General features: G+C 56.9%; 53 protein-coding genes, 3 tRNA genes and 1 pseudogene (1 of these 57 cut by a window edge). 28 read left to right on the top strand and 29 right to left on the bottom strand.

Going from position 1 to position 57,411, the window contains the following annotated elements:
* On the bottom strand, nt 1–298 hold the start of the coding sequence (gene urtA, locus CUR33_RS05700) for an urea ABC transporter substrate-binding protein (protein WP_167354429.1). It extends 932 nt beyond the left edge of the window; the window shows 298 of its 1,230 coding nt (coding positions 1–298); its start codon is at nt 296–298; the stop codon falls past the left edge of the window.
* A gap of 279 nt (nt 299–577) precedes the next feature.
* On the opposite strand from urtA, the gene CUR33_RS05695 reads away from it, so the two are divergent.
* Both CUR33_RS05695 and CUR33_RS05690 read left to right on the top strand, forming a co-directional pair.
* Complete coding sequence (locus CUR33_RS05695; protein WP_289238958.1) at nt 578–3,976, top strand: ATP-binding protein; 3,399 nt, start codon at nt 578–580, stop codon at nt 3,974–3,976.
* Entirely contained in the window at nt 3,951–4,649 is a 699-nt protein-coding gene (locus tag CUR33_RS05690; protein WP_289238957.1) for a response regulator, read from the top strand. The genes CUR33_RS05695 and CUR33_RS05690 overlap by 26 nt, the downstream gene beginning before the upstream one ends.
* 65 nt (nt 4,650–4,714) lie before the next feature.
* On the opposite strand, the gene CUR33_RS20690 is transcribed toward CUR33_RS05690, so the two are convergent.
* Nucleotides 4,715–5,419, bottom strand: a complete 705-nt coding sequence (locus CUR33_RS20690) for a methyl-accepting chemotaxis protein (RefSeq protein ID WP_420875452.1) — start codon at nt 5,417–5,419, stop codon at nt 4,715–4,717.
* A gap of 153 nt (nt 5,420–5,572) precedes the next feature.
* Nucleotides 5,573–5,776: pseudogene (locus CUR33_RS20685) on the bottom strand (HAMP domain-containing protein); the annotation flags it as partial.
* 1,188 nt (nt 5,777–6,964) lie between these two features.
* Here CUR33_RS20685 and CUR33_RS05680 point away from each other — a divergent pair.
* Entirely contained in the window at nt 6,965–7,858 is an 894-nt protein-coding gene (locus tag CUR33_RS05680; protein ID WP_289238955.1) for an ROK family protein, read from the top strand.
* A 6-nt stretch (nt 7,859–7,864) separates the two neighbouring features.
* Here CUR33_RS05680 and ampE read toward each other — a convergent pair whose 3' ends face one another.
* The 3 genes from ampE to CUR33_RS05665 form a co-directional block, all read right to left on the bottom strand.
* Entirely contained in the window at nt 7,865–8,701 is an 837-nt protein-coding gene (gene ampE / locus CUR33_RS05675) for a regulatory signaling modulator protein AmpE (protein ID WP_289238954.1), read from the bottom strand.
* Complete coding sequence (ampD, locus tag CUR33_RS05670) at nt 8,698–9,261, bottom strand: 1,6-anhydro-N-acetylmuramyl-L-alanine amidase AmpD (RefSeq protein ID WP_289238953.1); 564 nt, start codon at nt 9,259–9,261, stop codon at nt 8,698–8,700. Before ampD ends, ampE begins: the two co-directional genes overlap by 4 nt.
* Before the next feature lie 141 nt (nt 9,262–9,402).
* A complete protein-coding gene (locus tag CUR33_RS05665) occupies nt 9,403–11,718 on the bottom strand; it encodes a DUF1631 domain-containing protein (protein WP_289238952.1) in 2,316 nt (771 codons plus the stop codon).
* A gap of 364 nt (nt 11,719–12,082) precedes the next feature.
* On the opposite strand from CUR33_RS05665, the gene nadC reads away from it, so the two are divergent.
* Nucleotides 12,083–12,931: a carboxylating nicotinate-nucleotide diphosphorylase gene (gene nadC, locus CUR33_RS05660; RefSeq protein ID WP_289238951.1), complete on the top strand. Its 849-nt coding sequence runs from the start codon at nt 12,083–12,085 to the stop codon at nt 12,929–12,931.
* Nucleotides 12,932–13,006: 75 nt separating this feature from the next.
* Here nadC and CUR33_RS05655 read toward each other — a convergent pair whose 3' ends face one another.
* Genes CUR33_RS05655 through CUR33_RS05630 form a run of 6 tightly spaced genes read right to left on the bottom strand, consistent with a single transcriptional unit; the run spans nt 13,007 to nt 17,278 of the window.
* On the bottom strand, nt 13,007–14,002 hold the full coding sequence (locus CUR33_RS05655) for an acyltransferase family protein (protein ID WP_289238950.1): 996 nt from the start codon (nt 14,000–14,002) through the stop codon (nt 13,007–13,009).
* A gap of 56 nt (nt 14,003–14,058) precedes the next feature.
* Complete coding sequence (locus CUR33_RS05650) at nt 14,059–14,940, bottom strand: ABC transporter ATP-binding protein (RefSeq protein WP_289238949.1); 882 nt, start codon at nt 14,938–14,940, stop codon at nt 14,059–14,061.
* Nucleotides 14,937–15,773, bottom strand: coding sequence for a hypothetical protein (locus CUR33_RS05645; RefSeq protein ID WP_289238948.1), 837 nt, complete (start codon nt 15,771–15,773; stop codon nt 14,937–14,939). The genes CUR33_RS05650 and CUR33_RS05645 overlap by 4 nt, the downstream gene beginning before the upstream one ends.
* Entirely contained in the window at nt 15,770–16,609 is an 840-nt protein-coding gene (locus CUR33_RS05640) for an ABC transporter permease (RefSeq protein ID WP_289238947.1), read from the bottom strand. Before CUR33_RS05640 ends, CUR33_RS05645 begins: the two co-directional genes overlap by 4 nt.
* 22 nt (nt 16,610–16,631) lie before the next feature.
* Nucleotides 16,632–17,075 (bottom strand): hypothetical protein, encoded by a 444-nt coding sequence (locus tag CUR33_RS05635; protein ID WP_289238946.1) that lies wholly within the window; start codon nt 17,073–17,075, stop codon nt 16,632–16,634.
* Between the two features lie 17 nt (nt 17,076–17,092).
* Nucleotides 17,093–17,278, bottom strand: a complete 186-nt coding sequence (locus tag CUR33_RS05630; RefSeq protein WP_289238945.1) for a type IV pilin protein — start codon at nt 17,276–17,278, stop codon at nt 17,093–17,095.
* 239 nt (nt 17,279–17,517) lie between these two features.
* Here CUR33_RS05630 and pilB point away from each other — a divergent pair, with 239 nt between their 5' ends.
* The 5 genes from pilB (at nt 17,518) to yacG (ending at nt 22,282) form a co-directional block, all read left to right on the top strand.
* Nucleotides 17,518–19,224, top strand: a complete 1,707-nt coding sequence (pilB, locus tag CUR33_RS05625) for a type IV-A pilus assembly ATPase PilB (RefSeq protein ID WP_289238944.1) — start codon at nt 17,518–17,520, stop codon at nt 19,222–19,224.
* A gap of 3 nt (nt 19,225–19,227) precedes the next feature.
* A complete protein-coding gene (locus CUR33_RS05620) occupies nt 19,228–20,451 on the top strand; it encodes a type II secretion system F family protein (protein WP_289238943.1) in 1,224 nt (407 codons plus the stop codon).
* A complete protein-coding gene (locus tag CUR33_RS05615; protein WP_289238942.1) occupies nt 20,451–21,320 on the top strand; it encodes a prepilin peptidase in 870 nt (289 codons plus the stop codon). Before CUR33_RS05620 ends, CUR33_RS05615 begins: the two co-directional genes overlap by 1 nt.
* A 153-nt stretch (nt 21,321–21,473) precedes the next feature.
* Nucleotides 21,474–22,085, top strand: coding sequence for a dephospho-CoA kinase (gene coaE / locus CUR33_RS05610; protein ID WP_289238941.1), 612 nt, complete (start codon nt 21,474–21,476; stop codon nt 22,083–22,085).
* The gene (gene yacG / locus CUR33_RS05605) at nt 22,082–22,282 is read left to right on the top strand and encodes a DNA gyrase inhibitor YacG (RefSeq protein WP_090249319.1); all 201 of its coding nucleotides are present in this window, start codon (nt 22,082–22,084) and stop codon (nt 22,280–22,282) included. Before coaE ends, yacG begins: the two co-directional genes overlap by 4 nt.
* A gap of 3 nt (nt 22,283–22,285) precedes the next feature.
* Here the strand turns inward: yacG and CUR33_RS05600 are convergent, their stop codons facing one another.
* Entirely contained in the window at nt 22,286–22,501 is a 216-nt protein-coding gene (locus tag CUR33_RS05600; RefSeq protein ID WP_289238940.1) for a hypothetical protein, read from the bottom strand.
* Between the two features lie 104 nt (nt 22,502–22,605).
* On the bottom strand, nt 22,606–23,295 hold the full coding sequence (locus CUR33_RS05595) for an energy-coupling factor ABC transporter permease (protein ID WP_289238939.1): 690 nt from the start codon (nt 23,293–23,295) through the stop codon (nt 22,606–22,608).
* A gap of 133 nt (nt 23,296–23,428) precedes the next feature.
* On the opposite strand from CUR33_RS05595, the gene CUR33_RS05590 reads away from it, so the two are divergent.
* From CUR33_RS05590 to CUR33_RS05575, 4 genes are all read left to right on the top strand, one after another.
* On the top strand, nt 23,429–24,058 hold the full coding sequence (locus CUR33_RS05590) for a DUF1780 domain-containing protein (protein ID WP_160085533.1): 630 nt from the start codon (nt 23,429–23,431) through the stop codon (nt 24,056–24,058).
* Nucleotides 24,055–24,549, top strand: coding sequence for an MOSC domain-containing protein (locus tag CUR33_RS05585; RefSeq protein WP_090249328.1), 495 nt, complete (start codon nt 24,055–24,057; stop codon nt 24,547–24,549). The genes CUR33_RS05590 and CUR33_RS05585 overlap by 4 nt, the downstream gene beginning before the upstream one ends.
* Nucleotides 24,550–24,630: 81 nt before the next feature.
* On the top strand, nt 24,631–24,804 hold the full coding sequence (locus CUR33_RS05580; RefSeq protein WP_160085534.1) for a DUF3094 family protein: 174 nt from the start codon (nt 24,631–24,633) through the stop codon (nt 24,802–24,804).
* 63 nt (nt 24,805–24,867) lie between these two features.
* Nucleotides 24,868–26,169, top strand: a complete 1,302-nt coding sequence (locus CUR33_RS05575; RefSeq protein WP_289238938.1) for an NAD(P)/FAD-dependent oxidoreductase — start codon at nt 24,868–24,870, stop codon at nt 26,167–26,169.
* A 164-nt stretch (nt 26,170–26,333) separates the two neighbouring features.
* Here the strand turns inward: CUR33_RS05575 and CUR33_RS05570 are convergent.
* The 3 genes from CUR33_RS05570 to CUR33_RS05560 all read right to left on the bottom strand — a co-directional run bounded on the left by CUR33_RS05570 (nt 26,334) and on the right by CUR33_RS05560 (nt 26,576).
* A tRNA-Lys gene (locus tag CUR33_RS05570) sits at nt 26,334–26,409 on the bottom strand.
* A 5-nt stretch (nt 26,410–26,414) separates the two neighbouring features.
* Nucleotides 26,415–26,491: transfer RNA gene (locus tag CUR33_RS05565), tRNA-Pro, on the bottom strand.
* 9 nt (nt 26,492–26,500) lie between these two features.
* A tRNA-Asn gene (locus CUR33_RS05560) sits at nt 26,501–26,576 on the bottom strand.
* Nucleotides 26,577–26,788: 212 nt separating this feature from the next.
* On the opposite strand from CUR33_RS05560, the gene CUR33_RS05555 reads away from it, so the two are divergent.
* The gene (locus tag CUR33_RS05555; RefSeq protein ID WP_289238937.1) at nt 26,789–29,146 is read left to right on the top strand and encodes a DUF1631 domain-containing protein; all 2,358 of its coding nucleotides are present in this window, start codon (nt 26,789–26,791) and stop codon (nt 29,144–29,146) included.
* A 9-nt stretch (nt 29,147–29,155) separates the two neighbouring features.
* Nucleotides 29,156–29,491 carry a PilZ domain-containing protein gene (locus CUR33_RS05550; RefSeq protein WP_090249340.1) on the top strand — a complete coding sequence of 112 codons (336 nt, stop codon included), beginning with the start codon at nt 29,156–29,158 and terminating at the stop codon, nt 29,489–29,491.
* Between the two features lie 84 nt (nt 29,492–29,575).
* On the opposite strand, the gene clpB is transcribed toward CUR33_RS05550, so the two are convergent.
* From clpB to rluD, 3 genes are all read right to left on the bottom strand, one after another.
* Nucleotides 29,576–32,140 carry an ATP-dependent chaperone ClpB gene (gene clpB / locus CUR33_RS05545; RefSeq protein ID WP_289238936.1) on the bottom strand — a complete coding sequence of 855 codons (2,565 nt, stop codon included), beginning with the start codon at nt 32,138–32,140 and terminating at the stop codon, nt 29,576–29,578.
* A gap of 165 nt (nt 32,141–32,305) precedes the next feature.
* Nucleotides 32,306–33,031: a peptidoglycan editing factor PgeF gene (gene pgeF / locus CUR33_RS05540; protein ID WP_289238935.1), complete on the bottom strand. Its 726-nt coding sequence runs from the start codon at nt 33,029–33,031 to the stop codon at nt 32,306–32,308.
* 47 nt (nt 33,032–33,078) lie between these two features.
* A complete protein-coding gene (rluD, locus tag CUR33_RS05535) occupies nt 33,079–34,053 on the bottom strand; it encodes a 23S rRNA pseudouridine(1911/1915/1917) synthase RluD (RefSeq protein ID WP_160085539.1) in 975 nt (324 codons plus the stop codon).
* A 147-nt stretch (nt 34,054–34,200) separates the two neighbouring features.
* Here rluD and CUR33_RS05530 point away from each other — a divergent pair, with 147 nt between their 5' ends.
* From CUR33_RS05530 to CUR33_RS05515, 4 genes are all read left to right on the top strand, one after another.
* Nucleotides 34,201–35,184 carry an outer membrane protein assembly factor BamD gene (locus CUR33_RS05530; protein ID WP_282874977.1) on the top strand — a complete coding sequence of 328 codons (984 nt, stop codon included), beginning with the start codon at nt 34,201–34,203 and terminating at the stop codon, nt 35,182–35,184.
* Between the two features lie 209 nt (nt 35,185–35,393).
* Nucleotides 35,394–35,633 carry a PP0621 family protein gene (locus CUR33_RS05525; protein WP_289238934.1) on the top strand — a complete coding sequence of 80 codons (240 nt, stop codon included), beginning with the start codon at nt 35,394–35,396 and terminating at the stop codon, nt 35,631–35,633.
* Entirely contained in the window at nt 35,623–37,212 is a 1,590-nt protein-coding gene (locus CUR33_RS05520) for a sensor histidine kinase (RefSeq protein ID WP_289238933.1), read from the top strand. The genes CUR33_RS05525 and CUR33_RS05520 overlap by 11 nt, the downstream gene beginning before the upstream one ends.
* A 2-nt stretch (nt 37,213–37,214) precedes the next feature.
* The gene (locus CUR33_RS05515) at nt 37,215–38,552 is read left to right on the top strand and encodes a sigma-54-dependent transcriptional regulator (RefSeq protein WP_282874975.1); all 1,338 of its coding nucleotides are present in this window, start codon (nt 37,215–37,217) and stop codon (nt 38,550–38,552) included.
* Between the two features lie 55 nt (nt 38,553–38,607).
* On the opposite strand, the gene thiO is transcribed toward CUR33_RS05515, so the two are convergent.
* Nucleotides 38,608–39,714 carry a glycine oxidase ThiO gene (gene thiO / locus CUR33_RS05510; protein WP_289238932.1) on the bottom strand — a complete coding sequence of 369 codons (1,107 nt, stop codon included), beginning with the start codon at nt 39,712–39,714 and terminating at the stop codon, nt 38,608–38,610.
* Between the two features lie 156 nt (nt 39,715–39,870).
* On the opposite strand from thiO, the gene CUR33_RS05505 reads away from it, so the two are divergent.
* The 8 genes from CUR33_RS05505 (at nt 39,871) to CUR33_RS05470 (ending at nt 47,326) form a co-directional block, all read left to right on the top strand.
* A complete protein-coding gene (locus tag CUR33_RS05505) occupies nt 39,871–40,386 on the top strand; it encodes a GspH/FimT family protein (RefSeq protein WP_289238931.1) in 516 nt (171 codons plus the stop codon).
* Between the two features lie 152 nt (nt 40,387–40,538).
* The gene (locus tag CUR33_RS05500; protein ID WP_289238930.1) at nt 40,539–41,030 is read left to right on the top strand and encodes a GspH/FimT family pseudopilin; all 492 of its coding nucleotides are present in this window, start codon (nt 40,539–40,541) and stop codon (nt 41,028–41,030) included.
* Nucleotides 41,031–41,044: 14 nt separating this feature from the next.
* Complete coding sequence (gene pilV / locus CUR33_RS05495) at nt 41,045–41,560, top strand: type IV pilus modification protein PilV (protein ID WP_289238929.1); 516 nt, start codon at nt 41,045–41,047, stop codon at nt 41,558–41,560.
* A gap of 8 nt (nt 41,561–41,568) precedes the next feature.
* Nucleotides 41,569–42,378, top strand: a complete 810-nt coding sequence (locus CUR33_RS05490) for a prepilin-type N-terminal cleavage/methylation domain-containing protein (RefSeq protein ID WP_289238928.1) — start codon at nt 41,569–41,571, stop codon at nt 42,376–42,378.
* A complete protein-coding gene (locus CUR33_RS05485; protein WP_428835304.1) occupies nt 42,378–42,983 on the top strand; it encodes a pilus assembly PilX family protein in 606 nt (201 codons plus the stop codon). Before CUR33_RS05490 ends, CUR33_RS05485 begins: the two co-directional genes overlap by 1 nt.
* Before the next feature lie 11 nt (nt 42,984–42,994).
* A complete protein-coding gene (locus CUR33_RS05480; RefSeq protein WP_282874968.1) occupies nt 42,995–46,582 on the top strand; it encodes a pilus assembly protein in 3,588 nt (1,195 codons plus the stop codon).
* A 2-nt stretch (nt 46,583–46,584) separates the two neighbouring features.
* Nucleotides 46,585–46,905, top strand: a complete 321-nt coding sequence (locus tag CUR33_RS05475) for a PilY2 family type 4a fimbrial biogenesis protein (protein WP_282874967.1) — start codon at nt 46,585–46,587, stop codon at nt 46,903–46,905.
* On the top strand, nt 46,895–47,326 hold the full coding sequence (locus tag CUR33_RS05470) for a type IV pilin protein (protein WP_282874966.1): 432 nt from the start codon (nt 46,895–46,897) through the stop codon (nt 47,324–47,326). Before CUR33_RS05475 ends, CUR33_RS05470 begins: the two co-directional genes overlap by 11 nt.
* A gap of 379 nt (nt 47,327–47,705) precedes the next feature.
* Here CUR33_RS05470 and ispH read toward each other — a convergent pair whose 3' ends face one another.
* The 6 genes from ispH to murJ form a co-directional block, all read right to left on the bottom strand.
* The gene (gene ispH, locus CUR33_RS05465; RefSeq protein WP_289238927.1) at nt 47,706–48,653 is read right to left on the bottom strand and encodes a 4-hydroxy-3-methylbut-2-enyl diphosphate reductase; all 948 of its coding nucleotides are present in this window, start codon (nt 48,651–48,653) and stop codon (nt 47,706–47,708) included.
* A 147-nt stretch (nt 48,654–48,800) separates the two neighbouring features.
* Entirely contained in the window at nt 48,801–49,238 is a 438-nt protein-coding gene (locus tag CUR33_RS05460) for an FKBP-type peptidyl-prolyl cis-trans isomerase (protein ID WP_170050517.1), read from the bottom strand.
* Nucleotides 49,235–49,744, bottom strand: coding sequence for a signal peptidase II (lspA, locus tag CUR33_RS05455; RefSeq protein ID WP_160085553.1), 510 nt, complete (start codon nt 49,742–49,744; stop codon nt 49,235–49,237). Before lspA ends, CUR33_RS05460 begins: the two co-directional genes overlap by 4 nt.
* The gene (gene ileS / locus CUR33_RS05450) at nt 49,737–52,568 is read right to left on the bottom strand and encodes an isoleucine--tRNA ligase (RefSeq protein WP_289238926.1); all 2,832 of its coding nucleotides are present in this window, start codon (nt 52,566–52,568) and stop codon (nt 49,737–49,739) included. Before ileS ends, lspA begins: the two co-directional genes overlap by 8 nt.
* A 48-nt stretch (nt 52,569–52,616) precedes the next feature.
* Entirely contained in the window at nt 52,617–53,543 is a 927-nt protein-coding gene (gene ribF, locus CUR33_RS05445) for a bifunctional riboflavin kinase/FAD synthetase (protein ID WP_167142779.1), read from the bottom strand.
* A 77-nt stretch (nt 53,544–53,620) separates the two neighbouring features.
* Nucleotides 53,621–55,165, bottom strand: a complete 1,545-nt coding sequence (murJ, locus tag CUR33_RS05440; RefSeq protein ID WP_289238925.1) for a murein biosynthesis integral membrane protein MurJ — start codon at nt 55,163–55,165, stop codon at nt 53,621–53,623.
* A gap of 179 nt (nt 55,166–55,344) precedes the next feature.
* Here murJ and rpsT point away from each other — a divergent pair, with 179 nt between their 5' ends.
* Nucleotides 55,345–55,623, top strand: a complete 279-nt coding sequence (gene rpsT, locus CUR33_RS05435) for a 30S ribosomal protein S20 (protein ID WP_160085557.1) — start codon at nt 55,345–55,347, stop codon at nt 55,621–55,623.
* Nucleotides 55,624–55,777: 154 nt separating this feature from the next.
* Here rpsT and CUR33_RS05430 read toward each other — a convergent pair whose 3' ends face one another.
* Both CUR33_RS05430 and proB read right to left on the bottom strand, forming a co-directional pair.
* A complete protein-coding gene (locus CUR33_RS05430) occupies nt 55,778–56,242 on the bottom strand; it encodes a CreA family protein (RefSeq protein ID WP_289238924.1) in 465 nt (154 codons plus the stop codon).
* A 10-nt stretch (nt 56,243–56,252) separates the two neighbouring features.
* Entirely contained in the window at nt 56,253–57,371 is a 1,119-nt protein-coding gene (gene proB / locus CUR33_RS05425) for a glutamate 5-kinase (protein WP_170050522.1), read from the bottom strand.
* Nucleotides 57,372–57,411: the final 40 nt, after the last annotated feature.

Genomic DNA, 57,411 nt, shown 5'->3' with positions numbered 1-57,411 from the left:
GCCAGTCGGAGGCGCCGTCTTCCTGGATGATCTTGATCTGCCGGCCGAGGATGCCACCGCTGGCGTTGATCTGCTCGATGGCCAGGCGCTCTGCCTGGATTGAACCGGTTTCGGAAATGGCCATGGTGCCGGTGGCCGAATGCAGCTGACCGACCGTCACTTCGGTGTCGGTCACGGCCAGGCCGGTGGTGTTGACGTCGGCCAGGGCCATCTGGCTGAACACACTGGCCGCCAGCAGCGAGAGTGCCGCAGCACCCAACGCTAGCCGACGAGGGAGAAAGCGAGTCGGTGAATCCATGGTCGTGCTCCTCTGGTGGTTTTCCTCCCTGGCTCGCCTTGCGGGTACCAGTTCGGTTCGCCACCAGCATGCGTTTGCCACAGGCGCGGGCGGTATACGCAGGTTGACGTAACGGCATACGTCATCTGACGTACAGCTCCGCGCCCCACGCTGGTGCAAGCTCACGCCCGAGCTGCTGGCAGATAGAAGCTCGCGCGCGCAAGGACGGCGGCTGCAGACGCAGGGCATGGATGTTGCAAATTCAAACAAGCGTATTAGCCACGACTCAGGAGCGTCCTTGTGCAGCCGACCGGCACCCAGCGCATCGTCAAGATCCGCCGCGACTACAACAGCTGGGTCGCCGACGAGACCATGGAAGACTACGCCCTGCGTTTCACACCCAAGTCGTTTCGCAAGTGGTCAGAGCTGCGCATCGCCAACACTGCCCTCAGCGCGGTGTCGTTTCTCGCCCTGGAGGCCATCGGCGGTGCTCTGGCGCTGAGCTACGGCTTTACCAACACGCTGTGGGCGATCCTTGCGGTAAGCCTGGTGATCTTTCTCACCGGCCTGCCGATCAGCTACTACGCCGCGCGCTATGGCGTGGACATGGACCTGCTGACCCGTGGCGCCGGCTTCGGCTATATCGGCTCGACCATCACCTCGCTGATCTACGCCAGCTTCACCTTCCTGTTCTTCGCCCTTGAGGCGGCGATCATGGCCCTGGCGCTGGAGTTGTACTTCAACATCCCGCTGGCGTTGGCCTATGTGATCTGCTCGGTGATCGTCATCCCGCTGGTGGCCTACGGCATCACCCTGATCAACCGATTGCAGATGTGGACCCAGCCGCTGTGGCTGTTTCTGCTGTTCCTGCCCTACATCTTCGTCATCGGCAAAAACCCCGAAGCACTCAGCGACTGGACCAGCTTCGCCGGCCGCGAGGGGGAAGGCGGCGCGTTCAACCTGCTGTACTTCGGCGCCGCCTGCACCGTGGCCCTGGCGTTGGTCACGCAGATTGGCGAACAGGTCGACTACCTGCGCTTTCTGCCGGAAAAGACCCGGCGCAACCGCAAGCGCTGGTGGGCCGCGCTGCTGATGGCCGGGCCGGGCTGGATCATCCCCGGTGCGCTGAAAATGCTCGCCGGCGCCTTTCTGGCCTTTCTCGCTTTGCAGCATGAAATCCCCATGGAACGCGCCGCCGAGCCGACGCAGATGTACCTGGTGGCGTTCAACTATGTATTCAGCTCACCGGAGTGGGCGCTGGCGGCCATGGTGCTGTTCGTCATCGTCAGCCAGGTGAAGATCAACATGACCAACGCCTACGCCGGCTCCCTGGCCTGGTCGAACTTCTTTGCCCGCGTCACCCACAGCCATCCGGGGCGCGTGGTGTGGCTGGTGTTCAACGTCGCCATCGCGCTTATGCTGATGGAGCTGGGGGTGTTCCAGGCCATCGAAGAAGTGCTCGGCCTGTACGCCAATATCGCCATCGCCTGGATCGGTGCGGTGGTCGCCGACCTGGTGATCAACAAGCCGCTGGGTCTGTCGCCCAAGCACATCGAGTTCAAGCGCGCGCATCTTTACGACATCAACCCGGTGGGGGTGGGCGCCATGCTGATCGCCTCCCTGCTCTCGGTGCTGGCCCACGGCGGCCTGTTCGGCGCCTTTGCCCAGGCCGCCTCGCCGCTCGTTGCACTGGGCTCGGCCATGCTCTTCGCCCCGCTGATTGCCTGGCTCACCGGCGGGCGCTACTACCTGGCGCGCAGCAGCGACCCGCTGTTGCTCTATCCACATGGTGTCACCACCACGGTGCAGTGCGGCCTGTGCAGTAACGCCTTTGAAAGCGAAGACATGGCCTTCTGCCCTGCCTACAGCACGCCGATCTGCTCACTGTGCTGCTCGCTCGATGCGCGCTGCGGCGATGCCTGCAAGCCGCGGGCGCGGCTGTCCGAGCAGCTCGATGACTTTATTCGCTGGCTGTTCCCACGGGTCTCGATCCCGCGCCTGCACAGCCGCCTGGCGCAGTACCTGGGCTTACTGACGGTATTGGTGGCGCTGCTGTTCGGCGCTCTGGCACTGATCTACAGCCAGGTATCACAGGGCTTGGTGGCACAATCGCCGGAGGCGCAGGAAACCCTCTATCTGGCGTTTCTCAAGGCCTTCCTGACCCTCTCGCTGTTCGCCGCGATTCTCGCCTGGTGGGTAGTGCTGACCCGCGAAAGTCGGCGGGTAGCCCAGGAGGAATCCGACCGCCAGACCCAGCTGCTGATGCAGGAGATCGAAGCTCACCGCAAGACCGACGAAGCCCTGCAGAAAGCCAAGGAAGCCAGCGAAGCCGCCAACGCCGCCAAGAGCCGCTACGTCACCGGGCTGTCTCACGAGCTGCGCACGCCGCTCAACAGCATCCTCGGCTATACGCAGATTCTGCAGCGCGATGCCGGTATGCCGGGGCAACATCAGGATGCCCTGGCCACCATCTTTCGCAGCGGCTCGCACCTGCTGTCGCTGATCGACGGGCTGCTCGACGTGGCCAAGATCGAGGCCGGCAAGCTCAACCTGGAGCTGACGGAAGTCCCTTTCCCCGAATTTATCCACCAACTCGAACGCATGTTCACCCCGCAGGCCGAGGAAAAAGGCCTGCGCTTTCGCCTGGAAACCAGTGGGCGTATGCCGGCAGTGGTACGTGGTGATGAGAAGCGCGTGCGGCAGATCCTGATCAACCTGCTCGGCAATGCGGTGCGTTTTACCGACAGCGGCGAGGTCTGCCTGCGCGTCAGCTACCTGCGCGAAACCGCCAGCTTCGAGATCGTCGACACTGGTATCGGCATCGACCCCGAGCAGATTGAGCGGATCTTCCAGCCATTCGAGCGCGGCGACCTGATGCGCCAGGACAACGGCGTCGGCCTCGGCCTGACCATCACGCGCATGCTCACCTCGCTGATGGGCGGCGAGCTGTCAGTCAAAAGCATGCAAGGCCAGGGCACCAGCTTCCAGGTGCGCCTGTTCCTCTCCGAGGTGCGCGTGCCGCAGGCGGTGGTGCATGTAGAGCACGACATCATTGGTTATCAGGGCCGGCGCCGGCTGATTCTGGTGGTGGATGACCATATCGAACACCGCCGCGTTCTGGCCGGCATGCTCGAACCGCTGGGTTTCAGCATCGCCCAGGCCGCCAGTGGCCAGGAAGCCATCCGCCAGGTTGCGCTGCTGCAGCCTGACCTGATCCTCATGGACCTGTCGATGCCGCAGATGGACGGCTGGGAAACCAGCCGACTGATTCGCCGCAACGCACAGAGCAAGGCCCCAATCATTGTGATCTCAGCCAACGCCTTTGCCGATGACCGTGAACGCAGCGTCAGCGCCGACTGCAGTGACTACCTGGCCAAACCAGTGCATACCCCCGAGTTACTCGAACGCATCCACAAACACCTCGACCTGCAGTGGTTGCGGCGCACGCTGCAACTCCCGGCCGCCACACAAAATGCGGCTGTTCGCCCTAGCGCCACTGATCTCGAAGCGCTGCGCGAGCTCGGCGCCATGGGCTATATCCGCGGCATTCTGGAGAAACTCGACGCCATTGATCGGCTGACACCCGCCAGCACCAGCTTTACCACGCCCCTGCGCGCCCTGGTGAAAAGCTACCGTCTGGACGAATTCAACCGCCAACTCAAGGAGGCCGAACATGAACGCGCTGACCCATCCATCTGAGCAGCACAGCAGCGCCGCCGAGCGCGGGGTGATCCTGATCGTCGATGACACCCCGGACAACCTGGCGCTGCTCTCCGACGCCCTCGATGAAGTGGGCTACATGGTGCTGGTGGCGCTGGATGGCCTGAGCGCGCTGAGCCGCATCCAGCGCCGGCGTCCCGACCTGATTCTGCTCGACGCGATGATGCCGGGGCTGGACGGCTTCGAGACCTGCCAGCGGATCAAGGCCGATCCGGCCACTGCCGACATTCCAGTGCTGTTTATGACCGCCCTGACCGACAGCGAGCATGTGGTCAAAGGCTTCGAGGCTGGCGGTATCGACTATGTGACCAAGCCGATCAACACTGAGGAAGTCCTCGCCCGCGTGGCCTCACACCTGCGCACCGCGCGTATCCTGCAAACGGCGCGCGCCGCCAGTCAGGCGCAACCGCTGACGCTCAACGACGAGCCAGCCTATGCCACCCTCTCGGCGCGTTTTCAGCTGACCGAACGTGAAGTGGAAGTGTTGCGCTGGGTGGCCTGCGGCAAGACCAACCGCGACATCGGCGACATCCTCGGCCTCAGCCCGCGCACGGTGAACAAACACCTGGAGCACGTATACGTGAAGCTCGGCGTGGAAACTCGCACAGCCGCCACCTCGGTGGCACTCTCGGCGATGGCCGAACGCGCCTGAGCCACGCTGACTGCCGGGCATAAAAAAACCCGCCAAAGTGGCGGGTTTTGCTTGGCAGTGGCGAATCAGACGCGGAATGCACCGATCAACTGTTTGAGGCGCGCCACAAGCCCGGACAGCTCGCGGCTGGCCTGTTCAGTTTGGCTGGCGCCCTCGGCAGTACGCTCACCGGCCTGGCTTATCTCGACAATGTTCTGGTCGATATCCTGCGCCACGGCGGTCTGCTCTTCGGCAGCGGTGGCGATCTGCTGGTTTTGGTCGACGATCATGCCCACCGCACCGAGGATATTTTCCAGCGCCTGCTGCACTTTGCCCGACTCATTGACGGTGGTATCAGCCATCTTGTGGCTCGCACTCATGGCCTTGACCGCAGCACCAACGCCACTTTGCAGTTTGGCGATCATCGACTCGATTTCTTCGGTGGACTGCTGCGTACGCTTAGCCAGGTTACGCACCTCATCCGCCACCACAGCAAAGCCGCGACCTTGTTCACCCGCTCGCGCTGCCTCGATGGCCGCGTTGAGCGCCAGCAAGTTGGTTTGCTCGGCAATGCCTTTGATCACATCCAACACTTGGCTGATCGACGCACTGTCGCTGGCCAACTTATTGATCACGCCCACGGATTGATCGATTTCACCCGCCAACCGCTGGATGCTGCCGACTTGCGACTCGACCAGCGCTCGACCGCTGACCGTTTCATCGTTGACGCTCTGGGCGCTGCCCACTGCAGCGGCAGCACTGTGCGCCACTTCCTGAGCAGTGGCCGACATCTCATTCATCGCAGTGGCGATCAGATCAATCTGGCCGCGCTGGCCAGCTACCGCCTGGTTACTTTCACCGGAGACCTGCTGCACGCGGTCCGCCTGACGTTCAACCTCAACCACGGTCTGGCCGACACGCTCGATCAGCTGATGGATCTTGCTGACCGTCTCATTAAACACCTGGCCCAGCTCGCCCAACTCATCCTGGCTCTGCGCCTTGAAGCTGACAGTCATATCGCCAGCGGCCACCTGGTTCATCACCTGACCGAGCTTTTTCAGCGTGGTGCGGATCGACACATAAAAACCGCTGTACAGGTAGACGATCAGTAGGAACACCACCACCAGGGCCGCGACCAGCAACACCATGTGCGTACGGTTTTCTTCCAGGCGAACTTGCAGCTGTTTATCGAGGAACGCCAGCACCGCATGATTGAGTTGGTAGGTTTGATCCATGGCACCGCTGATGTCGGCATAGAACTGCGCCCATGGCGTGTCCAGCGAATCGGCAATCACCACCTTGTCCTCAAACAATACCGCAGTGGTTTTCAGGGTCTCCAGGCTGCTGGCGGCTTGGCTGGCGAGCTCTGTGCGGGCCTGCGCGCTGCTGTTGAGTGAAGCCTGAAGGTTCAAGCCGTACTCGGCATGCAGCTTTTCCAGCTCCAGCAACAGCTCGTCAAACGTGGTGCTGGCAGAGGAATTGAGAAAGCCTTGAGCCAGGGAATAAGCACCGACCGCGCGCCCTTCGCTAAGAGCCGCGGTGACCTTGGGCGTGTCCACGGACACCAGCTCAATCATCTGCCGCACAGAACCCTGGCGATCCTGGCTCAAGCCGGCTTGGGCGGCGACCAACTTGATAAATACCTGGGAGCTGCCCAGCAGTTTTTCAGCAAGGGCAATTTTGCCCTGCAGCGACGTCTCGGCCTGCACAGCGCCTAATTCAGCAATCAACTGATCACGCTTGTTGTTGAATTCCTCAATCTGCTCAGGCTCGCGTACCACTGCCGCCATGCCCTGCAACGCCTCGCCGATGCTGCCTTGCAGCTTTACCAGCCGCGTTTCTAGATCACCCGCCTGGCCCGACTGACCGATCATTGCGTTGATCTCGGTGAGGTCGACGAAGTCCTCAAGATTACGCCGCAACGTCAGGCTCTGATCGAGCAGATCAATGCTCTCGAGCGCCGCCTGGGTACTGACGAACTGCAGATAGGAGTCGCGCACCAAATAGAAGTTGGTGACCAGCATGGGCAGAAAGAACAGAACACTGATCAGACTGAACTTCATGCCGAAGCTGAGGCGATTCATTAGCGCGATGGCCGGATACAACACGGTCTTCACAGGACGTCTCCAGTTCTAATTATTGTCGTGTAAGGTTACAAAACAGTCGTTCAGGGTCTCAAACGGCGGCTTGTATGTCCCTTGCTGCTCGACCTGTGGCATTTGCATCAACCGGGTAAATACAGGCAGATTAATGTGATCAATGTCACAAAATAACGACCGAGCAGGGCGTCATGTATACCTCTTATCGACTCCAACCTCTGTAACTTAAGGTTAATGATGCGCAAACAACTGAAGCTCGGTATTGATCTGGGTGGCAGCAAAGTCGAAATAATCGCCCTGCACAATGGCCAGCAAGTCTTGCGCCGCCGCGCCCCAACACCCCAGGGCGATTACCTTAAAACCCTCGGTCTGATTGCCAGCTTAGTTGAAGATTGCGAACGCGAACTGGGCATCCAAGGCAGCGTCGGTGTCGGTATCCCCGGCACACGCTCGCCCGACCATGGGCGGATCAAGAATGCCAACTCGCAGTGTCTGATCGGCCAGGATCTGCAAGCCGACCTTGAGCAGCGCCTCCAGCGCCCGGTGCGCCTGGCCAATGACGCCGACTGCTTTGCCCTTTCGGAAGCCTGCGATGGCGCAGGCGAAGGTGCCATAAGTGTTTTCGGGGTAATTCTTGGAACCGGCGTTGGCGGCGGACTGGTCGTGCGCCAGCAACTGCTCAGCGGCCCGAATGCCATCGCCGGCGAATGGGGACACAACCCCTTGCCTTGGCGACGTGAGGAGGATGGTCCAAGCCGCCGCTGTTATTGCGGCCAGGATGACTGCATTGAAACCTTTCTCAGCGGTCCAGGCTGGGCAGCACGCAGCGGCCTTGGCCTGGAAGCAGGTGAACTGGTTCGTGCGGCAGGCGCCGGCCAGGCTGATGCGCAAGAAGCCGTTAACCGCTACTACGACCAGTTGGCACGCGGCCTGGCAGCGGTGATCAACCTGATGGACCCGCACGTGATTGTGCTGGGCGGTGGGCTGTCCAACAACACGGCGCTCTACTCCCAGGTGACGCCTCTGTTGCCGCGCTATGTGTTTTCCGATCAGGTCAACACGCGCCTGCTTCAGGCTCGCCACGGCGACTCAAGCGGTGTGCGTGGCGCCGCCTGGTTGTGGAACGAATAGCCTGTTTTAAATAAGCAGGGTCCACACAGCGAACACCGCGTACCAGAACACCGCCGCACGCACCAGCAGCTGCCACAGCCCATCAAGACTGCTGACACCAACCTCGCCAATCACCGGTTCCGGCGTTTCGCCAGCAGCCCGCGCCGTGATGATGACCAATTGTGCGGCGCTGATATCCCAGCTGAGCAGCTCATGCAGCAAGGTGCGACTGACGCCGGCGAAGTTGCCGACCATGGCAAAGCTGGCGGCCAGCACACGCACCGGCAACCAGTCCAAGCCGTGGCGTACCTGCACTGCTGCCTCACGCAAGGCTGGCAGCGTGGAATGTTCACTGGCCAGGGCGACCAGCCGGTATGCCAGCGCCGCCAAAGGCCCCAGCAGCGCATACCAGAAGATCACCGCAAAGAAACTCTGGTAGGCCTGCCACACCAGATGCCCCTGTACTCGCTGCAGCAACTCGCCCTCTTCCTCCGCTTCCAAGGCCAGATCGCGCCGCGCTACCAGGTACGCGGCCTCGGCATCCTCACGGCGCCAGCTGTCGCGAAACGGCCCTAATGCCGCCAACAAATCACCACGCCCCAAGCTGTAAATCACCACCAACAGATGCACCGGCAACGCCAGCCAACCATAAGCCACCGGTTCTAGGATCAGCAGAATCAAGCCCAGCACGAACAACGGCAACAGCACCAGCACGGCCAACACCAGCCAAGGCCGCTCAGCCCACTGCGGCTTGCTCTCAGTCGCAGCCAGCAAACGCAACCATGGGCCATCGTGTTGAATGGGCTTACGCCAAGACGAAAACTTCTCGACCCAGAGAACCAGCAGTAGCACCAGAAAATTCATGTCAGCTCCTTGTCTTGCTGCAATGCCATGCGCACGCGCTGCCAATCGAATGCCGGACCCGGGTCAGTCTTGCGACCTGGCGCGATATCGCTGTGGCCACATATGCGCTCCACAGTGATGGCAGGATAAGCCGCCTGCAGCTGCTGAATCAGATCAATCAGCGCAGCATACTGCGCGACGGTAAACGGCAGATCATCGGTGCCCTCAAGCTCAATGCCTAAGGAAAAATCATTACAGTTTTCCCGTTCTGCAAACCGCGACACCCCGGCATGCCAGGCGCGCTCGTTACAGGAAACAAATTGCGTAACGGCGCCATCACGTTCGATAAAGAAATGCGCGGACACCTGCAGGCTGGCGATACTGGCGAAGTAGGGATGCTCATCGGCGTCCAGACGATTCTGAAAAAACGCCTGCACCTTGCCCGTACCAAACTGACCAGGCGGCAAGCTGATGTTATGAATCACCAAGAGGGAGACTTCGCCCAGCGGTCGCTGATTGAAGTTCGGCGATGGGCAGTGCTGGATGCCATCGCACCAGCCACTGGAAGGATCCAGCTGCATGAAAGACTCCTTGAACGAGCCACCACTCTAGTGCAGCTCCGGCTCAAGGCCAAGGGTGAATGCCCAAGCAGCGCGCAGATACAAAAACGCCGCCTGGGCTAAGCCCTGGCGGCGTTGTCGTAACGCATCAATATGACTCGATTAAGCGCCTTTGAGCTTACGCAGGTTGCCGATCACCGACTCCAACGCTCGATCAAACAGCAATGCATCATCTAGCAAGCGAATCGCGTTGCGGCGGAACTCCACAGCCAGCCCCATACGGGTTTTTTCCAGCACCTTCATACCGGTACGGTTGACGAAGATGTATTTACCGGTCGGCTTTATCACCGCTGCCAGCTTGCAACGCAGCTTGTGCTCTTCATCTTCCTGAAACTCGACCCAGCTGCCGACCCGCAGATTATCGACCTGCAGCAGCGACTCATCGTCGTCCGGCAGGCTGGCTTCCGGCTCAGCAGCACGCAGCTCGCCAGGCGCCAGCAGAATGATCTCTTCCACCACCTCGACCATCGCCGGCTCTTCAACCACTTCCGCGGCCGGAAGCTCCAACAATGGCAACTCGATACCGGCCTCGGCCAAAGCAGCACGCTGCTCTTCGTCGATTTCAGCCAACACGGGGGCATCATCCTGCGGATGCTCTTCCGGCAGGCTGCGCTTGAAGCGTTGGAAAGCCTGCACATGCAAGGCTTCCAGCTGACTGAAGAATTCACCGGTGGAGAATGGATCAAAGGCCGCGCTGGCCATGCCCTCACGCAGTGCCTTGAGCAGCCCCGGCACCATCTCCAGCAAACGCATCCGCGCTTCCGGCTCTTCGTGAAGCTCAACACTCCAGACCAAATCATCCATGGTCGCTAACGCGGCCTGCCATTCTGCCGACTCAACGCCATGCTTCAGGCAGGTCAACATCAACACCTTGCTCCAGGCTTCCTGCAGCAAGCGCACCACCACTTCCGGCAGGGTTTTACCGAGCAGCCGCTCATTCAGTGCTTGTTCGACCTCACGCCGCGCCATTGCAGCCTTCGCGCTACCTTCCTCGGCATCACGGGTGCGCTGCTCGAGCAGCTCACTACGGCGGCGCTCGTCTCCGGTAAACGCCAGGAACTCGGCCAATAGCTCGGAGAAGATCACCGGATCATCAACAAAATCATTGAGCAGGCGTTGCACCACCTGCTCGATCTTTTGATACAGGCTGTCGCGCTGCGCATCGTCCTGCTCACCCCAACCGAGTGCAGCAGAGGCAATTTCATTGAGTAGGCGGCGGGCCGGATGACTACCACGACTGAAGAAGGTCTTGTCGATCACCGCCACCTTCAGCATCGGAATCTGCAAGCGGCCAATCAATGCCTTGAGTGAGTCCGGCAAGGTACGGTCATCGAGGATAAACTCGAAGAGCATCGACACCAGGTTGATAACATCTTCATCGACCTCACCGACCACACGCGCCTTGCCCGCCTTGGCGCTAGCACGGGTCAGCAAGCCTTCCAGCTGCTCACGCAGATCAAAGTCGTCACTGACCTGTGCAGGCGCACGCTGCTGCATATGCGAGAGCAGGCGCATCAGGTCATTGCTGGAGATCGGCATCGCATCGGCCGGACGATTGCGCCGCGGAATCACCGAGCCACGCGCTTGGGAAAGCAGCTCCTGCAGCGCGCCAAACACTTCCTGCACGCCTTCATCAGCAAACTCAGCCGAGAGTTCCGACGATGCATCCTGACGAGCACCGCCTGCCAGTGCACTGGCGCGCGAAGGATTACGCCGCGCAGGGGCGGATTTAAGCTCGGGCAAAACGCCGGCGGCGATCAGTGCCTGATTGGCTTCGGCATACAACTGATCGAGGTCGCTGAGTACGTACTTCTCGAACAGCTTAAGGATGATCAGCTTGACCCGTATCTCGACGCCCAAGCTACTGCAAGCATCAAGGAAAAATTCACAGAGGCTGGTCGGACCGACAGGGTTGCTCTTGTCGTCCAGCTTCTTGCTGACCATGGCGTTAAAGCGCGTGGTCAGATGGCTGAGCGCAGCGCCGTCGCGACTGACAACTTTAGCCACCATCGAATCCAGAGCAACTGACTCTTCCAGCGCATCGTTCTGCACCAGCGACAGGGTGTCAAACGACACAGCATCCAAAGGCGCAGGCTTACCGATTTCATATTGATTCAGGGTTGCAAAGGCCTCAAAGACCTTTTGCAGAAAGCCGCGCTCGATATTTTTGCGCTTCAAGCGCAGATCGCGCATCGCCTCAAAGAACGCATTCTGCTCAGCATTGCTGGTGGCGCGATCCGCCATCTCGAACAGCGTATCGTCCGCATTGTCGAACAGCGCCTGCAACGCCGTTTTCAGCTGTTGCGCCGCTTTGTCACGCACATTTGTCAGCGCCACAGGCAGTCTTCCTACCGGCGAAGTGGGCGGTTGCTCAGGGCTCACCTTGCTCAGGTGCACCACATTCGCATCAGTCTTCATTGCGAGTCTCCTGCAGACTGCCCCTCTTGGGCGAACCGATCTGCACAGCGATCAACTGAGCGTCATCCGTAACGTCAAAGGCCTGGCGTCAACATTCATAAAAAGTAAAGTCATTATAGGGATGCGCGCTCGCATACCAAGCTGACTTTTCCTACAGACATGACAGGCGTCACAGATGCAGCATCACAGCCTACCAACGGTTACCTGCATACGACGAACGCAACACAACGCTGTGTAGCGGCTGCATGCAGCCAACGAAGAACCTCTTCAGCATAGCCCCGCCGGGCCCAGAGAACAGCTGCAAAGACTGCGCAAACAGCCATCAGTCCCTATAATCGGCGCATTCTGCTGACTGGAGCCCATCATGCCTAACCTCATCCTCGCCGACCTCGCCCACGAAATCGAGGCCAATGTGCGCCGCGCACTGGCAGAGGATATTGGCAGCGGCGACATCACCGCCCAACTGATCCCCGCCGAGCGCTTGGCGCACGCTAAGGTCATCACGCGCGAATCCGCAGTCATCTGCGGCACCGCGTGGGTCGATGCCGTATTCCGCCAACTCGATCCGCGGGTCGCCGTGCACTGGCATATCCAGGACGGCCAACGCGCCGAGGCTAATCAAGTCTTGTTTGAACTCGAGGGCCCTGCTCGCGCCCTGCTCAGCGGCGAACGTAGCGCCCTGAACTTCCTGCAAACCCTCTCCGCCGTCGCCACCCGCTGCCGGCACTACGTAGATCTGGTGCAAGGCACTGCCGTCAAACTACTCGACACCCGCAAAACCTTACCCGGCCTGCGCCTGGCGCAGAAATACGCAGTGACACAGGGCGGCTGCCACAACCACCGCATCGGCCTCTACGACGCTTTTCTTATTAAAGAAAACCATATCGCCGCCTGCGGCGGCATTTCCCAAGCAGTAGCAACCGCTCACAAAATCGCCCCTGGCAAGCCGGTGGAAGTTGAAGTGGAAAGCTTGGAAGAACTGCGCCAGGCGTTAGATGCAGGAGCTGACATCATCATGCTTGATGAGCTGAGCCTGGATGATATGCGCGAAGCTGTAGCCCTCACCCAAGACCAAGCAAAATTGGAAGCCTCGGGCGGGGTAAGCGAAAGTACCCTGCGGGCGATTGCCGAAACAGGGGTGGACTATGTGTCGATTGGCACGCTGACCAAGGATGTTGAGGCAGTGGACTTATCGATGCGGCTGGCTTTATAAGCCCCGGCTTTACCGCATAAACCATACCTTTGCCGAAGCACGCCTAAAACAGCCAAACAGCCCACACAAATCAACCTACCGTTTACGCCAGCGACTCAGCGGCATCTCCAACAGATGCCAACTGAGAACAGCCAAAACCCCAGCTAGAATTACTCCGCCCACCGCAACTGCAGGCCACGAATATAGACCCTTGAGATACTGCATTATCGGGTAATGGAACAGGTAGAGACCGTAAGAAATCTTGCCAACATAAACCAAGGCCGGCGCGCCCAATAACCTGGCCAACAAACAGCCTGGTTGCTGCACCACCCAGATAATAGCCAGCGCAGTCAGCAACTCCACAACCGGCAAGCCATACGCCAAACGCCACGGCTGCCCATGCTCCGGCAGCACCAACAATAATAGAACCCCTAACATGAGCGGCAGCATTGAGCGCCCAGCACGCCCCATGTCCGGCAACCAAGCGGGCGCCAACCAGGCCACCATAACCCCCAGCAATAAACCACTGAGTCGCATATCGAAGCGGAAGTACATAGCTACCTCGTAGCTATCCAACTGCACCCAATAAAACCGCCACAAGGTCACCAGTAAGGCCAGCAGCAAAAAAAACAGCCAAAGCCGGTTGTAACTGCTGATACGTAGTAGGAATAAAAGCAGCACTGGAAACAGTAGGTAGAACCGCTCTTCGATACCCAGCGACCAAGCATGCAATAAGTATTGCGGGCCATCACCAAATACCAGCGCAATATCCGCCAGATAGAGCAACAGCTCGATGCCATCGCGCAGATGGAAGTAATAATCCGGCCAGACCAGAGGAGCCAACACCGCATAGAGTGCCAGCAACAATAATAATGGTGGCATCAACCGCCAAAGGCGACGGCGGTAGAAGCGACGCAAGTCGATAGCAGCATGAACCCTGAACTCGGCCAACAAAAGCCGACCAATTAGATAACCGCTTAATACGAAAAAGATGTCTACACCCAGGTTTGCCCCAGGCAGAAACGGCACACCGGCATGAAACAGCATCACCAATGCAATGGCTAACGCACGCAAGCCATCAAGTGCAGGCACGTACTCAAGCCGGGACCCGACAACACGCTGGGACTCAGCATCGGAAGCCAGCACGCTTATTTGAGCACCAAACCTTCGAAGACATTTTCCAGGGTGCTTTGCGGCTGAGCATCAATCAGCACCGCACCGCTATCCTGTAAGCGCTGCAACAACGCAGGCAGATCCGTGCGCGGGCACAACCCTTTCCATATCTGCTGAGCGTCAGGCCGGAAGCCCTCAAGTGCTGCCTCTCCGTGATAACGCACCACCAGCATGCTCTGACTAGCCAACATTTCCGCCATTGACTGCTGAGCGACAATTTCACCCTTGTGGATCATCACAAAACGATCCGCCAGGCGCTCTACGTCATGCAGGATATGCGTGGAAAAAAACAAGGTGCCGCCCTGCTGGCGATACTCCTGCATCAAATCCGCGACCTGCCGGCGCCCCACGGGGTCAAGTCCGGACATCGGCTCATCCAGCACCAACAGCTCAGGCTGAATGGCAAATGCGTGAGCCAGCGCAGTGCGCTGTGTCATACCCTTGGACAGATTGCGAATACGCTTGTCGGCCGCATAAGCAATACCCAGCTTATCCAGCCAAAGGGCAGTACGACGCGTATTCTCCACCCCGCGAATGCCATGCAAACGCAAACCTGCCGACAGTACTTCACGCGGCGTTAGTTGCTCATATAAATAAGGGTTTTCCGGCACATAGCCCACACCAGCGCGCGAGCGCGGATCCTCTGCCGAGCGCCCCATCAACAAGGCCTCACCAGCATCGGCACGAATAGCCCCGAACAGAATCTTGATAGTGGTGCTTTTACCTGCACCGTTTTGGCCGATAAAACCCACCGACTCGCCCGCCGCGACCGTAAAGCTGACATCATCAAGCGCGTTGACTTCGCGGCCCTTGAGTTTGAATCGTTTGATCAAACCCGCTACTTCAACCAGATTCATTCTTGCTTCCGTATGTCGATATGGTCAGCCACTTGCAACTCACCGCTGGCATCCAGCGTGTAACCCGCCCCCAGCGGATCCTCAGGAAAAACCGTAAGCTCACCATAGCCAATCAGTTGAGCCCAAGTAGTGGGCAATTTACCTTGATGCTGCTGGCGGTATTCAGCCAATGCCGCGCGCAGCGCCAGTAATCCCTCCAGTCGCGCAATTCGTGCCTGGAGCAGTCGACGAAACTCCTTATCGGTACTTTGTGCATGCATATTGCGCAATACATCCAGGGCCACCGCCGAGTCATTCTGCCGCTCATACCAAGCTGCAGCCATACTGCGCAGTGCAGGCGCATTTTTTGGGCTTCGTTGCGCGGCAATCTCCGCCCAATGCCCAGCTTTGGTCATATCACGCTCAAAGTACATGGCATTGAAAGCATAATAAAACGCCGGCCACATATCCCAAGTACGTGATTGAGCGGCTTTTAATAGCACTTCCTGGCCCGCCTCGACCTGACCGTTCCAAGGCAAGATTGCGGCAGCAATATAATAATTATCTTCATGCAACGGATTAAACCTCGCAGCATCCGCCTGCAATTGCCCCTGAATACGGTAGGTTTCCTGCTCGGTAACTGCCACATCCACCACAATGCTGCGAAATACATTGAGATTCGCCGCAAGATAGGGGTCGCCACCTGAATACAGCAATTGCACCAGCAGCGGCAGGCGCACCCGCAGCACTTCAAGGCGCTGATCCAAGCGTTGATGGTCATGCAAACGCAGACCGCTATAAGCAAAAGCGCCCCAGCACAACGCAGCCACCAGTAACGGACGCCAAAAACTCATGTGAAGTTGCGCCGCTGAAAGACCACAGCTGCCAGCGTCAAAAGCAGCACGATATAAGCTGCCGCATTAAGCGCAGCCAGCGCCATAGCAGTGAAGTCCGGCGTCAAGCCGTACAGCGCCAGGGCTCGCCAGTCCAGCCGCGATAAATCAGGCAGCCAGGTATAGGCGTGCTCCAGAACGGGGCCAAACAGGGCATCATGCAAAGGATCAGAGCGATCGCTACGCAGGTGGCTAATGGTCGGGCCTAGCCCGCGAGCGGCCAAAGCAAAGGCAAAGCCCAACAGCAGGGGCAAATACGGCGTAGTGGAAATACTGGATAAAAGCATGGCAAAAGCCGCCACTACCAGCAGATCCAGCCAGATACCCAGCAGTGCCATCATATAAGGCATACCCAGCGCAGGCGGTTGTAGCTGCGGATGACTGGAGCCAAACAGATACAACACCAACCACAACGCCAGACCAACAAAAACCAGGGCACTTGCGCTTAAGAAAGCGACGGCAAAAAAACGGGAAAGCAGAAACTGGCTACGGGTAACCGGATAAGCCAGCAGAAAATAGATGGTTTTACGCTCAATATCCCTGGCCAGCAGATCCTGCACCCAGAGCAGCGCCATCAGCAGCAAAACAAAACGCAACCCGCTCAACCCGACATCCAGAGTCACAGTAAGCGGTTGTCTGCCGGAAAAGTTTCCAGCCAATAGCGCGGCACCCAGCAACGCCAACGTGATCAGTAACAGGATACGGAAGCCTTGCCCCCGCACACCCGCACGCACACCTAATGCTGTTAGCTCGAACATTTGTATAATCCAAAAAAGAGCCCCCTTTCGGGGGCTCATTTACACGATTTGCATATGCAAATTAGAGATTGCAGCCATTAGGCCGGCCAAACACCAGGTTACCAGTAATCACGGCGCTCGCAGCCAGGTTAGGAATAGATTTCCCGATCAGCGGACCGCACTGAGAAATACTGCCACCCACCGAAGTACCGGTAAACAAAACATAACCTTTGTTCGACCCAGAAATTACGCCAAAACGACTGTTAGCAGCGTCTTCATTGATGCCAGCAACTACGTTGGCAGAAACAGTGAATTCAAAATTGTTTTTCACAAAACCGGCACGGCTAGCCTGAGCCTGCATCAAGCCGGAGCGAGCCAGGTTGATGCCGGTACCAGTAGGGGTACCAATAGCCTTATAGCCACCGCCGGTCAAATCGACAGTGATGTCAGCACTTGGTGCTGGAGTTGCAAAAGCAACAGAACTGAACAGGCCAGCAAACAGAGAAGCAGCAATAATTTTTTTCATGATCACAGTTCCCTAAATTAGTTGGAGTTGGCGATGGCGCCGGTCATGATGTTACGCGCATCGGACTGAGCCGATTTGTCGTAGCCCTTGGCCTGGTAATCCTGGAACTGAGGGATGGCAACAGCAGCAAGGATACCGATGATCGCGATAACGATCATCAGCTCGATCAGGGTAAAACCCTTTTGGCTCTTGTTCGACTTCATGGTGATCTCCTAGAAATGCACAGTTAACGTAGCCTGTTGGCTCGTGCGTAGAACATATCAAATAGCATGCCAAGCTTACTTCCGCCCAAGCCCAAGCACTCCAGACAAAGCTCGCCGACAACCCGCAAAAATTTGCGCTAAAAAGCGACGTTTTTTGTCACGTCACTCGCACGCAGTGGCAGCGCCCCAGCTTCTCGTTTATAAGTTGTGGATACTTTACCGCTCTCGATGTGACCTTTATGACTGATGCCCCCGTTCTGACCGGACTGATTCGCCAGCTGGTACTTGCTGAAATTATCGACGAGCCCACCGCCGTCAAAGCCTCGCAGCAAGCCCAGCGCAATAACATCCCCCTGGTCACCTATCTGGTACAGAACAAGCTGGCTAATAGCCGGCAAATCGCCGCACAAGCAGCAGAGCAGTTTGGCGTACCGCATATGGACCTCGCCTCACTCGACCGCGAGGCCCAACCTAAAGAGCTAATCAGCGAAAAACTCGCCCGCAAGCACCGCGTTGTGCCCCTATGGAAACGCGGCAATAAGCTGTTTATTGGTATCTCGGACCCCACCCAACAACAGGCTATCACCGATATTCAGTTCAGCACGGGCATGAATACCGAAATGATCATGGTCGAAGACGACCGCCTTGACGCCGCAATCGATCAGTATTTCGACAGCGGCAGCAAAGCCATGAGCGGAATGGGCGACATCGACCTCGACGAAGGCCTTGAGTTCGAGACCGAAGCGGAAGGCAAGGATGACAATGCCGCAGGAGGTGATGGCGATGACGCTCCGGTAGTTCGCTTTGTGAATAAGATGCTGCTGGACGCTATTAAAAGCGGCTCATCTGACCTGCACTTTGAGCCGTATGAGAAAACCTACCGTGTACGCTTTCGCACCGACGGCATCCTGCAGGAAATTGCTCGCCCGCCTATTCAGCTCGCTCCGCGCATCTCAGCTCGCCTCAAGGTAATGGCAGGCCTGGATATTTCCGAGCGCCGCAAGCCGCAGGATGGGCGGATAAAGATGCGCATTTCAAAAACAAAATCCATCGACTTTCGTGTAAGCACGTGCCCAACACTGTGGGGCGAAAAGATCGTGATGCGGATTCTTGACTCCGCTAGTGCACAGATGGGCATCGACGCCCTTGGGTACGAAGAGTCACAGAAAGAGCTGTACATGGCCGCACTGAAACAACCGCAGGGCATGATTCTGGTAACCGGCCCCACTGGCTCCGGTAAAACAGTCTCCCTTTATACGGGCCTGAATATCCTCAACACCGTCGACGTCAATATCTCTACAGCTGAAGACCCGGTTGAGATCAACCTGGAGGGCATCAACCAGGTCAACGTCAACCCCAAACAGGGCATGGACTTTACCGCCGCGCTGAAGTCATTCCTGCGTCAGGACCCTGACATCATCATGGTCGGCGAGATTCGCGATCTGGACACCGCATCGATTGCCGTCAAGGCCGCCCAGACAGGCCACATGGTGATGTCAACACTTCACACCAATAGCGCCGCAGAAACACTGACGCGCCTGCGCAACATGGGGGTGCCGTCGTTCAACATTGCCACGTCAGTCAATCTGATTATTGCTCAGCGCCTGGCGCGCAAACTGTGCAGCCACTGCAAGAAAGAAGTACAGGTCCCGCGCGAAACCTTGATAGAGGAAGGTTTCCCAGAAGACCAGATTGGCAAATTCAAGATTTACAGCCCTGTAGGCTGCGACAGCTGCAACGGTGGTTACAAAGGCCGTGTCGGTATTTATGAAGTAGTTAAAAACACGCCTGCACTGCAACGGATTATCATGGAAGAAGGCAACTCGATAGATATCTCTCTCCAGATGCGTAAAGACGGCTTTAATGACCTTCGCACCTCAGCCCTGCTGAAGGCCATGCAAGGTGTCACCAGCCTTGAAGAAGTGAACCGCGTCACTAAGGACTAACCCATGGCGACCAAGACTATTCAGCCCAGCACTTTTCAGTGGGAAGGCAAAGACAAGAAAGGCAACACGCTCAAAGGGGAAGTGAATAGCACCTCGGCTGCACTGGTGAAATCTCAGCTGCGGGCACAGGGCATTGCAGCCAATAAAGTAAAAAAGAAGTCAAAATCGCTATTTGGCGGCGCAGGCAAAAAAATCACCCCAATGGACATCGCGCTATTCACACGTCAAATGGCTACAATGATGGGGGCAGGGGTTCCATTGCTGCAGTCGTTTGACATTATTGGCGAGGGGTTTGAAAACCCTAATATGCGCACACTAATCGGCAACGTGAAGCAAGAAGTGTCTGGCGGTAACAGCCTTGCCAACTCATTGCGCAAATTCCCCGACCACTTTGACGACCTGTATTGCAACTTGGTGGATGCTGGCGAGCAATCCGGCGCCTTGGAAATGCTGCTTGATCGTGTAGCAACCTACAAAGAAAAAACCGAGGCACTCAAAGCTAAAATCAAAAAAGCAATGACTTACCCTGTTGCGGTAATTATTGTCGCTGTGATTGTTACAGCCATTCTTCTCATCAAGGTGGTACCGACCTTTCAGGGCGTTTTTGCTGGCTTTGGAGCAGAACTCCCGGCGTTCACCATGATGGTCATTAACATGTCTGAGTTTCTCCAGGCCTGGTGGTTTCTAATACTTGCCGCATTTTTTGGTGCAGCCTTCGTAATTAAAACCGCTCACCGTAAAAGTGAGAAATTCCGTGACGCCACTGACAAAGCAAAGCTCAAACTACCAATTGTTGGCAGTATTCTTTTCAAAGCCACAGTTGCACGTTTTGGCCGCACTCTAGCAACAACCTTCTCAGCCGGCGTACCGCTTGTGGAAGCGCTTGATTCTGTAGCGGGCGCAACTGGCAACGTGGTATTCCGCACAGCGGTAAATCGAATTAAACAAGATGTATCCAGCGGCATGCAGCTAAACTTCGCCATGCGCAATACTGGTATTTTCCCCGCGATGGCAGTGCAGATGGCCGCAATTGGCGAAGAGTCCGGCTCCCTTGACGCAATGCTGGATAAGGTTGCCACCTACTATGAGGCTGAGGTCGATAACGCGGTGGATAACCTCACCACACTGCTCGAACCATTAATCATGGCTGTTCTCGGCATTCTGGTGGGTGGTCTGATCATTGCCATGTACCTGCCAATTTTCAGCCTGGGCGGCGTGATAGGTTGATGCTCAACTTATATGTCATTGCTACCAACACCATTCTATTTACCGCAGCCGCGCTGTTGCTTGGACTACTAATTGGTAGCTTCCTTAATGTAGTGGTATATCGACTCCCCGTGATGATGCAACGTGAGTGGCAGGCAGAAGCAAAAGCGATTTTGCTTCTGCCTGCCGACACAAGCACATCAGCATTCAATCTTTTGCTGCCCAACTCGCAATGCCCGCACTGCTCTCATGAAATAAAGCCCTGGGAAAATATTCCGGTTATCAGCTACCTGTTTCTGCGCGGTAAGTGCTCTAGCTGCAAAGCACCAATCAGCATGCGCTACCCGTTGGTTGAGCTGACTTGTGGCTTGTTGTCGGCTTTTATCGCATGGCACTTCGGTTTTACCTGGCAGGCGGGAGCGATGTTGCTGCTGACCTGGGGCTTACTCGCGATGAGCCTGATCGATGTTGATCATCAGCTGCTTCCAGACTCGCTGGTGCAACCGTTGCTGTGGCTTGGCTTGATTACCAATAGCTTTGGGGTGTTTACCAGCCTGGAAGATGCGCTCTGGGGCGCGATTGCTGGCTATCTGAGCCTGTGGTCGGTGTACTGGCTGTTCAAGCTGGTAACGGGCAAGGAAGGCATGGGTTACGGTGACTTCAAGCTGCTGGCGATGCTCGGCGCCTGGGGTGGCTGGCAGGTATTGCCGCTGACGATATTGCTGTCATCTCTGGTTGGCGCGGTGCTGGGCTTGATCATGCTGCGCCTGCGAAACGCGGAAGCCAGCACGCCTATCCCCTTTGGTCCTTATCTGGCGATTGCCGGCTGGATTGCCTTGATCTGGGGTGAGCAAATCACTTCAAGCTACCTGCAGATTGCAGGGTTCTAAAAAAGCGTCATAGCCCTGGCTAAAGCCGGGCTGGCACGTCACACCAGTAACCGTCGGCGGCTCAAGAACTGAGCCGCCCTCTATGGTTCGCCATCAGCCAAGCCGCTGCACTACAATCGCGCTCTTGTATGTCCTGCATGAGCTCACACCTTGATGACAAAACCCTGGATTCTTGGCCTTACCGGCGGCATTGGCAGCGGTAAGAGCGCTGTCGCTCAGCACTTTATCGATCTGGGCGTGCACCTGATCGATGCCGACCACGCTGCGCGCTGGGTGGTTGAGCCGGGTAAGCCAGCGCTGGCGAAGATAGCTGAACACTTCGGCAGCGATGTGTTGCAGGCCGACGGCCAGCTTGATCGCACAGCACTGCGCAACCGGATTTTTGCCGATGCCAATGAGCGACGCTGGCTCGAAGCGCTGCTGCATCCGCTTATCGGCCAGGAAATCATCCAGTACCTAGCGCGCGCAAAATCACCCTATACCATTCTGGTTTCTCCACTGCTGGTTGAGTCAGGCCAGCACAAGCTGACTCAGCGCATACTGGTGGTGGACGCACCTGAAAAGCTGCAAGTGCAGCGCACCATGGCTCGCGACCAGAGCTCCAACGAACAGGTGCAGGCTATTCTCAAAGCCCAGGCCAGCCGTGAAGAGCGCCTGCAGCATGCCCATGACGTACTGCTTAATGATCAAGACTTGCCCTGGCTGCGAGCCGAAGTGGAACGACTCCACACCTTTTACCTAAGCCTACGCGGAGGCCAAGCATGAGTACGCCAACCCTAGTCGCCTGCCCCACCTGTAGCGCCCCCGTAGAATGGGGCCCGCAAAGCCCGAGCCGGCCATTCTGCAGCGAACGCTGCAAGCTGATCGACCTCGGCGCCTGGGCCTCAGAAGAGCACGCGATCGCCGGCAACCCGCTGGAAGATGATCTGTTCTCTGGCGAGCTACCGCCGCGCGAGCACTGATAGTTAAGGCCGCATAAAGCTGTAATCGCGATCATCATCCAGATTGTCCGCGAGAAACTGCAGTTCTGCGGCCAGGTCCACCGCGCTGCGCCCGGTCCGGCTAAGCTCGACCACTGCGCTGAGCAAAGCCCGCAGCGCCATGGCCTGATCAAAACACTGCGCCTCTACACCCTGCAAACTCTGCTCGATTGCCTGCCTCGCCCATTGATGCACGCCCATGTCACGTCCTCTCTGTTGATAGATGCAAGATCGCGCATAGCCATTTGCGCAACTTGATCTGGATCAACCAGCACAACGCAATCGAAACGCTGAAGGGCGCGCTATCAGCGCGGCAGATCATCCCCCTTCCAGGGCGCGGCCAGATAACGCGTGCGGTTGAAGGTCTCCAGCCAGTCTGGATAGAACACCACCAGCGCGGTCACCAGCATGCCGTTGATAAAGGCCTCGGGGAAGATCACCAGCCAGAGGTAGCCGATAAAATCCTCCAACCAGGGCGGCATCGGGAACAACCCGTCCACCCAAAGCAAGACGAATGCGGCAGCAATACACAGCAAAGCAGCCAGCGCAGCGGCGAAGAAGCCGCTGAAGAAGATGTAGACGAACAGATTGCGCGGCTGCTTTTTCTCAACCCAAAGCGCGCAGGCTTCGGTCACCCACACGGGTATCACCACCAGCAGCACGCCGTTAACACCCAGGGCGGCAAGATCTTGCTTACCCAGTACCAGCAAACCCAGCTGGGCAATCAAACCCACCAGCATGGCCAACGGCCAATCCAGCAGCAAGGTGACCGCCGTCATGCCGATAAAGTGATAGGACAGGCCCGATTCGAAATCCCGACGCACCAGCCACAGTACAAACAGCGCCAGCGCTGTACCACCCAGCAAATGCTGACGACGCAGATCACTGCACAGCTCAACCCAGGGCGCACGCCAGATCGCCCAGCACAGCAGCGGCAGATAGATCAGCCAACCCAGTATCAGACTGGTGGAAGACAACAAGTGCGCGGCAATCATGTGGAACAACCCCCAAGCCATCGTGGCCGACTTGTGCAGTCTACAACTGCGGGCTCCAGCAACACATGAAAAGCACGCAACAACCGCCGCAGAGGGGTACCAACAACCCAACCGCGCAGGCTAAGCTGAGCCTATGGATGACTCAGACTATTTGCGCCTGCTGACGCACCAGGCCGAACAAGCCAATGCCTTTCTCTCCAACGCGCGCAAGTGGGAGCGCGAGCGCTGGGTCTGCCAGCGCCTGCTGCAGGCCTTGAACGTCAGCCACCGCCTGGATGAGTTCAGCGCCGCCAACCATGAACCACCCGACGTATTGTTCCGCGAGGCCAGCTTTGAAGTGTTCTTCGTCCTCGACGAAGGCCGTCGCCTGAATGATGAATGGCGTGCCGAACTGGAACGGCGACGCAGTGCGTTTTCCCTCAGCCAACTGGTGCGGCGCGAAACCAAACCACGGCGCATTGCCGCAGCTGAACTGCAACAGCGGCTGACGCCCACCCTGCGCAAAAAAGCCCACAACTATAAAGAGCGCGGCCTCGACCTGGGCGAGCTGGACTTGCTCGCCTACGTCAATCTGAAGCGCGCCGTGCCAGACTTCAACAGCCACTTTCCACCACCGACCGAGTTTCTCCGCCAAGGCTGGCGCTCGCTATCACTGGTCGGTCCGACCTTTGCCCGCGTGCTGTTCGCCCACCCGAGCGCACCCGACTTTCTGCGCCACAACCTCGGTCGCAGCATACTTTTCGATGTAGGTATCAGCCTGTGAGTCCTCTGCATGAACTGCTTGCCGCCGTACCTCAGCAAGGCTGTGTACGCTGGATAGGCGTGCGCCCCGCATCGCGAGCAACGATGATTGAATTGGACGCCGTGGAAGCGCGCCGTGAAGCAGGCCTAACCGGCGACCACAGCCGGCCGGGGCCGCGCAATGCCAGGCAAGTCACCCTAATTCAATGGGAACACCTTGCGGTGATAAGCGCGTTAATGGGTCGTCCTACCGAACAGCCGATCAACCCGATTGAACTGCGGCGCAATATCGCCATAAGCGGCATCAACCTGTTCAGCCTCAAGGGCCGACGCTTCCGCCTCGGCCAGGCGATACTGGAAACCACCGGCTGGTGCCAACCCTGCGCCAAGCTGGAAGAACGCCTAGGGCTTGGCACCTTTCAAGCCATGCGCGGCCACGGCGGTATTACTGCGCGCGTGCTACAAGGGGGCATTATTCGCTTGAATGACGCCCTGCGCGTTGAGCCTTTATAAGTCGCGCGGCTAGAATGCCCAGCACTTCAGCCTGCAATCGATCCCATCAATTGCCAACCGGCCCCTTAATTCGAGGCACGCATGTCCAGTCGCCTGAATCCTGATGATCAAAAACGTGTCGAGCAATACCTTAGCGCTCCGCAACATCAGGTCGAGCGCCAGCCGTTCAAGGTCTGGCGACTGCTGCTGATCATCGTAATGGTCACGATTGGTCTGGGTGTGCTGAGCCGTCTTCTGAGTCGACTGGTGCTATGAGCTGCTTAGCGCTCGCCCACTGTGACTCGCCACTTTTTCTTAAAAGCCTTGTGAGCGTGTCTAATGACTCATCAAATCGTAATTGTCGGCGGCGGCGCCGGCGGACTGGAGCTTGCCACCCGCCTGGGTAGAACCCTGGGTAAACGTGGCCAAGCCAAGATCACCCTGGTCGATGCCAACCTGACGCATATCTGGAAACCGCTGCTGCACGAAGTGGCCGCGGGCTCGCTGAACTCCTCAGGTGACGAACTCAACTACGTGGCGCAAGCCAAATGGAATCACTTCGAATTCCAACTGGGGCGGATGTGCGACCTCAATCGCGCAGAAAAACGTATCAGCCTTGCTGCCACCCTGGATGATCAGGGGCAGGTGCTCATGCCTGCACGCGAGCTCAGCTATGACAGCCTGGTTATTGCTGTGGGAAGTACCACCAATGACTTCGGAACCTCGGGCGCCGCCGAGCACTGCCTGTTTCTCGACACCCGCGAGCAGGCCGAACGCTTCCACCACCAGCTGCTCAGCCACTACCTGCGCGCCCATGCCAGCCAAAGCGTAGCTACCGAGCTAATCAACATCGCCATCGTCGGCGCCGGCGCAACAGGTGTTGAACTGGCCGCCGAACTGCACCATGCCGCACGCGAATTGGCTGCCTACGGATTGGATCGGATCAGCCCGGAAAACATGCGCATCACCCTGATCGAAGCCGGCCCCAGGGTCTTGCCTGCCCTGCCGGAGCGGATCAGCCAGCCCGTGCATAAGACCTTGGAGAAACTCGGCGTAACCGTCCTCACCGGCGCAGCCGTCAGCCAGGTCACTCGCGAGGCGCTGCATACCGCGCAAGGTCAGGTTATTCCGGCCACCTTGAAAGTCTGGGCGGCGGGGATTCGAGCACCTGATTTCCTTAAAGAGCTGGATGGCCTGGAAAGTAATCGCATCAACCAATTGCAGGTGCGCCTGACGCTGCAGACCACCCTGGACGACGACATTTTTGCCTTCGGCGACTGCGCAGCCTGTCCGCAGCCTGGCAGCGGAGGACGCAACGTGCCGCCGCGCGCGCAAGCAGCGCACCAGCAAGCATCGCTACTGGGCAAATCACTGAAGCTGCGCATCGAGGGCAAAGCTCTGCCTGAATACCGCTACCGCGATTACGGCTCACTGATCTCGCTGTCGACCTTCTCTGCGGTCGGCAACCTGATGGGCAACCTGACCGGCAGCGTCATGCTCGAAGGCTGGCTGGCCAGGATGTTCTACGTCTCGCTCTACCGCATGCACCAGATCGCTCTATACGGCGTCACCCGCACACTGCTGATGATGCTTGGCGACCGCATCGGCCGCAGCACCGAGCCGCGTCTAAAGCTGCATTGATTGGCTCAACCCTATCCGCAGGAACTCGCCATGGCCGCCCAGCACCATGTGCGGCATGGCCAGTTCTTGCGTTTAAATCCGCCAAAGAATGGAGGTCGACATAAATCGCAGGCAATAAAAAACCCGCACTAGGCGGGTTTTTTATCATTCAAGCATGCTTGAAATGGTGGGTCGTGTGGGATTCGAACCTACGACCAATTGGTTAAAAGCCAACTGCTCTACCAACTGAGCTAACGACCCAAAAATGGTCGGGGTAGGGGGATTCGAACTCCCGACATCCTGCTCCCAAAGCAGGCGCGCTACCGGACTGCGCTATACCCCGATGAAAGATTGGCTCCGCGACCAGGACTCGAACCTGGGACCCAATGATTAACAGTCATTTGCTCTACCGACTGAGCTATCGCGGAACTACTTGCTTCCGTTCTCAGAAACTGGAGCCGGTTATTAAATCGTTTCCCGTGTCTGAGGCGCGCCATTTTACGTTTCCGCGCGCGCCTGTCAACCCCTTAAATTGCTTTTAGTACAATGATTTGCAGCTGCGTGAGCGGCTGCTATATCTTCACTAGGTCTGTATTCATTGCAGGACGCACAAGCCGTAAGGCTCCAGCCAGGAAAGTCCATGAGTAACCAGGGCACACCGCCAAATCCACCCGGCTCAACGCACACCCTTGCCAGCCGTGGCATCCAGCCACGCTTCGGCGACTTGGTGCAAAGCTGTCGAAAACTAGTGATGAACCGCCTGGCTGAACACCTGACGGGGGTCTTTGCCCAGGTCGACGACACGCTGTTCGAATGCGCCGAAAAAGCCGAGAACAATCAGGTGCAAACCCTGTTCTTCGACAACATGCGCGAGATCCGCCGGCAGCGTCCGCAGATTGAACGCAGCTATCATCAGCAAATTGCACAGAATTTCTCTGACTTCCTCGAAGGCAAACTCAAGCCACCACCCAGCACCAGCAAGCTGGACGCTGAACATATGGCGCTGGTGCAAAACGAGGATTATGAAGAAAGCCTGCAAGTCACCAATATGGTCAGCCGGGTCAAGGCGCGCTGCGCGCAATCACTGTTTGCTCTGGAACAACGCCTGGCACTCCTTAATAACGGCCAGAAGTTGGGTGAGGACATCAATCCCTTTGGCCCGCAGATGATTGCCCAGGCGTTTCGCGATGCCCTGACGCCCTGCCCATTTCCACTGCGTATAAAGGTCATCCTTTATACGTTGTTTGATACGCATGTTATGCAGAGCCTGGACAGCATCTATACCGCATTGAATCAACGCCTGATTGATGCTGGCGTGCTGCCAAATTTGAAGTACACCGCGCAGCGCAACAATCCACTGCTGCGACCTAAAGCCTCGACTGCCGCGCCGGCAGAGCAAGCACCTGAAGGCAGTACCACTAACAGTCATAGCCCGACCGGCACACCTTCGACTCCAGCGCCAGGGCAATCCTACAAGCCTGTCACTACAGACCTCAGCGGCCCACCACCGAGTGACCCCCTGGAATTGCTCGGCAGCCTGGCGACACTACTGGGCGAACATCGCCAGCGCGACATTGACGCGCCACTCCTTGGCGGCACACGCAGCATTGCCAGCTTCACACCGCGCGAAGCGACCAGCACCTACAGCGCGTCCGCACTGCTGGACGCGCTGAATCGCATGCAGCAACAATCAGCCAACGACCTGTCGCAGCGACTGAGTCGCCCGCAGCAGGTAGAAGGCCTCAAGGCAGATTTGCAACAGCAGCTAGAAGCGCACAGCGAGCTACCGGGCCAGCAGAAGGTTTCTGACCAGGAAGCCGACGTGATCGACCTGGTCGGTATGCTGTTCGACTTTATCCTCGACGACGACAACCTGCCGGACACCTGCAAGACCACCCTGTCCCACCTGCATACGCCCTACCTGAAAGTGGCACTGCAGGACAAAGCACTGTTCACCCAACACCATCACCCGGCCCGGCGCCTGCTCAATGCCATGGCCCAAGCCGGTGTTCTGTATGGCGGGGAAGGCGACGAACGCGGCCTGCTGGCCAAAATGCAGTGGGTGGTTGAGCGGGTTATCCATGATTTTTTCGGCGACCTGCAACTGTTTAACAACCTACTGGAGGAGTTCAACGAATTCGTTGCGACACTCCGCCATAAGGTCGAGCTGCGTGAGCGCCGTGCAGTAGAAGCGGCAAAAGGCCGCGACAAACTGCTTGGCGCTCGTCAGCATGCAGTCGAAGTGATCGGCAACAGCCTGAATAACCGTCAGCCGCCGACCATCATCCGCAACTTCCTCGAACTGACCTGGGCGGACGTACTGGTCTTTGTACTGCTGCGCAATGGTGAGCAGAGCCCGGAATGGCAGCGCGCCTGCGAAGCGGCCGAGCAACTGGCCTGGAGTGGCACCCTGCTTGACGACGCCGGCCGTGAGCGCCTGCAGAAATTACGCGTGCCGCTGCTCGAAGACCTGCGCAAAGGCCTGGAGCTGCTGGGCGGCTACCACGAAGACGGCATCCGCCGGCTGCTGCAGGACCTCGTGGCCTGCCAACATGCCGTACAGGCCAAACAGCCACAAGTGGCCGCCCAGCTCAAACCCATCCTGCCCGAGAGCCCACTCGGCGCCATGCTCGGTGAAGACGCCGCGCTGGCCACTCTGGCACCACGCGAATCAACACTCTCGACCCGCGCGCTGGCGCTGGCTAAAGAGCTGGGACATATCGAGTTCGGCACCTGGTTCGAGTTCGTCAATGGCGAGCAGGTGCGCACACTCAAGCTGTCCTGGTTCAGCCCAACAACTCGCAACTACATGTTTGTCGACCAGAGCGGCCAGCGCGTAGCAATCAAGCCACTCACCCAGCTGGCCACTGAAATGGAACAAGGGCTGGCGCGCATCGTCACCCCCGAACGAGGTGCACCACTGGTGGACCGTGCCCTTACCGCCATTTACCGCGTGCTCCAGCGTTTTACCGGGCGCACGGCTGAGCCTCAAGAATAAGGAACTCCTATGGATGACGAACGTCGCCTGCACAGCCGGCATAACGCCGAAGTGCAGCTGGAAGTCTTCGACCTACACACGGGACAACGCCTGGGCCGCGTGGTCGACCTGTCCGCCGACGGCTTTATGTTGTTTAGCGATACGCCGCTGGCCGCCGACGAGCTGGTGGAGTGCCGCCTAGTGAGTGAGCAGCCGGTAGAGGGCGTCTGTGAAATCACCCTCGGCGCTGATTGCCTGTGGAGTCGTCCTGGCGCCGACGGCCAGCACTGTTGGGCCGGCTTTCACATCATTGACCTGGCAGAAGACCAGGCTGCCGCACTGGAAGTCCTGCTCAAGCACCTGTAATCCGCCCCAATAAAAACACCCCGGTCAGCGCGAACTGTACCGGGGTGTTTTTTTATTTTGCAGCCCTATTGTGGCCGACAGCGTTTAACCAAAGACGATTTCATCGCCCTCAACCTTACCTGTCACACTGCTGCCTGGGGCGAACTTGCCGGCCAGAATCAGCTGGGCCAAGGGGTTTTCGATCCAGCGCTGTACGGCACGCTTGAGCGGGCGAGCACCATAGACCGGGTCATAACCAACGGCGATCAGCTTATCCAAGGCCTCATCGGACAACTCCAGGCTCAGCTCACGCTCAGCCAGACGCTGACGCAAACGGCTCAGCTGGATTTGTGCGATACCAGCAATCTGGTCGCGGGCCAGCGGCTCGAAGATCACCACTTCATCAATCCGGTTGATAAATTCCGGACGGAAGTGTGTGCCCACCGCATCCATCACAGCTGCGCGCTGCGCCTCACGATCACCGACCAACTCCTGAATCTGCGAGGAGCCAAGGTTGGAGGTCATCACGATCACAGTGTTCTTGAAATCCACGGTGCGGCCGTGGCTGTCAGTCAGACGACCATCTTCAAGCACCTGCAACAGCACGTTGAACACGTCCGGATGCGCCTTTTCCACTTCATCCAGTAGGATCACCGAATAGGGTTTGCGGCGCACGGCCTCGGTCAGATAGCCACCCTCCTCGTAACCAACATAGCCAGGCGGCGCGCCGATCAGCCGCGCCACGGAGTGCTTCTCCATAAACTCGGACATGTCGATACGCACCAGCGCCTCTTCGGTATCGAACAGGAATTCGGCCAAGGCCTTGCACAGCTCGGTTTTACCGACCCCAGTTGGACCGAGGAAGAGGAACGAGCCGCTCGGCCGATTTGGATCAGACAGCCCGGCACGGGAGCGCCGCACCGCGTTGGCCACAGCCACCACCGCCTCGTTCTGGCCAATGACCCGCTGATGCAGCAGACCTTCCATTTTCAGCAGTTTGTCGCGCTCGCCTTCGAGCATCTTGCTCACCGGAATACCGGTCCACTTCGACACCACTTCGGCGATTTCTTCCTCGGTGACCTTGCTGCGCAGCAACTGGTTCTCGCTTTTACCGTGCTGATCGACCATCTGCAGGCTGCGCTCCAGGTCCGGAATAATCCCGTACTGTAGCTCGGCCATGCGGTTGAGGTCGCCCTTGCGCCGCGCTGCCTCAAGCTCCTGACGGGCCTGCTCAATCTTCTGCTGGATCTGCGCGGAGCCTTGTACCTCGGCCTTTTCCGACTTCCAGATATCTTCCAAGTCGGCGTACTCACGCTCCAGCCGCGCAATGTCTTCATTGAGCTTGGCCAGGCGCTTGATCGCCGCTTCGTCGTCTTCTTTCTTCAACGCCTGAGCCTCAACCTTGAGCTGAATCAGACGCCGCTCAAGGCGGTCGAGCACCTCAGGCTTGGAGTCAATCTCCATACGAATGCGGCTGGCCGCCTCGTCGATCAGGTCGATGGCCTTATCCGGCAACTGACGATCGGTGATATAGCGGTGCGACAACTTGGCCGCGGCAATGATCGCACCGTCAGTGATAGCCACCTTGTGGTGCACCTCGTAGCGCTCTTTCAGCCCACGCAGGATGGCGATGGTGTCTTCTTCGCTCGGCTCATCGACCAGCACCTTCTGAAAGCGCCGCTCCAGCGCAGCATCTTTCTCGATGTACTGGCGGTACTCGTTGAGCGTGGTCGCGCCGACGCAGTGCAGCTCACCGCGCGCCAGCGATGGCTTGAGCATATTGCCAGCATCCATTGAGCCTTCGCCCTTGCCGGCGCCAACCATGGTGTGCAGCTCGTCGATAAACAGGATGATCCGCCCTTCCTGCTTGCTCAGCTCATTGAGCACCGCCTTCAGGCGCTCCTCGAACTCGCCGCGAAACTTGGCACCCGCGATCAGCGCGCCCATATCCAGCGACAGCAGGCGCTTATCCTTCAGGCCATCCGGTACCTCGCCATTGACGATGCGCTGGGCCAGGCCTTCGGCAATCGCAGTTTTACCGACGCCCGGCTCGCCGATCAGCACCGGGTTATTCTTGGTGCGGCGCTGCAATACCTGAATGGTGCGGCGAATCTCGTCGTCACGACCGATTACCGGGTCGAGCTTGCCTTCTTCGGCACGCTTGGTCAGGTCGACGGTGTATTTATCCAGAGCCTGGCGATTTTCCTCGACGTTCGGGTCATTTACCGCATCGCCGCCGCGCAGGTTGGTCACGGCATTTTCCAGCGCCTTGCGGCTAACGCCCTGACCCAACAACAGCTTGCCCAGCTTGGTGTTCTCATCCATCGCAGCCAGCAGCACCAGCTCGCTGGAGATAAATTGGTCGCCCTTCTGCTGCGACAAGCGATCAGCCTGATTGAGCAGACGCGCCAGGTCCTGCGACAGATTGACGTCGCCGGATGGGTTCTGGATTTTGCCCAGCTGATCCAGCTCCTTGCCCAAAGCCAGGCGCAGGCTGTTGACATCAAAACCGACCTGCATCAGCAGCGGTTTGATCGAGCCGCCCTGCTGTTCGAGTAATGCCTGCATCAGGTGCAGCGGCTCAATGGCCGCATGGTCCAGACCAACGGCCAGGGACTGCGCATCGGAGAGCGCGAGTTGCAACTTGCTGGTTAAACGATCAATACGCATAAACAATCAACCCTCGTGGTGATGGCAGGCCGGCGCACTGAATCGCACCCAAACAGAAAGCCTGCGAGATGAAGAGTAGATGAGGACGATTGTGCGGGTTTCAAGCCGAGCGGCGTTGACCTGGATCATTTGCCGCAACAGTGCCGCAGCTGCGGCACGCGAGGATCAGTTAACCAACCAGATTAGGCTGGCAAAGCGCCCGGTTTGCGCAGAACGGCGATAGGAGAAGAAACGTGGATCGTTGAAGGTGCAGAAATCACCGCCGTACACCGCGTCAACGCCACAGGCGGCCAGACGAATACGTGCCAGCTGGTAGATATCCGCCATAAATTTGCCCACATTGACGCTGGGCTGGAATGCTGACGCGGCTTGCGCATGCTGGGCGATAAAGGCCTCACGCACCTCATCGCCTACTTCGAAGGCCTGCGGACCAATCGCTGGCCCCAACCAGACCAGCACCTGATCTGCCGGCACTGCCAATTGATCCAGGGTGGCTTCAAGCACCCCGGCGGCCAGGCCGCGCCAGCCAGCATGGGCTGCCGCAACACGGGTGCCGGCTCGATCACAGAACAGCACAGGCAGGCAGTCGGCGGTCATTACTGTGCAGGCGATACCTGGCTTTTTCGTCCAACTGGCGTCGGCTTCAAGTACCAAAGCAGGGTTGGCCTCAACCACCGCAACACCATGCACTTGCTGCAACCAGGCGGGCTTGCAGCCGAGCAGGCTGACCAATCGCTGACGATTTTTCAGCACGGCCTTTGGTTCGTCGCCAACATGCTCGCCCAGGTTGCAGCTATCGAACGGCGCAACACTGACACCACCACTGCGGGTCGTGACGCTGGTTTTGACTCTTGCTGGCGCGGGCCATTGTGGTGTTAGCCAATCGTGCATCCTGTCACCCTGCTCCCTATTCGCCACTCGCGTTAGTCAGACCGTGCTCAGCCGATAAACGCTTCACGGTCCTGACGCAGCAGCGTCAGCAACCAGACAAAGTCATCCGGCAGTGGCGACTGCCATTTCATGCGCTCACCGGTGATCGGATGATCCAACTCCAGGAAACGCGCATGCAACGCCTGACGCGGGAACTCCTTGAGGGTTTGCACCATGCTCGGATTGGCGGCCGGAGGGATGCGGAAGCGCCCACCGTAGACCGGATCGCCTACCAACGGATAACCGATATGACTCATGTGCACGCGAATCTGGTGAGTACGGCCAGTTTCCAGCTTGACTCGCGCATGGGTGTGCGAGCGATAACGCTCCAGCACCCGGTAATGGCTGACCGCCGGTTTGCCGCCATCACTCACCGCCATGCGCTGACGCTGCGAGGAGCTGCGGCCAATCGGCGCGTTGATCTTACCGCCGGAGGTGATCACACCAATCACGATGCATTCATAGATACGGCTGACCGAGCGCTTCTGCAACTGGTCGACCAAACGGGTCTGCGCCTCGATAGTCTTGGCTACCACCATCAGGCCAGTGGTGTCTTTATCCAGACGGTGCACGATGCCGGCACGCGGCACATTGATAATATCCGGCACGTGGTGCAGTAAAGCGTTAAGCAGGGTGCCATCGGCATGCCCGGCAGCCGGATGCACAACCAGACCGGCCGGCTTGTCGATCACCAGAATCTGTTCGTCTTCGTAGACGATGTTTAGCGCGATGTCCTGGGCGATCCATTCGCCCTGGGCTTCCTGCTCGGCGTTCAACGCCAGCAGTGCACCGCCATGGACGATGTCGCGCGGGCGCAACACCTCACCATCGACGGTCAGCAGACCCTCTTTGATCCAGGCAGACAGACGCGAACGCGAGTGCTCGGCGAACAGGAGTGCGGCGACTTGATCGAGGCGTTGACCGCCCATTTCATAGGGCACCTCGGCGTTCAGTTCAATGATCTGCTTATTAATAGAGGACATGCTCGGCAACAGAGGGGGCATAGCTTTTGGTTTCGGCTACACGCTTGTGGTTAAATACGGCGTCTTTGCCCCAGGAGTACCGGGGGCGCTCATCATAACAGGACGGCTTTGCTCAAGACAGCCGCCGTCACAGGGACGCAAGCCGCCATGCAAGTGAAACACCTGCTGCTGATCGCAATCCTCGCCCTCACTGCCGCCTGCTCATCGAAAGAGGTGGTCGACGAAAACCTGAGCGAGACCGAACTCTACCAGCAGGCACAGGCCGACCTGGATAATAATAGCTACACCAGCGCCGTCGCCAAGCTCAAGGCACTGGAGTCGCGCTACCCGTTCGGCCGTTATGCCGAGCAAGCGCAGCTGGAGCTGATCTACGCTTACTACAAGAACGTTGAGCCTGAAGCGGCCAAGTCCGCAGCTGACCGTTTTATCCGCCTGCACCCGCAGCACGCCAATGTTGACTACGCCTACTACCTCAAAGGCCTGGCTTCGTTTGATCAGGACCGCGGCCTGATTGCCCGCTTCGTTCCGCTGGACATGACCAAGCGCGACCCGGGCGCCGCCCGCGACTCTTACAATGAGTTCGCCCAGCTCACCAGCCGCTTCCCGACTAGCCGCTACGCACCAGACGCCAAGCAGCGCATGATCTACCTGCGCAACCTGCTCGCCGCCTACGAGATCCACGTGGCGCACTATTACCTGACCCGCAACGCTTATGTGGCCGCCGCAAACCGTGGCCGCTATGTGGTGGAAAACTTCCAGGAAACCCCAGCAGTCGGCGACGGCCTTGCGGTAATGACCGAGGCCTACCAGCGCCTGACCCTGGATGACCTGGCGGCTACCAGCCTGGAAACCCTCAAGCTCAACTACCCGGACCACCCAAGCCTGGTCGATGGCCAGTTTGTTCCGCGCGAAGAAGAAGCCGACAGTCGCTCTTGGCTGGCCAAAGCGACCTTGGGCCTGATTGAAACTGACACCCCACTGCCACCGGGTGAAACCCGCGCCAGCCAGGATGTGATTCGCCAGTACGAAGATGCAGAAGAACAAATCCCGGATGACCTCAAGGCCGGCACAAGCGAAGAAAAACCGAGCCGCTCCTGGTTCAGCTACCTGACCTTTGGCCTGTTCGACTAAGTCAAAATAGGTAATAAAAAGGGAGGCCCAATGCCTCCCTTTTTTATTGGGGCGACGGCAGGGAGTAAGAGGCAGGCCTGCCGTACACAAAACAACACCGTACGCTTCGCCAATCGACGCAAGAAACGGCGTTCAGCGCACAGCTTCAAGACTGGGCGCACGCAAACGGCTTAGCTAAACTGCCCGCCTACCGATAGAAAGAGAGCACCATGGGCCTGTTCCGCTTATTGTTCTGGATTGCCATCATTGCGGCCGCGTTTTGGCTGTGGCGGCGCTTTACTCGCACGCCAACTGCACGCCCCGAAGACCGCAACACCGGTGCAGCCCCAATGGTTCGCTGCGCACACTGCGGTACTCATGTACCCCGCAGCCATGCACTGACTAAGGATGAACAGTGGTTTTGCAGCCAAACGCATCTAGAACAAGGCCCGCAATCCGGTGAGCGCTGATTTCCCCCTGAGCGGGGAGCAAAGCTGGCGAATTCTGCGGCTCTATCACTTCTACCGCCTGGTAATCGGCATTACCCTGGCGCTGCTGATCTCCAGCGACCTCGACGCTCAACTGCTGGACATGATGCACCCGGCACTTTTCCGTAATGGCAGCTGGGTTTACCTCGCCCTCAACGTCCTGATCATAGCAACCGTTCGACGCCCCAAGCGCCTGGTGCAGATATTCAGTCTCGCATTGGTCGATGTGATTCTGCTTTCCGGGTTGTTCTATGCCGCCGGCGGCACCCCCAGCGGCATCGGTAACCTACTGATTGTCGCGGTGGCAATCGCCAATATTCTATTGCGCGGACGTATAGGCCTGCTGATTGCCGCAGTCGCCGCAACGGGTATTATCTACCTGACCTTCTACCTCAGCCTCAGCCGACCGGCTGCTGCCGCACAGTACTTGCAGGCTGGCGCACTTGGCGCGCTGTGCTTCGCTGCTGCATTGTTTGTGCAGGGCCTGACACGCCGGCTGCAAGTCAGCGAAAGCCTGGCCGAGCAACGTGCAGCAGATGTTGCAAACCTGGAGGCGCTGAACGCCCTGATCCTGCAACGGATGCGTACTGGCATTCTGGTGCTCGACGAACTGCACCGCGTGCTGCTGGCCAACCAAGGCGCCAACCACCTGCTAGGGCACGCGGACCTGAATGGCAAAATTCTCGACCCGCACTGTCCCGAGCTGATCAAACGCATGCAGCAATGGTCGCACAACCCCAGCCTGCGCCCCGCCAGCTTACAAGCCGCCCCCGATGGCCGAGTGCTGCAACCTAGCTTTATTGCTCTGCAGCGCGGCGAGCATAAACACACCCTGATTTTTCTCGACGACATCTCACAGATCGCTCAGCAGGCGCAGCAGCTCAAACTTGCCTCACTGGGCCGCCTTACAGCGGGTATCGCCCATGAGATTCGCAACCCCCTGGGCGCAATCAGCCACGCAGCACAACTGCTGCAGGAATCCGAAGAGCTGGAGGGTCCAGACCTGCGCCTGGCGCAGATCATCCAGGATCACTCACGACGAATGAACCTGGTGATCGAGAACGTCCTGCAACTGTCGCGACGGCGCCAGGCCGAACCCCAACTGCTCGATCTGAAGTATTGGTTACACCGTTTCGCCAGTGAATTCCGCAGCAGTGCGGCTCCCGGGCAGACACTTCACCTGGAAACCAGCAGCGGCAGCATTCAAACCCGAATGGACCCGCACCAGCTCACGCAGGTGCTGAGCAATCTAGTGGAGAATGGCCTGCGCTACAGCGCACAAAAGAACAAGCAGGGCCAAGTCTGGCTAAAGCTGTTCCGCGACCCGGAAAGCGAGCTACCGGTACTTGAAGTGCTGGACGACGGCCCTGGCGTTGCCGAAGAGCAACTGCACCACTTGTTCGAACCGTTCTACACCACAGAAAACAAGGGTACCGGCCTGGGCCTGTATATTTCCCGCGAACTGTGCGAAAGCAACCAGGCACGCCTCGACTATAAACTGCGTGACGGTGGCGGCAGCTGCCTACGCATCACCTTCGCCCACCCGCGCAAACTGAGCTGACCATGACCCGCCAGAGAGCCTTGATCGTCGATGACGAACCGGATATTCGCGAACTTCTGGAAATCACCCTGGGGCGCATGAAGCTCGACACCCGAAGCGCGCGCAACGTCAAGGAAGCCCGCGAATGGCTAGCGAAGGAGCCCTTCGACCTGTGCCTGACCGATATGCGCCTACCTGATGGTACAGGCCTTGAGCTGGTGCAACATATTCTGCTGCGCCACCCGCAAGTGCCCGTTGCGATGATCACCGCTTACGGCAGCCTGGACACCGCGATCAATGCTTTGAAAGCTGGCGCATTCGACTTTCTGACCAAGCCGGTGGACCTCGGCCGCCTACGTGAACTGGTCGCAGCCGCACTGCGTCTGCGTAGCGCCGATGGCGAAGAGCTGCCGGTGGACAGCCGCCTGCTCGGCGACTCACCGCCGATGAAGGCGATGCGCAAACAGATTCTCAAGCTCGCACGTAGCCAGGCACCGGTGTACATCAGCGGCGAATCTGGCAGCGGCAAGGAGCTGGTCGCCCGCCTGATCCACGAGCAAGGCTCGCGCGGGGAGCAGCCCTTTATCCCAGTCAACTGCGGTGCCATCCCCACCGAGCTAATGGAAAGCGAGTTTTTCGGCCATAAAAAAGGCAGTTTTACGGGCGCCATCGAAGACAAACAAGGCCTGTTTCAAGCAGCCAACGGCGGCACCCTGTTCCTCGATGAGGTCGCCGACCTGCCACTGCCAATGCAAGTTAAATTGCTACGTGCGATTCAGGAAAAAGCCGTACGCGCCGTGGGCGGCCAGCAGGAGCTGATCGTCGACGTACGCATCCTCTGCGCCACCCACAAGGACCTGGCCGGCGAGGTCGCGGCCGGACGCTTCCGCCAGGACCTGTATTACCGCCTAAACGTGATCGAACTGCGCGTACCCGCCCTGCGCGAGCGCCGCGAAGACATTGCCCTACTAGCAGGCATCATGCTCAAGCGCCTGGCCGAGGGCACGGGCCTCAGCCCAGCAAAGCTGGATGACGACGCGCTAGAGAAACTCAAAAGCTACCGCTTTCCGGGCAACGTGCGCGAGCTGGAAAACATGCTCGAACGCGCCTACACCCTGTGCGAAGACGATCGCATCACCACCAGCGACCTGCGCCTGGCCGACAGCGTGCCGATCAGCGAGAACGGCGAAGCCAACCTCGCGCAGATCGATAACCTGGAAGACTACTTGGAAGCCATCGAACGCAAACTGATCATGCAAGCCCTAGAAGAAACCCGCTGGAACCGCACAGCCGCCGCGCAGCGCCTGGGTCTTAGCTTTCGCTCGATGCGTTATCGACTGAAGAAGCTCGGTATCGACTAAACCGAGCATTAATTGTTGGAGGGGCTTTAGCCGCAAGCCCCTCGCAGTGAAACACTCAACAAGTCGAACCCAACCGCCCAGTAGGCGCATAAGGCGCCGGATCAACAATAGGCTCACGCCCCAGCATCAGGTCCGCCAGCAATTGGCAGGACGCCGGCGCCAGAACCAGCCCATTGCGGTAATGCCCGCAGTTCAGCCACAAGCCTTCATGACCCGGCACAGGCCCAATAAACGGAATGCCCTCAGGCGAACCAGGCCGCAGCCCTGCCCAATGCCCCACCACCTCGGCATCCGCAAGCGCCGGCAACAACTCGATAGCGGAGGCTTTCAAGCTGGTCAGCGCCTCGTCAGTTGGCGTTTTATCGAAACCAGCATGCTCAAGCGTGCTACCAATCAGAACATGCCCGTCACGTCGCGGAATTGCATAACGCCCCTTCGCCAGTACTATGGCCGGTAGAAAGTCTTCGCGGCACTTGTACAGAATCATCTGACCTTTGGCCGGCACCACCGGCAACTCAATGCCAAGGGTTTTCATCAGCTCACCGCTCCAGGCACCGGCAGTCAGCACCACCTGATCGGCATACATCTCACCCTGTGCAGTGTGCACACCTGTGATACGCCCACCCTCGCGAATAAACCCACTCACCGCACAATGCTCATGCATGGTGACATTCGGCATCTGTTGCAACGCGGCCCGCAGCGCTTTGACCAAACGCGGGTTACGCACATTCGCCACATCCGCCATCTGCAACGCCCGCACGAAGCTCTTAGCCAACGCGGGCACCGCACGCTCTACCGCCGCAACATCCACACACTGAAGCGGGCGCCCCTCACGCCGCGCCCAGGCGAGCGCTTCAGCTTCGTCATCAAGATCAAGCCAATACAACCCGGTGACATACACCTCGGGATCAATCTTCGTCTGCGCCAACAGCTGCTCACCCAACCGCGGATAAAAATCCTGCGACCAATGCGCTAGCGCTGTTACTGCAGGACTGTAACGCCAAGGATAAAGCGGCGAAACAATACCACCGCCAGCCCAAGAGGACTCCGTCCCCACAGACTGGGAATCAAACAATGCGACATGGTTGCCGGCTGATGCCAACGCATAAGCCGATAGCAAGCCAAGCACCCCACCACCAACGATGAGCTGACATTCGGACACTTAAAAACCTAAAAAATAAAATAGCGTTATTGGAATCACTCAATGACGAGAGAGCTTATCAAAACTGGACTTGCACCACGCAAAAAAACGACTAGGTTATAGATGCGAACAAAGGCTACCAAGGAAGCTAGCCTGCACGTCAAAAGGATCAATAAAATGCCAAAGCAGAAAATGAGCGGAACGACACTGACTGAATTAATCATCGCGACATCACTTATATCTATAGCTATATCTATAGCCATACCTCCACTTATTAACTTATTCAAAACCAGCCAAAGCAAAGCGCTTCTCAGCGAAACCAGAAGTTCAATTGAATATGCAAGAACCATCGCCATACTGAACAGGGAAATCATAGAAATATGCGGAATTGGCGACCAGTCAACCTGCAATAGCGACTGGTCAAATGGATGGGTTATTAAAGAGTTAAAAACTCAAAAACCACTACAGATAATAAAACTAGACGGCTCAACCACAATAAGAAGAAGTGGCTTCACACAAAGCATACGGTTCTATCCAAATGGAACAACACCGATAAGTAACGGCAGGGTTTATCAATGCCAAAATAGTAAAATCACATGGCAATTAGTAATAAACCGTCAGGGGCGATTAAAAACAAGCACTGAAAGCGATAATCTTTCTCAAGACTACCGATGCAAGGATGAGCAGGCCTGAAACCTGTGCAATCACAAGGCCACGACGCCGTCAGCGCAGGGGGAATAGCAGCGACAACCGATCATCCCGCCCAGAGCGCCAGCTGTCATCGAGTCAATGACAGGACAAAAATCATTCTAGAGGATACGCTCACTGCCCCCTAGGAGAGCACAATGACGCTTCAACCACGCCCGCACGGATTCAGCCTGATAGAGCTAATGGTTGTCCTGGCACTTTTTGCAATTGCTATAGCAATTGCAGTGCCCAATCTAGCAAGCCTGATCCGAAACGACCAAATAGAGAGCCAGGCACAGCAAATAAATAGCTTACTCCAGTACGCAAGAAGCGAGGCCGTTGTACGCAGAGCGCGAATCAACCTCAGCAACAACGGCGGCACTTGGACTGTAAGAGATTTAAGTAGAAATGAAAATTTGCGACAGGAGACATTTGACGCAACAAACATTTCAATTGCTACCAATCCATCACCACTTACTGTCACTTATAGCCCTAATGGCACAGCAAGTGCTGCCAGGGCAATTGTTTGCAATAATAACAAAGTAGAAACAGCATACCTGATAACTATACAGGCAAGCGGAAGCAGCAAAATACATGCCCGCGGAAAACAAGCAAATAACACAACAGCCTTAGGGGGGTGTGCACCATGAATAGGCAAAGAGGCATGTCCGGCTTTAGCATGATTGAAGTTTTAGTGACATTAATAATTGTGACAACAGGTGTTTTAGGTATGGTTGCGATGCAAGGCCGGAGCATTCAATTCACTCAAGACTCCGCCCAACGCAGCACCGCCGGCAATATGGCGAACGAGTTACTAGAAATCATGCGTGCCAACCCGGAAGCATACCTAGACTCTCGCGAACGCTACAAGGACACATCAGATTTCTACAAAGCAAAAGGCAGTGATTTTCCGCCATGCCCCAAGCCAGCAATTACTACAAAGGATCAACTTGGTTGTTGGGCCCAACGAGCTGGAGAGAATTTGCCTGGAGGCAGTGAACTCCTGAATAGCCACTTTAAGATATGTAGAAGCCCATCACCCGGTGTTTGCAACGCGGCCGCGGGCTCGGCGATTGAAATAAGCATGGCGTGGAGAGTCAAATCTGGCACCTGCATCGACGCAAACGATCAAACTGCGGACAAATCGATATGCACATTCAATCTACGCGCACAGCTGTGAGCAGGAAAATGGATAAAAAACTGTCACACCAAAATGGCCTGTCCATGATTGAACTTTTAGTCGCACTGGCGCTTAGCTGCTTCCTACTTCTCGGCGTTTCACAGCTTTTTATTGACAGCCGTTACAATTATTTCTTCCAACAAGGCCAAGCTAGCAATCAAGAAAACAGTCGTTTCACACTACTGCTTCTTGAGCAACAACTTGTCAAAGCAGGCTACAGGCGTTTAGCAGATACTCCAATGGAAAACGCATTCCCTAAAGCGGACCCTGCCGGAGGATGCAGCGCATTCATTGCGGGACAAGTAATTACTCCTGCAACAGGAGATCGCGGCATATGCCTCCGCTACCAAGCAGCAACCGTGGGCGAAAGTGACTGCTTGGGAAATTTAATACCAGGAACACCCGGAAAGTCATTCGATAAAGTCCCCAGCGATATCACTAAAACCTATCGAATAACATTTACTCCAGGCACGGGAAAATCTGCAGGCTCGCTGCAATGCGGAGGCCAAGAGCTTGTAGCGGGTATTGAAGATATAAATATCAGTTACGGTGTAGGCCCTAAGGGAAAACGCAGCGTTGAAAATTTCACGGAAACTCCAACTGCTGATCAAGTCGTTAGAGGCGTACGCTTTTCTGTACTTGCTAGTAGCGGCGAAGCTGATCTACGAAAAGGTGTAGGAGAAGGCGTCGACAGCAAAGCCAAAGCAGACTGGATAACCTATTACGGTGGAAACAAAGCTGCTCTCGACGCTAAAGAGCACGGTCAGTTACTACTTATCGGCCAAGGCGCACAAACCCTTCGGAATATGATGCCATGATCAACCCTCCAAATACTAAGCAACAAGGTGCGACGCTTATAGTTGCACTAATAATGCTTTTGATAATTACGATTCTAGCGGTCGGTAGCATGCGCGAAGTTACGCTTGAAAGCCGCATAACTGCCAACACAATTGAACAGAAGCGCCTACTTAACCTGGCCGACTCTGGTTTACGTGAAGCAGAGCGTAGATTTAACAATACATATACAGCCCAAGAACCTGGTGAAGGCTGTGAACTAACAAACAAAAAGTATCCATGCCTAGTTAACCTAGCCGCCCTAGGCCTTGATATAAATGTGCTACATGCCAACCCCAAAGAGTTCGACAAAATAGATCCATCGAGCGCCCGGGCCTGGATGCCCTATATTGGCTCTGACATTGACAACCCAACGACTCTAGATCCGACCAGGACTATTACATGGAACAGCGTACCAATCCCGTCTGGCGAGCAGAACAGTGAAGCCCTAAACCCAGAGTACGGCAATTTAATGCGCGGGGAAGGCACATTCTTTTATGCCACTAACAGTAGAGCCAAAGCCACAACTGGCACGCAAGGGTCAGCGTTGTTGCAGTCTACTGTAGCACGCGTTTATACAAGCAACTGATGGAGAGCACAATGAACGCACTTTTAGTAAAAGGCAGTAAATTACTGACAGCTAGCTCTCTCAGTATTGCAATTATGACCAGCGCACAACAAGCAAGCGCAGCAGCAATGGTACCAAGCCAACAGCCTCTATTTCTTACGCAAGGTGTTGCACCTAACATCTTAGTAACTCTCGATGACTCGGGCAGTATGGCATTCGCTTACGCACCCGACTCCGCCCAAAGCGAACGAAACAGAAACTATTTTAAATCCAATTACTTTAACCCCATGTACTACTCGCCAACAACGGAGTACAAACTGCCTAAAAAAGTAACTTTAGTCTCCGGCGAACTGAAGATAACTGAATACGATACACCTATATTTACCGCCGCATGGAAGAACGGCTTCACTAAAGCATCAACTGTTAACCTCTCATCGAACTATGCCGCCACCGTAGAGTACGGCCGCGGCGCAGATACAGAGACTGCAGCAGATGGTCGCGCGCACTACTACGAGTACCGACCAAACAATGCAAATTGTAACAAGACAAAAACCGACACAGACTGTTATAGCAAAGTAAATATTCCTGCGACCGCAGCTGCAGAGAAAAATTTTGCAATCTGGTATTCATTTTATCGAACTCGTGCTCTTGCAACACAAACAGCAGCTAATCTCGCATTCTATTCGCTACCGGAAAACGTCCGTCTTACATGGCAGGTATTAAACAACAGCACTTGTAACGTGATGGGTAGCGGATCGAGCTCTGGCAACTGCAATACTAACTATTTAAGGGAATTTTCAGGTCAACACCGAGCCAACTTTTTTACTTGGCTTGAGAAACTAAGCGTAACTGGTGGCACACCATTACGCCAAGCAATGCAGCGCGCAGGCAACTTTCTAAGCCAAACCGGCATTAATGGTCCCTATGCATACTCATTAGGCAAGCAAACCAATCCAGAATATGCGTGCCGGCCCACCTACCATATCCTAATGACTGATGGTATTTGGAACAGCGACAGCGCCTCGGTGGGTAATGCTGACAACACAAACATCGCAACACTCCCAGATGGCAAATCCTACACAGCTATTGCGCCGTACAAGGATGGTGCAAGCAATACAGTGGCAGACCTTGCCTTCAACTACTGGAGACAGGATGCACGCACAAATATAGATAACAAGATCAAGCCATTTATCTCCGCAGCGAATCCTACTGATTCGACAAAAGAGTATTGGGATCCGCGTAACAATCCGTCCACATGGCAGAACATGACCACATTCACCCTAGGTCTTGGACTGACCTCAAGCCTCACAAGCCCCGCTTGGGGCGGGTCAACCTTCGAGGGGGATTACGGCAAACTCGCAGACGGCTCTATTGCATGGCCAGCAGCGTCTGCTGATTCTGCAAACAACGTATATGACCTTTGGCATGCGGCGATTAACTCTCGTGGCGAGTTTTTCAGCGCCGACTCTCCCGAAGATATGGTGTCCGCGTTCCAAACTATCCTTACGCGTATCGGTGATCGCAATAACTCTGCCGCACGACCAGCAATTACAGCAAAACTGCAAGAGAGCCCGTCGGGCGACACCCTGCTGCGTTATGCATACCAGAGCAGCTTCGATAGTTCAAAGAACTGGGCTGGTGATTTGATTCGCTACAAACTCGAAGAAAAATTCGGCATCACCGAAAAAATCAAGGAATGGAGCGCACAGGAAAAACTTGAAGTTCAAGACCCTGATAGCAGGAAAATAATGATTGCCGGCAACTCCGCGACAAACCTGGTTGATTTCCAGTGGAGCAATCTAAATGCAGCACAACGTGCACTCCTGAATCGTAACCCTGATAGCAACAATACGGTTGACGCATTAGGCGAGGCCAGACTGCAATTTATTCGTGGCAAGAGTAATGCAAATTTCAGAAACCGAGTAACGCGCCTCGGTGACATTATCAACTCCGCTCCGGCGGTGGTTGCCAACGCACAATACCTTGCATATCTGGCTAACCCTATAGAATTTGACAGCATTCCTTATGAAGATTTTAAAAATAAGGTAGACACGACAAGTACAACGCAGGGACGCAAACGGCTTATATACGTTGGCGCAAACGACGGCATGCTCCATGCATTTGATGAAGCCACCGGTAAAGAAGAGTTTGCATTTATACCATCAACTATTTTTGAAAAACTTAATCTACTAGCAGGTAATAGTTACAAGGGGAGTGCTCACCAGTTCTACGTTGATGGCAGTCCCGTAGTGGCAGATACGGTAATTGATGGTGAATGGCGCACAGTGCTAATCGGAACATTCCGAGCTGGCGGTAAAGGCATTTTCGCGTTGGATGTTACAGACCCAAGCAAAATCAAGCTTCTATGGGAGATCAATCTTACTACTGAAGTGGACATGGGCCACAGCATGCCAAAACCTACTGTTGCGCGTCTGCACAACGGCCAGTGGGCAGTAGTAACTGGTAATGGCTACTCCAGCCAGGATGACAAAGCCGCACTGTTAATCTTCAACGTTAAGGACGGCAGCCTTATTCGGAAGCTTGAAGTTAAAGGCAAAGAAGGTATTCCTAATGGGCTTTCAACACCAAAACTGGCTGACAATAACAGTGATGGTGTAGCGGATTACGCTTATGCTGGGGACCTTCAAGGAAACATGTGGCGTTTTGACTTACTGACCAAAACAACAGCTGACGTAAGTCTCGACTCTGAGCGCCTAGGACGTACATCTGCAGTTTCTGGCGGCAAACTTGTGTCCGCAGAAAAACCAGAAAACGCTAAAAACTTTAAGGTTTCATTTGGTGGAAAACCGCTATTTTCTGCACAAGCTAGTGATAACTCTAGCCAAGCAATTACGGCGGCTCCATCAATCGTTCGACATCCATCAAGCACGGGTTACATTATCGTCTTCGGTACAGGCAAATATTTCCAATCGAGCGATGCGGGAGCCGATACAAGCAGAGCCCAAACTCTTTACGGTATATGGGACAAACAAACAAAAGGCCAACCGGCCTCAACCACACCAAGCATCAATAGATCCAAGGTCGGGGCCGAGTATACTTATCTTGCTGAGCAGACTTTCACTGAGGAAGTTAATAATGCGACTTTTACTAATGAAGCGGGGAGCAGTAACAATCGCAATATAAGGATACTTAGCCAGAACCCGCTCGAGTGGCATGACAGCACTACAGGCAAAGGAAAATACGGTTGGCTTCTAGACTTCAAAGTCAACACCACTCTCGAAGGAGAAATGGTAGTTGACGACATGGTAGCTATCGGCCAGGTCTTACTCGCACAAACATTGACACCCAATGACGACCCCTGCGCGGACGGTGTATCTAACTGGACGTATGGAATAAACCCAGCAACCGGGGGACGACTCGACTTTGCTGTTTTTGACCTTGCTCGCCAAGGCTATGTTGACTCCCGCTCCAACTATAAAAAATCTGACGGGACTACTGTTCCAGTTTCAGGCTACCAAAATGATGGCATGGGCGGCCTGATCGTGACCACTACACCAGAAGGTCAAATTCAAGTGTGCACATCGAGCAGCTGTGAAACTATTGACCCTGGCCTAGAGTCAAGTGGGCGCCAAAGCTGGCGCATTGTTGAGGATTACTAACCATGAAAGTACATAAGCTTCTATTTATCCTCGCAGGTCTTCTTGCTTCCCCTGTGTTGCTGGCGGCCACATTCGAAGATGTGGGTCATATTCAAGAAGTATCTGTTGAAAAAAACACAATCATAGTAAACGACAAGAAATACTCACTGGCGAATTCCGTACTATCAGGTAATTCGCCTGTAATATTCTCGTTAAAACCAGGTGCTTTGATTAATTTTTCCGGCGACACCGGCTCGCCAAATGACATCATTAAAAGCGTTTACATCCATGAGCTACCGCTGCTAACGGCAGAAGAAATGGACGGACTCAAAAATGCAGAATAAGCACAGAGGCTTTACTTTAGTTGAGCTAATTATGGTTATGGCGATAATTGGAATCATCGCGTCTATTGCGATACCCAACTACAGCGAATATATGACTAGAACAAAGCGGACTGAAGCTATAGGGCTACTAAGTGACATTGCAGCTCGTCAAGAAAGATTCTTAGCACAGAACAATCGCTACATAACAAATAACGACGAGCTAGCCTTACTGGGGGTACAGAAAACAGATACCGCAGCTAAGAAAATAATATCCGAGAACGGCTACTACGAAGCACAAGTATCCTCTGTCGCTAATGATGGCGGCTACACACTGACAGCAACACAGAAAATCGGCGATACTGCCTGTGGAAATATGACGCTTAATGCCCTAGGTATAAAAGGTCGGTCTGGAACAAAGCCTGCGGAGGAATGCTGGAAATAACAAAAACCCGCTATAGCTCTGGATATAAGCGCCCCACTCTCCCATATATCTAATATAAGAGAGTGGGACTGGAGCTAGTTCTACGACAGCCAATCGTCAAACGCGGTAGATTATTTCAAACACCAGTTAACATTCACGAGTTACACACGACACTACGTCCCTATTTTAAATCGAACGCTCTATCTAAGCTTGATATCCAAAGCACTCCCACCCGCCCTCACACTCATACCCTTGATTGATTGGCCATTGCAGGTATCAGAACGGATTTGCAGTGCAAGTTGAAAAACCGACAGACAGAAGTTCCATACTCCTCATGCCTGCATGAATATCAGGTATATTCAGATGGCCTGCATCTATAAATATATAAAGGGATTAAAGGTTACTGTCTTGCAATTACCCTTAACTCCTTCGGCATCGAAAACGTCACATTCTCAGGCCGCCCCAGCAACTCTTGCGCACCTGTTGCACCCCATTCGCTCAACTGCTGAATAACGCCCTGCACCAGCACTTCTGGTGCAGATGCTCCCGCAGTAATGCCAATGCCCGCCATACCTGCAAACCACTCCTGCTTGAGGTCTTCTGCCCCATCGATGAGGTAGGCAGGCGTGCCCATGCGCTCAGCAAGTTCGCGCAAACGGTTGGAGTTGGAGCTGTTGGGGCTGCCGACCACCAGTAGCACATCGCATTCGGCAGCGAGCTGTTTGACGGCGTCCTGGCGGTTCTGGGTGGCGTAGCAGATATCGTCTTTGCGCGGACCGCCGATGGCGGGAAACTTGGCGCGTAGAGCGTCGATGACTTTGCTGGTGTCGTCCATAGACAGAGTGGTCTGGGTCACAAACGCCAGCGCTTCGGGGTTACGTACCTCAAGCGCGGCCACATCTGCTTCATCTTCCACCAGGTAGATACTGCCGCCGTTGCTGGCGTCGTATTGGCCCATGGTGCCTTCGACTTCCGGGTGGCCTTCGTGGCCGATCAGGATGCATTCGCGCCCTTCGCGGCTGTAGCGCACCACTTCCATGTGCACCTTGGTCACCAGCGGGCAGGTGGCATCGAATATTTTCAGACCACGGCGCTCAGCCTCGTTGCGCACCGCCTGGGAGACGCCGTGAGCGCTGAAGATAACGATAACTTCATCAGGAATCTGATCCAGCTCTTCGACGAAGATTGCGCCGCGCGAACGCAGGTCTTCAACCACAAACTTGTTATGCACCACTTCATGCCGCACATAGATGGGCGGACCGAAGACTTCCAGGGCGCGGTTGACGATTTCAATGGCGCGGTCGACGCCGGCACAGAAGCCACGGGGATTGGCGAGTTTGATATGCATGGCGAATATCTCGACGGTAGACCTTGCGGGCTAGTGTACGGTGCGGCCGCACGCACTGGGGTAGCAATCTGTATATGCAGCCGTGATCGCGAGGATCTCGCAGAAACACTCGAAGCGAAAGCCGCTCCCACAGGAGCGGGCTACACCTTAGAGCGCTTTGACCTCAATAATTTCCACATCGAAGCTCAGCGCTTTACCGGCCAACGGGTGGTTGAAGTCAATGGTTACCTGGTTGTCGTCAAAAGCTTTAACCACACCCGGCAACTCGGCATTGGCAGCGTCGTTGAAGATCACCAGTAGGCCTTCCGACAGTTCCATATCCTGAAATTGGCTGCGCGGCATGACCTGGATATTCTGCGGATTACCCTGACCGAAGCCCTGCTCAGGACTGATCGGCAGGCTGCGTTTGTCGCCCGCTTTCAAGCCATAGATGGCCTGCTCAAAGCCTGGCAGCAGGTTACCGTCGCCGACCTTGAAGGTGGCGGGATTTTTATCGAAGGTGCTGTCCACCACATCGCCGTTGTCTAGCTTGAGGGCGAAATGCAGGGTCACCTGCTTATCCGGGCCGATACGCACGTCAGTCATTTGCCTGTTTCTCCGGACTTTTCGCTTTTGAACATATCCAATGCCAGCAGAATGGCACCGCCGGTAATCGCCATATCAGCCACGTTGAAGGCTGGGAAGTACCACTGCTGATGCCAGTGCAGCAGGATGAAGTCGACCACATGGCCAAACACTACGCGATCAACCAGGTTACCCAGTGCACCACCCAGAACTAACGCCAACGCCACCGCAAGCCAGGTTTCGCCTGGCTTGAGGCGTTTGAGCCAGACCACCAGGACTCCGCTCACTACCACGGCAATCGCGGCAAAGAACCAACGCTGCCAGCCAGCGGCATCGGCCAGGAAGCTGAATGCCGCACCGGTGTTGTAAGCCAGGGTCCAGCTAAAGTAATCGGGGATGATCACGATCTGCTGGTACATGCTCAGGTTGTTGTCGAACCAGAACTTGCTCGCTTGATCGACTACAAACACCAGCAGACTCAGCCACAACCAGGCCAAACGCCCGAAACGACTAGCGTTATCACGCATAGTGACGAACCTCACCTGCGCCTTCGATGTTGTCCACACAACGACCGCAAATTTCCGGATGCGCTGGGTTCACCCCAACGTCCTCGCGGTGATGCCAGCAACGGGCGCACTTGGCGTGGCCGGACTTCAACACTTTCAGCTTGAGCCCCGCCACTTCGGTGTCCACAGCATCACTCGGCGCGCTGGTGAGCGGCGCCAGGCTGGCGGTGGAGGTGATCAGCACAAAGCGCAGTTCGTTACCCAGCTTGTTCAGATCGGCAATCAGGCTGTCTTCAGCGTACAGGGTCACTTCCGCCTGCAGGTTGCCGCCGATGGCCTTAGCCGCACGCAGGTTTTCCATTTCCTTGTTCACAGCCACCTTGACCGCCATCACGCGCTCCCAGAAGGCACGATCTAGCTCGAAGCCTTCCGGCAGTTCGCTCAGGCCCTGATACCAGCCATTGAGCATTACCGACTCGTTACGCGCACCCGGCAGGTATTCCCACAGCTCATCGGCGGTGAACGACAACACCGGAGCGATCCAGCGCACCAGGGCTTCGGCGATGTGGAACAACGCGGTCTGGCAGGATCGCCGCGCAACGCTGTCAGCGGCGGTGGTGTACTGACGGTCCTTGATGATGTCGAGGTAAAAGCCACCCAGCTCCTGCACGCAGAAGTTGTGCACCTTCTGGTAAACGTTCCAGAAGCGGTAGCTGTCGTAGGCTTCTTCGATTTCGCGCTGCAGCAGCAAGGCGCGATCTACGGCCCAACGGTCCAGTGCCAGCATGTCTTCCGCCGGCAGCAGGTGCTGCGCTGGGTCGAAACCGCTGAGGTTGGAGAGCAGGAAGCGCGCGGTATTGCGGATACGCCGGTAGGAATCAGCGCTGCGCTGCAGGATGACCTTGGACACGGCCATCTCGCCAGAATAGTCGGTGGACGATACCCACAGGCGCAGGATGTCGGCGCCCAGGCTGTCATTCACTTCCTGCGGAGCGACTACGTTGCCCAGCGACTTGGACATCTTACGACCGTTCTCATCGACCACAAAGCCGTGGGTCAGCAGCTCTTTGTACGGCGCGTGGCCGTCGATGGCCGCGCCCGTCAGCAAGGACGAATGGAACCAACCGCGATGCTGATCGGAGCCTTCCAGGTACAGGTCGGCACGTGGGCCACTGGCATGGCCCAAGTTGTGCGAACCGCGCAGCACGTGCCAGTGGGTGGTGCCGGAGTCAAACCAGACGTCCAAGGTGTCACTGATCTTGTCGTAGTCGGCGGCTTCATCGCCGAGCAGCTCAGCAGCGTCCAGCTTGAACCAAGCCTCGATGCCCTCTTGCTCGACACGTTTGGCCACCTCTTCCATCAGCTCGGCGCTGCGCGGGTGCAACTCGCCCGTGGCCTTGTGCAGGAAGAATGGGATCGGTACACCCCAGTTGCGTTGACGCGAGATACACCAGTCCGGACGCCCGGCGATCATGCTGTGCAGACGTGCCTGGCCCCAGGCTGGGACGAACTGAGTTTGCTCGATGGCTGCCAGCGCACGCTCACGCAGGGTGCCGCCTTCGTTAGGCTGCTTATCCATGCCAACGAACCACTGCGCGGTGGCGCGGTAGATCAGCGGGGTCTTGTGGCGCCAGCAATGCATATAGCTGTGCTGAATGGCTTCGTGCTTGAGCAGCGCGCCGACTTCGTCCAGCTTGGCGACGATGGCCGGGTTGGCCTTCCAGATAAACTGGCCGCCAAAGAACGGCAGGTCGCTGACATACACGCCGTTGCTCTGCACCGGGCTGAGGATGTCGTCATTGCTCATGCCGTAGCCTTTGCAGGAACGGAAGTCGTCCTCACCATAGGCCGGCGCCGAGTGCACCACGCCAGTGCCGGCGCCCAGCTCAACGTAGTCAGCCAGATAGACCGGGGCAAAGCGCTCATAGAACGGATGACGGAAGCGGAGCAGCTCCAGCGCCGCGCCTGGCGCGGTGGCGATCACGTCGCCCTGCAGTCCATAACGGGCCAAGCAGCCTTCCACCAGCTCTTCGGCCAACAGCAGCAAACGCTCGCCGGTATCGACCAGCGCATAGGTAAATTCAGGGTGGACGTTCAGCGCCTGGTTGGCCGGAATGGTCCAAGGCGTGGTGGTCCAGATCACGATGGAAGCAGGCTTCGGCAGGCTGGCCAGACCAAATGCGGCGGCCAGCTTGTCGGCATCTTCCACTACGAAGGCGACGTCGATGGCATCGGACTTTTTGTCCTGGTACTCGACTTCGGCCTCAGCCAGCGCGGAACCGCAGTCGAAACACCAGTTGACCGGTTTCAGACCCTTGAATACGAAACCCTGTTTGACCATTTCGGCCAGCGCGCGGATTTCGCCCGCTTCGTTGGCAAAGTCCATGGTTTTGTAAGGGTTGTCCCAGTCGCCCAGTACACCGAGGCGCACGAAGTCGGCCTTCTGCCCTTCGATCTGCTCACCTGCATAGGTACGGCAGCGCTCGCGGGTCAGGTCGGACGGCTGATTCTTGCCAAAGGTGGTTTCCACCTTGTGCTCAATCGGAAGACCGTGACAGTCCCAGCCCGGCACATAGGGAGCGTCGAAACCGGCCAGGGTCTTGGAACGGGTGATGATGTCCTTGAGAATCTTGTTGACCGCATGACCGATGTGAATGCTGCCATTGGCATAGGGCGGGCCGTCGTGCAGAACAAACTTCGGGCGACCTTCGCCTTGCGCGCGCAGCTTCTGATACAGGCCAATCTCGTTCCAGCGCTGCAGAATCTGCGGCTCGCGCTGCGGCAGGCCGGCCTTCATCGGAAATTGGGTGTCAGGCAGATTAAGCGTGGCTTTGTAATCGGTCATTTCAGGCTCTTCGTAAGCGATTGGCACCCAGCAGTTGAAGCCGGGTGCTTAAACGCGCCAATGGGCACGGGCGGCAGCAATATCGGCAGCAATAGCCGTCTTCAATGCCTCAAGGGAGGCGAAACGCTGCTCATCGCGCAGCTTGTGGTGGAAAGCCACCGTCAAACGCCGGCCATATAAATCACCGGCAAAGTCCAGCAAATGCACTTCCAGATGAGCGCGACCATCACCGGCCACGCTCGGGCGCACACCAATGTTGGCCACACCCGGCCAGGTTTGGCCGTCAATCTCGGTGCTGACCAGGTACACGCCTTTGAGCGGCACCCGCTTGCGCTTGAGCTGCACATTGGCAGTCGGCGCATTCAGCTGACGCCCCAGTTTCTGCCCGTGCAACACCCGTCCGGCAATCTGAAATGGCCGCCCGAGCAGGTGCTGCGCCAAGGCAAAATCACCGGCATCAAGGGCTTCACGTACCCGCGTACTGCTGACGCGAATACCGTCCAGCTCAACCGTGCTGGCAGCCTCGACGCTGAAGCCTTCGCGCTCACCAGCCTCGGCCAGAAAGGCAAAGTCACCGGCGCGGTCACAGCCGAAGCGAAAGTCGTCACCCACTTCCAGATGCTGCACACCCAGGCCTTCCACCAGCACACGATGCACGAACTCAGCCGCGCTCAACTCACGCAAGCGGCGGTTGAAACTCAGGCACAGCACTCGATCAACGCCTTCGGCAGCCAGCAGAGCCAACTTGTCGCGCAACCGCGCCAGGCGCGCCGGTGCTACATCAGGTGCAAAAAACTCGCGCGGCTGCGGCTCGAAAATCAGCACGCAACTGGGCACGCCAAGCTCGGCGGAACGCTCACGCAAACGCGCCAAAATGGCCTGATGACCACGATGGACGCCGTCGAAATTCCCGATGGTGGCGACACAGCCCCGATGCTGGGGCCGCAAATTGTGTAGGCCTCGAACCAGCTGCATAACGCGCTTCTTGCTCATAAAGTGCTCGATTATACGCACACCGAGCAGCGGACAACAGGCAGCAAATCAGCTGCAACTCAGAGCGCACTGCGGCGAGCAAAATCCTTCAAACGGAACCCCAGCAGCGCCAACACGGCCAAATAGGCCAACATGCCCACACTCACCAGCCCACCCAGGCGCAGTAAACGCCAGAGCATAGTGCTGTCCGCCCAAGCTGGCAGCTGCTGCATAGCCAGCAGTAACACCACCACCATCGCCAGCAGCGCCAGCAACAACTTGCCGAGGAACAACGCCCAACCCGGCTGTGGTTGGAACATGTCGCGCTTGCGTAGCTGCCAGTACAACAGACCAGCATTCAGACAGGCGGCCAGGCCGATGGCCAAAGCCAAACCGGCATGCGCCAAGGGAATCACAAAGATAAACAGCACGTTCATCGCCTGGGTCGCCAGCAATGTCACCAGACCGATACGCACCGGGGTTTTGATGTTCTGCTGGGCGTAGAAGGCAGGCGCAAGAATTTTCACCAGAATGATGCCGACCAGCCCCAGCGAGTAAGCAATCAAGGCCCGCTGGGTCATCAAGGTATCGGCAGCGGTGAACTTGCCGTACTGGAACAGCGAGGCGATCAACGGCTCGGAGATAATCGCCAACGCCACCGCACTGGGCAGCGCCAACACCAGGCACAGACGCAAACCCCAGTCGAGCAGCTTGGAGTAGTCCTCGCGGTTGGCGCCCGAATGGGTTTTCGATAAGGCCGGCAGCAAAATGGTCCCCAGCGCCACGCCGAGCACACCGGCCGGCAGCTCCATCAAGCGGTCGGCGTAATACATCCAGGACACGGAGCCTGCGACCAGAAAGGAGGCAAAGATCGTATTGATGATCAGCGAAATCTGGCTGACCGACACCCCGAAGATCGCCGGCCCCATCTGCTTTATCACGCGCCACACGCCTGTGTCCTTGAGGTTCAGACGCGGCAGCACCAGCATGCCGATCTTGTGCAGATGCGGCAGCTGGAACAGCAACTGCGCCAAGCCCCCCACCAGCACCGCCCAACCCAGCGCCATGATTGGCGGATCGAAATAGGGGGTCAGAAACAGGGCGAAGACAATCATGCTGACGTTGAGCAGAGTCGGCACAAAGGCCGGCACCGAGAACCTGTTCCAGGTATTGAGCACCGCCCCCGCCAGCGAGGACAGGGAGATCAGCAGAATATAAGGAAAGGTCACCCGCAGCAGCTCGGTGGTCAGCTCAAAGCGCTCCGCCTCATCAGCGAAACCAGGAGCGGAGGCCCAGACAATCCACGGCGCCGCGAGGATGCCAATAAAGGTTACCAGCGCCAGCACCAGCGTCAGCAGGCCTGTCACGTATGCGAGAAACGTGCGCGCTGCCTCATCGCCCTGCTGGGTTTTATATTCGGCCAGAATCGGCACAAAGGCTTGAGAGAACGCGCCCTCGGCAAAAATCCGCCGCAGTAGATTGGGCAGCTTGAACGCCACCACAAAGGCGTCCGAGGCCACGCCAGCGCCGAAGGTGCGGGCAATGATGGTGTCGCGCACAAAGCCCAATACACGCGAAAGCATGGTCATGGAGCTGACAGCGGCCAACGACTTGAGCAAATTCATGTAGTATCCCGGCTCCGCAAACAATCACTGGCGCGCAAAGGCGACGAGTGTAGCGGTCTGCCGCTGGTCAGGCCAGCACAGGGAAAAGCCAACAGGCTTGACAGCTCTCCCTCATATCGGCATGATTCGCGGCCTTATTTGTTTGTAACCCCCAGAATTTTTCTTCGAGGAGCTTGACGGTGGCCAATACACCTTCTGCCAAAAAACGCGCAAAACAGGCTGAGAAGCGTCGTAGCCATAACGCCAGCCAGCGCTCGATGGTTCGTACTTACATCAAGAACGTCGTCAAGGCTATCGAAGCCAAAGACGCTGCTCTTGCAGCTACTGCTTACACCCTGGCTGTGCCGGTAATCGACCGTATGGCCGATAAAGGCATCATCCACAAGAACAAAGCCGCTCGCCATAAGAGCCGCCTCAATGGCCACATCAAGGCCCTGAGCGCTGCTGCAGCTGCCTAAGCTGCTTGCGACACGCTACTCGTTCTTGAAAAACCGGCTTAATCGCCGGTTTTTTATTGCTCGCAATAATTGCCGGCGCAGCCTGCAACACCCAGAGGTAGTCGCCATGAGTGGCAGGCCACAAAAAAGCCCGAATCATTTCGGGCTTTTTGATTCAGGGCTTTTGCGGCCAGGGCAGAATCGGAATGGCCGTCACCGCATTCTGCGGACTCCCCTCGATTACACGATCGCTGTAGACCAGATAAACCAGGGTATTGCGCTTCTGATCAAAGAACCGCACGACCTGCATGGTCTTGAATACCAGCGAGGTACGCTCACGAAACACCTCCTCGCCCTCCTTGAGCTTCTTCAGGAAGCTAATCGGCCCGACCTGGCGACAGGCAATCGACGCCTCGGCGCGATCCTCAGCAAGACCCAAACCACCCTTGACTCCACCGGTCTTGGCCCGTGACAGGTAGCAGGTCACGCCCTCCACCTTAGGGTCATCAAACGCCTCGACGACGATCTTGTCGTTCGGCCCCATAAACTTGAAAACCGTCGACACTTCACCGATCTGCTCGGCCGCCACCAACCCAGGCAACAGCACCAGCGCACCCAGCAATCCCTTTACCACTCGCATCAGCCTTCCCTCAAATCAGGATCAAATTATCCCGATGCACCAACTCGGGCTCATCAACATAACCCAGCAGCCTCTCGATGGCATCCGACGACTGACCGATGATCTTTTGCGCTTCAAGCGCACTGTAGTTAGCCAACCCACGGGCAATCTCGCGACCATCCGCCGCCACGCAGACCACCATCTCACCGCGACGAAAGCTACCCTGCACGGCCTTTACGCCAACTGGCAACAAACTCTTGGTACCGGTCGCCAGCGCCGTGACCGCACCATCATCCAGCACCAGGGTGCCGCGCGTCTGCAAATGCCCGGCGAGCCACTGCTTACGCGCTGCCAGCATGCCGCGCTCAGGCGCAAGCAGCGTACCCAGACGCTCGCCTGCCTTGAGCCGCGCCAGCACCTGCTCGATGGCACCACCAACGATTACCGTATGAGCACCGGAACGCGCCGCCAAACGCGCCGCGCGCAGCTTGGTCTGCATACCGCCACGCCCCAGCGCACCACCCACGCCACCCGCCACAGCATCCAGCGCCGGATCATCGGCGCGCGCCTCGAAAATCAGCTCAGCATCGGGGTTATGCCGCGGATCGGCGTTATACATGCCGTCGCGATCAGTAAGAATTACCAACAGGTCGGCCTCGACCAGATTGGCCACCAGCGCAGCCAGGGTGTCGTTATCACCAAAGCGGATCTCATCGGTAACCACAGTGTCGTTCTCGTTGATCACTGGCACCACATCCAGATCCACCAGCGTGCGCAGCGTGCTACGCGCATTCAGGTAACGCTTGCGATCAGACAGATCGTCATGGGTCAGCAGAATCTGCGCCGTGCGCCGGCCATGCTCGGCAAAGCTCGATTCCCACGCCTGAATCAGCACCATCTGGCCAATAGCTGCCGCCGCCTGCAACTCATGCATGGCGCTCGGTCGCGCTACCCAGCCCAACTTGCTCATACCAGCCGCCACCGCACCGGAGGACACCAGCACCAGCTCAACACCCTGCTCACGCAGCGCGACCATCTGCTTGACCCAAACCGCCATGGCCGCACGATCCAAACCACGACCATCAGCGGTCAGCAACGCACTACCAATCTTCACTACCCAGCGCTGCGCACCGGTTACCTTGTCACGCATGATCTTCCAACCTTAGCCGCGACCTGTGATTACAAAAACG

The organism is Pseudomonas sp. FEMGT703P (assembly GCF_002786345.1).
Classification (GTDB): domain Bacteria; phylum Pseudomonadota; class Gammaproteobacteria; order Pseudomonadales; family Pseudomonadaceae; genus Aquipseudomonas; species Aquipseudomonas peli.
This window is presented reverse-complemented; position numbering and strand designations above follow the sequence as displayed.

What these genes read in the sequence shown, in the direction of transcription:
- CUR33_RS05690 (WP_289238957.1), top strand. Translation starts at nt 3,951, where the DNA reads ATGAACGCGCTGACCCATCCATCTGAGCAGCACAGCAGCGCCGCCGAG.
- CUR33_RS20690 (WP_420875452.1), bottom strand. Translation starts at nt 5,419, where the DNA reads ATGTCGGCCACTGCTCAGGAAGTGGCGCACAGTGCTGCCGCTGCAGTG.
- CUR33_RS05680 (WP_289238955.1), top strand. Translation starts at nt 6,965, where the DNA reads ATGCGCAAACAACTGAAGCTCGGTATTGATCTGGGTGGCAGCAAAGTC.
- ampE (WP_289238954.1), bottom strand. Translation starts at nt 8,701, where the DNA reads ATGAATTTTCTGGTGCTACTGCTGGTTCTCTGGGTCGAGAAGTTTTCG.
- ampD (WP_289238953.1), bottom strand. Translation starts at nt 9,261, where the DNA reads ATGCAGCTGGATCCTTCCAGTGGCTGGTGCGATGGCATCCAGCACTGC.
- CUR33_RS05665 (WP_289238952.1), bottom strand. Translation starts at nt 11,718, where the DNA reads ATGAAGACTGATGCGAATGTGGTGCACCTGAGCAAGGTGAGCCCTGAG.
- nadC (WP_289238951.1), top strand. Translation starts at nt 12,083, where the DNA reads ATGCCTAACCTCATCCTCGCCGACCTCGCCCACGAAATCGAGGCCAAT.
- CUR33_RS05650 (WP_289238949.1), bottom strand. Translation starts at nt 14,940, where the DNA reads ATGAATCTGGTTGAAGTAGCGGGTTTGATCAAACGATTCAAACTCAAG.
- CUR33_RS05645 (WP_289238948.1), bottom strand. Translation starts at nt 15,773, where the DNA reads ATGAGTTTTTGGCGTCCGTTACTGGTGGCTGCGTTGTGCTGGGGCGCT.
- CUR33_RS05640 (WP_289238947.1), bottom strand. Translation starts at nt 16,609, where the DNA reads ATGAGCCCCCGAAAGGGGGCTCTTTTTTGGATTATACAAATGTTCGAG.
- CUR33_RS05635 (WP_289238946.1), bottom strand. Translation starts at nt 17,075, where the DNA reads ATGAAAAAAATTATTGCTGCTTCTCTGTTTGCTGGCCTGTTCAGTTCT.
- CUR33_RS05630 (WP_289238945.1), bottom strand. Translation starts at nt 17,278, where the DNA reads ATGAAGTCGAACAAGAGCCAAAAGGGTTTTACCCTGATCGAGCTGATG.
- pilB (WP_289238944.1), top strand. Translation starts at nt 17,518, where the DNA reads ATGACTGATGCCCCCGTTCTGACCGGACTGATTCGCCAGCTGGTACTT.
- CUR33_RS05620 (WP_289238943.1), top strand. Translation starts at nt 19,228, where the DNA reads ATGGCGACCAAGACTATTCAGCCCAGCACTTTTCAGTGGGAAGGCAAA.
- CUR33_RS05615 (WP_289238942.1), top strand. Translation starts at nt 20,451, where the DNA reads ATGCTCAACTTATATGTCATTGCTACCAACACCATTCTATTTACCGCA.
- coaE (WP_289238941.1), top strand. Translation starts at nt 21,474, where the DNA reads ATGACAAAACCCTGGATTCTTGGCCTTACCGGCGGCATTGGCAGCGGT.
- yacG (WP_090249319.1), top strand. Translation starts at nt 22,082, where the DNA reads ATGAGTACGCCAACCCTAGTCGCCTGCCCCACCTGTAGCGCCCCCGTA.
- CUR33_RS05600 (WP_289238940.1), bottom strand. Translation starts at nt 22,501, where the DNA reads ATGGGCGTGCATCAATGGGCGAGGCAGGCAATCGAGCAGAGTTTGCAG.
- CUR33_RS05595 (WP_289238939.1), bottom strand. Translation starts at nt 23,295, where the DNA reads ATGATTGCCGCGCACTTGTTGTCTTCCACCAGTCTGATACTGGGTTGG.
- CUR33_RS05590 (WP_160085533.1), top strand. Translation starts at nt 23,429, where the DNA reads ATGGATGACTCAGACTATTTGCGCCTGCTGACGCACCAGGCCGAACAA.
- CUR33_RS05580 (WP_160085534.1), top strand. Translation starts at nt 24,631, where the DNA reads ATGTCCAGTCGCCTGAATCCTGATGATCAAAAACGTGTCGAGCAATAC.
- CUR33_RS05575 (WP_289238938.1), top strand. Translation starts at nt 24,868, where the DNA reads ATGACTCATCAAATCGTAATTGTCGGCGGCGGCGCCGGCGGACTGGAG.
- CUR33_RS05555 (WP_289238937.1), top strand. Translation starts at nt 26,789, where the DNA reads ATGAGTAACCAGGGCACACCGCCAAATCCACCCGGCTCAACGCACACC.
- CUR33_RS05550 (WP_090249340.1), top strand. Translation starts at nt 29,156, where the DNA reads ATGGATGACGAACGTCGCCTGCACAGCCGGCATAACGCCGAAGTGCAG.
- clpB (WP_289238936.1), bottom strand. Translation starts at nt 32,140, where the DNA reads ATGCGTATTGATCGTTTAACCAGCAAGTTGCAACTCGCGCTCTCCGAT.
- pgeF (WP_289238935.1), bottom strand. Translation starts at nt 33,031, where the DNA reads ATGCACGATTGGCTAACACCACAATGGCCCGCGCCAGCAAGAGTCAAA.
- rluD (WP_160085539.1), bottom strand. Translation starts at nt 34,053, where the DNA reads ATGTCCTCTATTAATAAGCAGATCATTGAACTGAACGCCGAGGTGCCC.
- CUR33_RS05530 (WP_282874977.1), top strand. Translation starts at nt 34,201, where the DNA reads ATGCAAGTGAAACACCTGCTGCTGATCGCAATCCTCGCCCTCACTGCC.
- CUR33_RS05525 (WP_289238934.1), top strand. Translation starts at nt 35,394, where the DNA reads ATGGGCCTGTTCCGCTTATTGTTCTGGATTGCCATCATTGCGGCCGCG.
- CUR33_RS05515 (WP_282874975.1), top strand. Translation starts at nt 37,215, where the DNA reads ATGACCCGCCAGAGAGCCTTGATCGTCGATGACGAACCGGATATTCGC.
- CUR33_RS05505 (WP_289238931.1), top strand. Translation starts at nt 39,871, where the DNA reads ATGCCAAAGCAGAAAATGAGCGGAACGACACTGACTGAATTAATCATC.
- CUR33_RS05500 (WP_289238930.1), top strand. Translation starts at nt 40,539, where the DNA reads ATGACGCTTCAACCACGCCCGCACGGATTCAGCCTGATAGAGCTAATG.
- pilV (WP_289238929.1), top strand. Translation starts at nt 41,045, where the DNA reads ATGTCCGGCTTTAGCATGATTGAAGTTTTAGTGACATTAATAATTGTG.
- CUR33_RS05490 (WP_289238928.1), top strand. Translation starts at nt 41,569, where the DNA reads ATGGATAAAAAACTGTCACACCAAAATGGCCTGTCCATGATTGAACTT.
- CUR33_RS05480 (WP_282874968.1), top strand. Translation starts at nt 42,995, where the DNA reads ATGAACGCACTTTTAGTAAAAGGCAGTAAATTACTGACAGCTAGCTCT.
- CUR33_RS05475 (WP_282874967.1), top strand. Translation starts at nt 46,585, where the DNA reads ATGAAAGTACATAAGCTTCTATTTATCCTCGCAGGTCTTCTTGCTTCC.
- CUR33_RS05470 (WP_282874966.1), top strand. Translation starts at nt 46,895, where the DNA reads ATGCAGAATAAGCACAGAGGCTTTACTTTAGTTGAGCTAATTATGGTT.
- ispH (WP_289238927.1), bottom strand. Translation starts at nt 48,653, where the DNA reads ATGCATATCAAACTCGCCAATCCCCGTGGCTTCTGTGCCGGCGTCGAC.
- CUR33_RS05460 (WP_170050517.1), bottom strand. Translation starts at nt 49,238, where the DNA reads ATGACTGACGTGCGTATCGGCCCGGATAAGCAGGTGACCCTGCATTTC.
- lspA (WP_160085553.1), bottom strand. Translation starts at nt 49,744, where the DNA reads ATGCGTGATAACGCTAGTCGTTTCGGGCGTTTGGCCTGGTTGTGGCTG.
- ileS (WP_289238926.1), bottom strand. Translation starts at nt 52,568, where the DNA reads ATGACCGATTACAAAGCCACGCTTAATCTGCCTGACACCCAATTTCCG.
- ribF (WP_167142779.1), bottom strand. Translation starts at nt 53,543, where the DNA reads ATGCAGCTGGTTCGAGGCCTACACAATTTGCGGCCCCAGCATCGGGGC.
- murJ (WP_289238925.1), bottom strand. Translation starts at nt 55,165, where the DNA reads ATGAATTTGCTCAAGTCGTTGGCCGCTGTCAGCTCCATGACCATGCTT.
- CUR33_RS05430 (WP_289238924.1), bottom strand. Translation starts at nt 56,242, where the DNA reads ATGCGAGTGGTAAAGGGATTGCTGGGTGCGCTGGTGCTGTTGCCTGGG.
- proB (WP_170050522.1), bottom strand. Translation starts at nt 57,371, where the DNA reads ATGCGTGACAAGGTAACCGGTGCGCAGCGCTGGGTAGTGAAGATTGGT.